The following is a 57671-nucleotide window of genomic DNA, read 5'->3' on the forward strand; positions in this document are numbered from 1 at the left end:
TCAAGATTTTATTACTACTATTTTACAACAAAAAAACTGTAGGCAAGCTCGTTTTTTTCGAGTTTGTCTACAGTCTGGAAGAGCCATTTTGGCTCTTCTTTTTTGAGATTGATTTTGGCTAAGGTGAAAAAAATTTGAGGGCAGATTTTACAAATATATGAACAAATCTCTAGAAAATCAATACTCCATATTATCTCCAATAAAAATGCATACAATCTGCAAATTTTCCCATTACATTAAACATAAGAGCATTAGATTTTTGGAGGTGGAAAAATGAAGAAAATCTTTATATTTATTTTTGCATTAGCATTTATCTTTTCATTTGATGTAAGGGTATTTGCAGATACGGGGCATTCTCATACTCCCAATTTAAAACAAGCAAAAGAGAATCTGAAAAAGGATACATCCGGTGGTGATGATACCACTATGAATCATGACAGTGGAACCGACATGGAAGGAATGGACCATGATAGTGGAACCGACATGGAAGGAATGAACCACAACAGTGGACCGGACATGGAAGGAAACAGTGGGGCAGCTCATGATCATCATGGAACAGTGGTTGAATCACCACCAAACTATAAAGTGCTAGGCACCTATGGGGCAGTAAACCTATCATTTGTCCTAATAGGTGTCTGGAATAAATGGTTTAGACGGATGGGAGATGTAAACAATGGCAATGCCTGAGAAAAACTTACCAGAAAAGGAACCTTTTGATCTTCTATCCATTTTAGTTGTGAAAAAGTTTGTTAAAAGCAAATGGTATCCAGGAATCTTTCAATGGATTGTTATTTTCGTATTTTCCATTATAGTTTATGAATTAGTAATGGGTACCGTAGATCCAAGTAAAAACTTTGGTACTACGATGACTTGGGTGTTATGGTGGCCGATTATTCCAGTCCTATTTTTACTAACAGGCCGCTTCTGGTGTGCCATTTGTCCGTTCGGTAAATTAAGTGATATTGTTCGTAAATTTGTTGGCAGCAAGCGACCAATGCCTAAGTTTTTAAGAAAATATGGAATTTGGTTGATAGATTTATTCTTTATTGCCATAACTTATAGTGACCATGTTTGGGGAATTGTAGAGTCGCCAAGAGGTTCAGGTTACCTATTGCTTTTACTCGTAACCATGGTTGTAGCCACTTCTGTTTTTTATGAAAGAAGAACCTTTTGTAAAACACTCTGTTTCCTTGGTGGTCTTGCTGGAAACTATTCACGCTCTGGTGCATTAAAAGTTCAAGCAACACCTGATATTTGTAAAACCTGTAAAGTCCAATCTTGCTACAAAGGAACCGAGGGTGTTGAAGGATGCCCAATGTTCCAATTTCCTAGAACAATGGAGTCTGGTGCAGAATGTAATATTTGCGGAAACTGTGTAAAAAACTGTCCAAACAATTCAGTTAAAATTACAACAAGAATTCCTACAAAAGAATTGTGGGGATTAAACAATCCAAAGCTTGAGCATGCCTCTTTAGCTGCTGTTATTATGGGTATCGTGTTCGTACAAAATATAACCATGCTTGAACCATGGCAAAATATTCTGAATGCAATTGGTTCTGTGACTGGTACAGAAAACTATGTTGTTAACTTTACGATTGCCTTTATCATTGCCATGGCATTACCAATTCTTTTATTGTTAGGAACTGCAAAACTAGCATCATTACTTGGAATGGAAGGTTCAATTAAAAAGAACTTTACCCGTTTTGGCTATGCGATTATTCCTTTAGATCTTGCTGGGCACCTGGCTCATAACCTATTCCACATCTTCACAGAAGGAAAGGCAGTATGGTTTAATTCGATTAGATTATTTGGAGTAGATTCAAATCCAGAAAGCTTAAGTCTCGCTTCAACTCCAACCGTACAAATGATTCAGTATATAGTGATTTTAATCGGGCTGGTAGGTACTTGCTATGTGGTGTACAGAATGGGTAGAGGCAAAATGACATCTTTAATAGCAATGCTGCCATATTACGTACTTATGACGATACTAGCAATCACTAATATTTATTTATTCTCCTTACCTATGATGCATAGGGTTTAATGTAGGATTTAATAATGTCGTATTTATTATTATTAATTTAAGAAGGGAAAGGGATTAACTAAAACCTGTTCAGAGGTTTTGGTTAATCCCTTCCTTTTCCTATTATGATTATTATTTGCAAACCAACTTTCTAATGATAATTATTAATAAAAAATTCCTCAATTACTGAGAAAGTTCAACAATTAGTCACAAGTTGGTCTGATAAAGATATTGTTATTAACCCTATTTATCATTATCATAGTATCGACAGTAAAAACTATTTTTCATGATATTAATGATAAGGGTGTGAGGGTTTGCAAACAAAACAGATGGTCAGTACATTACTAGGAATCCTTGCCCTGTTTCTATTTTTATTTCCGTCTATTTCTTCGGCGCACGCCTACATAAAGAAATCAACACCATTGGAAAATGAAAAAGTAGAAAAAGCTCCAGCAGAAGTAACAATAAAATTTGATGAATCAATCCAACCTGCATTTAACTCCATTAAGGTATTTGATTCGAAAGGTAATCGAGTCGATAAAAACAATGGGCAAATCGATCCGAAACAACCGTCTATCTTAAAAAGCGGATTAAAGAAGGGCCTTCCCAATGGATCCTATCGAATTAAATGGAAGGTGGTTTCAAGTGATGGCCATCCTGTCGAAGGAGTCATTCCATTTCAGATTGGTGATGAAGGTCAAACATCAGCTGCTTCCAATAAGGAAACAAAGGGGTATATTCCCAAAGCTGATCTAATCGTCATTCGTTGGCTTCAATATATTAGCAATGCCTGCTATGTTGGGCTAATCTTTTTTTATATGATGGTCATGCCCAAGAAGTTAAGGGAGATAGAATCAGTTGACAAGAAGTTCCGGAGACTAATTAATGCGAGTCTAACATTCCTATTCTTTAGCATCCTATTAAGTTTGCCACTACAGGCAACGATTGAATCTGGTTTTCCATGGAGTGAAGTGTTCAGCTTTACATTAATTGGAAGTATCCTAACGAACACGAATTATGGTCATTCATGGCTTCTGCAAATCGCCCTTCTCATTACTCTTGTTCTCCTTACCTCGTTCATCAGGATGGCCGAGAGTACGAAACGCATCCTTTTGTGGGCTTGTTTTATACTAGGAAGTGCCTTGCTATGGACAAAGTCTTTGACAAGTCATGCCGCTTCCCAATCAAATAAAATATTACCGCTTGCAATGGATTTCTTTCATTTATTTGGGGCATCGATTTGGATTGGAAGTTTAATTGGTTTTGTCGGCTTCTTTTCATTACGGAAAAATACGGATTTAAAACAGGATTATCTTAGAATGATAAAAAACTTCTCCAAATGGGGATTAATTATTGTTCTTCTCTTAACCTTTACAGGAATATATAGCAGCCTATTATATATTCCTAACCTTTCTGCTCTGATTCAAACAAACTATGGACAGGTATTAATAGGTAAAGTAAGTTTATTTATACTGATGGTATTGCTTGCTGCTGTGAATCTTTTTAAAGGAAGAAAGGGATCCACTAAGAGACTTGGGGCATCATTAAAGGGGGAACTTTTAATAGGACTAATGATCCTTATTCTTTCAGTAGTCTTAACCAATTTACCAACAGCCATTCAGTCGCCGGGGCCATACAAGGAAACCAATATAGTGAATCAAGGCAAGCAAATTACACTGAAAGCAACCCCGAATATTATTGGAACGAATTTATTTGAAGTTACATTAAAAGACAAAGCAGGTCAGCCTATTAAAGATATTGAACAATTACACTTAACGTTTACAATGCTTGAAATGGATATGGGTAAAGAAACAGTTAACTTAGCAAATACGGCTGAAGGAAAGTATGAAGTGAGAGGTTTACATTTTAGCATGGCTGGTAAGTGGAACGTACATGTACACGTTCTAACAAAGTCATTAGAAAGTATCGATACAGATTTCCATGTTTTAGTGGGAAGTCAATAAAAACATCTAAGGAGAGTTACAATGAAAAAGATGATTGGTAGAATTTCAAAAATATTTATTCCGGCAATAATCAGCTTATTTTTCTTCTCAAGTATGGCAAGTGCTCATGTAACAGTAATGCCAAAAACATCATCAACAGGGGCATGGGAAACTTATACCTTAAAGGTGCCAGTTGAAAAAGATGTAGCTACTACGAAAGTAACGGTCAAAGCACCAGCAGGTGTAGAAATTATGTCATATCAACCCGTTCCAGGCTGGACCTATTCATCTGAAAAGGATGCTAGTGGAAAAGTAAAAACATTTACCTTTGAGGCAACCGGGGAAGGGATTTTAAGTGGTCAATTCCAACAATTTGTCTTTGTAGCGAAAAACCCTGAAAAGACAACCAAAGCTGCTTGGGATGCTTTTCAATATTACAAGGATGGCAGTATAGTCGAATGGACAGGAGAAGAAGGGTCTGACTCACCACATTCGATTACAGATATTGTAACAGCTTCTACCACCGATCAACATAGCGGTCAAACAACAGAACATAGTGATAAGACACCGACAAAAGATAACGAAAAAACGAAAACAGAAGTGAATGAAAAGAAAACAGAAACATCCACATCTTTATCACTAATTTTATCTGGATTAGCAGCATTGCTTTCCTTTGCTGCACTGATTATCGCAATCCGAAAAAAATAACCTTAAAAAATAGAAGATGCCGTGGGCATCTTCTATTTTTTAAGGTTTTCTAAATAAAGCAATTGGCCATCATATAAAAAATGGTGGCCTCATGATCTTAGTTAAAAAACAATACCTTGTGGTTGGCTTTTTTTCTTTTTGATCGCTTCTACTAATGTCTTAAATAGCTTTAGAGAATGATGGAAAATTGGACTTTGAATAAATGTATAAAGGAAAGTAGCAATAAACACAGGCCCACCTAACAATAGACCAATCAATAGGACAATGCTTTCTACGATAATGCGAGCCTGACTAACTGATAACTTAGTTTTATCGGAGATGGATAACATAAAGCCATCGCGAGGACCCGCACCGATTCCTGCTGCAACGTACATCCCGCCGCCGACCCCTGTAATTATGATTCCACAGAGAAGAATGAGATAATCAACCCAAGTACCTGTTGCTTTTGGGAGAATATCTAACCAGAGGAAAAAGTCCATGATAGGTCCAATACATAAGGCATTAAGTATAGTACCTATGCTAATATAACTCCTTGCTACAAAAAAAGAAATGATTATCAGGATCAGCCCGCATATGACTCCCCAGGTTCCAATGGTGAAACCAAAATGTTCAAATAGCGCAACATTCAGTACCTCCCAAGGATGTAGGCCCACATATTTTACCTTAACGGCAATTGCATTTCCTAAGCCAAAAAAGGTTAGTCCCGCAAAAAATAATAAATATTGAACCAGCTTCATTTTTCAGTTACCTCCACATAAAGCCTTTTTCCTGAATATTAAAACCTATCTTAAGATTCTAAATTATGTTTTGATAATAATCAATGATTATATTGAAATATAGAATTGAATTCGTTAGACTGATATAATTTAAATATGTTTGAATTATTGAAATTTTATTTAGGATAGAGGGATATCTATGAATCTCGTTGCTTCTGAAAAAGTGAAAAAAATGTCGGCTAGTATTTTTCAAGAGGTAGCTAATCGAAAGCTTAAAGCGATTAAAGCAGGTATGGATGTTATTGATTTAAGTGTAGGAAGTCCAGATTTTCCTCCGCCGCAATTTGTTGTGGATACATTGATTGATTTTGCCTGTGATTCAAGCAAATATGGCTATACCCTATCAGGGATACCTGCATTTAATCACGCGGTAAGTTATTTTTATAAGCAAAGATATGCGGTTGACGTCAACCCAGAATCTGAAGTATTGCAGCTGATGGGGTCTCAGGATGGTCTTGCTCATTTGGCTACGGCTATCATTAATCCTGGTGATTATGTATTGGTACCGGATCCCGGGTATCCTATCTATGAGGCAAGTGTAAATATTGCAGGCGGGGTTATCTATCCAATGCCGTTATTAGCTGAAAACAGATTCCTGCCAATGCTTGAGGAAATTCCGTTAGATGTGTTAGATAAAACGAAAATGATGATAATCAGTTATCCTGGTAACCCTGTAACTGCTTTAGCGGATCAGTCATTTTTTGAAAAGGTAGTTTCCTTTGCTAAGCATCACAATATTTTGGTTGTTCATGATTTTGCGTACTCTGAGTTGATCTTCGATGGGAATCCACAACTTAGTTTCATGTCGGTTCCAGGGGCAAAGGAGATTGGTATTGAATTTAATTCCCTTTCGAAAACCTTTAATATGGCAGGATGCCGTATCGGCTATGTCGTTGGCAATGAGCAAGCCATTGAGATCTTGGCTTCATTTAAATCTCACATAGATTATGGAGTCTTTTATCCTATCCAAAAAGCAGCCGTAAGGGCGTTAACTTCAGATTTCGCTTTTCTTAAAACACAGGTGAATGAATATGAACTTCGCCGCGATGTGTTGATTTCTGGGCTTGAAAAAAGCGGTTGGCACGTGGCTAAGTCTCCTGCAACCATGTTTGTGTGGGCAAGAATCCCTGCAGGCTGGAAATCCCGAGAGTTTGCCTTTGAATTGATTGATCAAGCCGGAGTGGCTGTCATTCCTGGTGATGCGTTTGGAAACCTGGGCGAGGGCTATGTTCGGATTGCCATGGTACAACCACCAGAACGACTATCCCAGGCAGCTGAACGAATTCATGAATTCCTAATGGAATATTCAAGAAATAAGTAAAAAGTAACATCATCTGTGATGAGGATATTTTTGGAAAACTGTTTCACGCCTCTTCTATAAACATAAATTTCTTCATATATTTTGTAAAAGACCTTCTGCCAAATGAGGGTCTTTTATTTTGATAATGAAAGAGGGATAAAATGCTAAGCGATTTACAACATTTAGAGTTAGATATCCCGATTGAAGTGATTTGGGACTTTATTCGAGACGAAAACAATTGGGCACCGCTTGTACCTGGCTATATTCAACATGAAAAGAGAAATGAACGTCAAATCAGTTGGGAATTTAAGAGTGATCTCGGCGTTATGAAAAAAAAGGTTAGTTTATTAATAGATATTAAAGAGTGGAACGAACCATCCAGAGTATCTTTTGAATTAAAACGTTCAAATGAAAAACATTTAGGCGAAGGTTATTTTGAAGCAAAAGCCTTAAATAAAAATAAAACTCGTGTAACGGGCTTTTTAGAAATCAATGCATCAGGGCCGATGGGATCATTAGCTAATTCCCTTTTTAAAAAAGCACTCCAAAAATCGGATGATGAGGTAGCCTCAGTCATTTCTACAAAGTTAGAAGAATTTCATCGCAGGTAAAAAATTAAGATAAACTTAAGCAACCCATGATAAAGTTAGTCCAAATTCCACTATCCCCCAAGATAGAGGACAGGAGGATTAACAATGAAACCATTAAAATCAAACAAAGCCCTAAATGTAATCCTAGTTTTTTCACTGGCATGGTTGGGAACTGGATCACCCATAACATCTGCCTATGCTGAAACTAACACGACAACAGTTCAAGAAAACCAACTAGCGAGCACTCTTTCAAAATTAGAAATTGAAGGAATGGAGCTCGATCAGAAATTCAATGCAGATTTATTTGAATATACTGCCACAGTTGGGAACGAGGTTGAAAATATAAAGCTATTAGTAGATAGCTCTAATACAGATTCATCGATTACAATCAACGATCAGGTGATTATCCATGGGTCAATAGGAACCTACACCCTTCAAACAGGTGAAAATAAGTTTATTATTTTTGTAAATAATGGCAATGGTTCATCCAATACCTATACCCTGACGGTAACAAGAGAGAAAAATGCGAATACTTTCTTGCAAAGTATTGAACTATCAAAAGGTGAGTTATCACCCAAATTTTCTTCAGATGTTAATGACTATAAGGTCAATGTTCCAAATGAAGTTCCTGCCATTACATTTAAACCGACAGCTATAGAAGCAACTTCAACAATAAGGGTGAATTCTACTGTAGCAGGGAAAGATGGAGTGGATGTTTCGCTTCCCGTTGGTCAGTCAGATATTATAATCACGGTAACTGCTGAAAATGGCACGATGAAAATTTATACCATCCACGTTACAAGAGAGAAAGATGTTGATGATAAAGTTGTAGAAGAGACACCAGCTGAAGTTAAAACACCTGCAAAAAATTTAAACAATAATCTAGGTTCTATACAGCCCAATACAAAAACAAATAATCGGACTAATGCTTCACTGCCAACATCTCAACAGCAAAGTTCCTTAAATACCGAAAAAGTAAGTAAAGCATTACTATCGTCACTGTCAGTATCTGAAGGAACATTTGATAGCGCGTTTACAAGTAATGAGTTTACGTACCATGTGACGGTTTCAAGTGATATGGACGAAATAACACTAGAGCCGATTGCAAAATATAGCAGTTCTGAAATATTAATTGAAGGAGAAACGAGCAAAACAATAAAACTGGAAAGTGACAAGAAAACAATTATTTCTGTGGTCGTTACGTATGATGATGATGATCGAAAGACATATGTACTTGTGTTTGATAAAGAATCTTAAAAAAATTACTTATTAGAAAATCCTAAAAAACCTGCACAGTGCAGGTTTTTTTCGTATAATTAAAAATTTATTAAAAAAAAAGAAAACTTATTTTTAACATGTCCTTTAAAATTGTGGTATATTAATAAATAAAAAATTTAGCGAATTTTGAGATTAAAGGAAGGTGGCAGTATGACAACAGAAGTAAAATTAAATGACAGCAGTCTTCCGTTGCGTCGTGATGTGAAATTACTGGGGAAAATGTTAGGAGATATTCTGATAAATCACAGTGGTTCTGCATTATTTGATAAAGTGGAAAAAATACGTTTAATGTGTAAAACATTAAGGGAACATTTTGATCAATCAATTTATGATGCCTTAAAAGAAGAAATTTCTAGTTTAGATGCACCGATGAGGAAACAAGTTATTCGAGCATTCTCAATGTATTTTCATTTAATTAATGCAGCGGAACAGAACCATCGTATGCGTAGAAGAAGACAGTACCAACTTCAAGAAGAAAGGGTTGTCCAACCCGCTTCTATTGAAAGTGCTGTTCTTTTGCTTAAAGAGAATAATATAGAAGAAGATGTCATTCAAGATACCTTAAATACCCTATCTCTTGAGCTTGTAATTACAGCTCATCCAACAGAGGCAACGAAACGCTCCATACTGGAGATTCAGCAGCGAATTGCTGAAATTCTTAAAAAACTCGATCACCCGTTATTAACAAGAAGAGAAAGAAAAAAGCTGGAAGAAAGTTTGTTTAACGAAGTTTCAATACTTTGGCAAACGGATGAATTACGACAGAATAAGCCGACTGTTTTAGATGAAGTTCGAAATGGTTTGTATTATTTTGATCAAACTCTTTTCGAAGTTCTGCCTGAAATTCATCAAGAAGTGGCGGAATGTTTAGAGAAGAACTTCACTAATACACAATGGAAAGTTCCTAATTTCTTGCGTTTTGGTTCATGGATCGGTGGTGACCGGGATGGAAATCCAAACGTTACACATGATGTCACTTGGGAGACATTGAAAAAACAAAGAAGACTCGTCTTAAAAAAATATAAAAATGCCTTAGTCGAATTAATGAAACGATACAGTCATTCCACTTCAAGGGTGGAGGTAAGTGATGAGCTTCTTACATTAATTGAGCAAGAGGATATTTATTTAACGGATGACAAAAAATGGCCAAATAAAGGTGAGGCATACCGCCGTGCATTTGCAATTATTATTGAACGTGTAAAACAAGTAGGAAAAACGGACTTAGGCTATAAATCTTCCGAAGAATTATTAGAAGACTTGTATGTGATTAAAAGGAGTTTGAAAAAGCATCATCCAGCAGCACATGAATCAAAAATTATTCAAAAGCTGATCCGACAAGTCCAATTATTTGGGTTTCATTTAGCTACACTCGATATTCGAAATCATAGCGGCGAACATGAAGCAGCCATGACAGAAATATTGCGCAAAGTCAGTATCACCGAGAATTATGCGGAACTTTCTGAAGAAGAAAAACTAAACATATTGCAAAATATCTTATTGGATCCTCGTCCATTGTTATTACTAAATGAAGACTACTCTGTGGAAACACAGGAAATGATTAAAGTGTTCCAAACAATTAAGAAGGCACACGAAGAATTCGGAAAGCGAGCTATTTCCGTTTATCTTGTGAGCATGACGAAATCACCGAGTGATTTGCTTGAGGTCCTTGTACTTGCAAAAGAGGCTGGGATTTATCGACTTCACGCAGATGGCACATTAGAAAGTCATTTACATGTGGCACCATTATTGGAAACAATCGACGATTTAACAGCTGGACCAAAAATAATGGAAACCCTTTTCGAGATGCCTGTCTATCGTAATCATTTGCAAATATTGGGGGACCAGCAGGAAATTATGCTTGGGTACTCGGACGGAAGCAAAGATGGTGGTACGTTGACAGCTAACTGGAAACTATATAAGGCTCAAATTGAGATTCATGAAATGGCGAAAAGATATCAAATCGGACTTAAGTTCTTCCATGGCCGTGGTGGTTCATTAGGCCGTGGCGGCGGTCCATTAAATAAAAGTATCCTGTCTCAGCCGGCTGAAACAATTGGGGATGGAGTCAAAATAACCGAGCAAGGTGAGGTATTATCTTCAAGATATTTGCTTGAGGATATTGCCTACCGCAGTTTAGAACAAGCTACCTCCACGTTACTTTTAGCAGTTACACATATTTCTAAAGAAGCAGAGCAAGGTCAGAAACGTGATCCAATCTGGGTTGAGACGATTGAAGAAATCTCAAGCTTAGCTTTAACAAAATATCAATCATTGGTGTTTGGTGATTCAGATTTCCTTACCTATTTCACTGAAGCGACACCACTAAGAGAGCTAGGGGATTTAAACATTGGCTCCAGACCAATGAGCAGAAAAAATCAAGGACGATTTGAAGATTTACGGGCCATTCCTTGGGTATTCGCTTGGACGCAAAGCCGCCAACTGCTTCCTGCATGGTATGCAGCCGGAACTGGTTTAGCAGGATTTGCAGCAAAGGGAGAACAAAATTTGCATATTCTTCAGAATATGTATGAAAAATGGCCGTTTTTCCGATCAACGATTGATAATTTACAAATGGCATTAATGAAAGCAGACATTACGACGGCCAGAGAATATTTATCACTTGTTGAAGACCAAAATATGGCTGAACGGATCTTTACTAATATTCTTGAAGAATATGAAAGAACAAAAGAAATTCTTCTCCAAATTACAGGTGATAAGGAATTGCTTGATCATACACCAAATATTAAAGAATCGGTATTTAGAAGGAATCCATATGTCGATCCGTTAAACTTTTTACAAGTGGAGTTAATAAAAGAACTGCGAAGTCAGGGTGGCTCCAACGAAGACCTATTAATTGAAGTTTTGCTAACCATCAGTGGAATATCTGCTGGACTACGGAATACTGGTTGATTTATAAAGTAAGCCATAAATTCTTTTTAAAAAAGAATTTATGGCTTTTTTTAATGTAATGGATGATTTATGAACATTTTATGAATTTCTTTAAAATGAATGGTTGTTCATTCATTTTTGCGCAAAATTCGACATATTTCGATTTGTTCATCGTGCTATATTTTATCCAGAAGAGAAAAGGATTGAAAAAAGGTATGATCTCGGAGGGATATTATATGGCAGTTGAAGAAAAGGTTGTACATGAAAAACATCTAATCACTTCAATGATTGATACATTAGCAAATAATGCAGAGAAAGCACTTAGTGAATTTCGTACATACAACCAAGAGATGGTTGATGAAATCGTCAAACAAATGGCTCTTACTGCTCTTCAAAATCATAAGAATCTTGCAAAATTGGCTGTAAATGAAACAAGAAGAGGAGTTTATGAAGATAAGGTATTCAAAAATATGTTTGCCACTGAGTTCATTTATAACAATATTAGAGATATGAAAACTGTTGGTGTAATCAACGAAAACGAAAATGAAGGAATGGTAGAGTTCGCCGAGCCAGTAGGTGTGATTGCTGCCGTTATTCCAATAACAAATCCAACATCGACTGTAATTTTTAAATCATTGATTTCGCTTAAAACAAGGAACCCAATTATTTTTGCATTCCCACAGTTTGGCCAAAAATGTTGTAAGGAGACTGCGATTTTACTGAAGGAAGCAGCCATTAGGGCAGGTGCACCAGAGAATTGCATTCAGTGGATTGAAGTTCCTTCACATGAAGCGTTTCAGGCCTTAATGAAGCATCCGAAGGTTTCTCTCATTCTAGCAACGGGTGGACCAAATTTGGTAAAAGCAGCTTACAGTTCAGGGAAACCGGCACTTGGGGTTGGTGCAGGAAATGTACCCTGTTATATTGAAAAAACAGCAAATATCAAAAGGGCTGTTAACGACATAATCCTATCGAAAACCTTTGATAACGGGATGATCTGCGCTTCTGAACAAGCATTAATTATTGATCAAGAAATTTATGATGAAGTGAAACAGGAACTGATTTCAAATAATTGTTATTACCTTAATGAAGAAGAAAGATTAATGGTAGAGAAGGTTGCCATTTTTGAAAAGACAAATACAATTAATCATTTAATTGTCGGATTACCAGCCACAATGATTGCCAAATTGGCAGGAGTGAATGTTCCTGTAAATACCAAGATTCTCATTGCAGAACTAGATGGCGTAGGGCCAAAATATGCTCTCTCATGTGAAAAACTAAGTCCGATTCTTGCCTGTTACAAGGTTAATAGTTTTGAAGAGGGCATGCAAATTGCGGAAGAAACCTTAGAATATGGTGGTCTTGGCCATTCAGCTGCTATTCATACCGCAGACCAAGGTTTAGTAGATTTGTTTGCACTACGTATGAAGGCAGGGCGAATCATGGTCAATACCCCATCGACGCATGGTGCAATCGGGGATATTTATAATACATCCTTACCGTCATTAACGATTGGATGTGGTACTTATGGAGGGAACGCTGTGTCACAAAATGTAGGAGCACAAAATCTCTTAAATATTAAAAAGGTTGCAAAAAGAAGAACATTTCCCCAGTGGTTTAAAGTACCATCGCAAATTTTCTATGAAAAAAATTCAATCCAAATGCTAGCGTCTATTCCAGGAATCTCAAAGGCATTTATTGTTACAAGCAACAGTGCTGTTAAAAATGGCTATGTTGACAAAGTTGTCTACTATCTAAACAAGAATCAAAGGACAATTCAATTTGAAGCATTCTCCGAAATTGAGCCTGAACCTAGCATTGATACGGTAATAAGTGGTGCAGAGCGGATGAGAAGATTTCAGCCAGATTGTATTATTGCTCTTGGCGGCGGCTCGGTGATGGATGCCGCAAAAGCGATGTGGTTATTTTACGAACATCCAGAAACTGATTTTCATAGCTTAACACAAAAATTCTTTGATCCAAGTAAAAGAGTAGTTAAATTCCCAGCGCTACGTGGAAAAGCAAAATTTGTTGCGATTCCAACAACATCCGGAACGGGTTCAGAGGTCACAGCCTTCTCAGTTATTTCAGATAATAAAACAAATATAAAATATCCACTTGCGGATTTCCAATTGACACCGGATGTAGCCATTATCGATCCACAGTTTGTTATGACAGTTCCGAAGCATGTTACCGCTGACACAGGGATGGATGTGTTGACACACGCGATTGAATCGTATGTTTCCGTATTGGCTAATGACTTTACAGATGGACTTGCATTAAAAGCCATTCAACTTGTATTTAAGTATTTGCCAATAGCTTACCAAGATGGAAGTAATGAACTTGCCCGTGAAAAAATGCATAATGCTTCTACAATAGCAGGGATGGCTTTCGCCAATTCCTTCCTAGGCATAAACCACAGTCTTGCCCATGTTTTAGGGGCTGAATTTAATATTCCACATGGACGCGCCAATGCGATTCTTTTGCCGCATGTAATCCGTTACAATGCAGCCAAACCAAATAAGTTCATGACATACCCTAAATATGAAAGTTTCATAGCCGATGAACGTTATGCGGAAATTGCTAAAATGCTTGGGCTTCCTGCGGGGACGACAGAGGAAGGTATTGAAAGCCTAGTACAAGCAATTATTAAATTAACAAAGGAACTAGAAATCCCGATGAGTATAGAAGCAAGCGGGGTAGGTAAAGAAGTATTTGAAAGCAAAGTAGCAGTTCTCGCAGAACGTGCATTCGACGATCAGGATACGCTTGCAAATCCAAAACAACCATTTATAGAAGAACTTGCAGAAATTTATCGTCAGGCCTTTAGTGGTATTTAAAAAGAAGGCTGTGTTAAAGAATATTGTTGATTTTGGCACTCTGTTGACCTTCGTTCCAGGCACGGCCGCGGAAAGCGAAGTGCCTGGAACGGAAATCAACAGACAAGTTTAACACAGCCAAAAAGGAAGAAAAAAATTCATAAAAGGATGCGAGTAGGATGTCTAAGAAAAGAAAAATTGAAAAAAAGCAAGAACCTATCCTTGAATCCACCAATAAGGACGATGAACAAATTAGAGAAAAAGAGGTGAGCGATGCACAACTATCAAGCCTAGACATTCTCTGGCACAATGCATTTCATGAATTAGACGAATGGGCTAAGCGTTCAGACTTCAGAGACGAGGTATTTTTAAAAGAGGCCATGTTTATTGCTGATAACATCCAAAGGAATCAAGAAAACTTAAAAGAAATGGCAGAGAAATTTAATAAGGAATTTACTGAATGGGAAAGGACCGCAAGAGAAGAATTTTTGATGTCCACCACTAGTCTGCAGCATTTCTTTCCACTTAGGTCATACGAAGAAATCAATGCCCAGATTGATCAACTTCAAAAAAGAAGCATGTCGATTCTAAGTAAACCTTGCCAAGTTATTAGCAAAAATCAAGCAATGGATAAATATCTTGAAACGATAGAGCAGTATGTGGCTCTTAGGAAAAAAGGCAGGAAGCAATATATCAAGGCAGTTAAACAAGTTGGAAACCTAATCTATGAAAATCAAAAAGGTTTTATTGATCTATTTGCACGACAAATTAAACCGTTGATGTTTCCGTTTAATAAATACTTGGAGAAAGAAGAAGAGATAACAAATTCCTAAATAAGGAGACAAAAAGCATATGTCGAAGGATAAAACCTATGATCCATTGCAAGGATTTAGAAGAATAAGTGAAATGTGGGAAAGACAATTGAATGGCATGCTTTACATGCTGACTGACAATAATGAGTTCGTTCGACTTCTTAAGGTTGGGACAGACGGTCATGCAAGATATATGGAGCGGTTAAGAAAGAACCAAGAACTCATGGCGGGTGTAATGAATATTCCAACCAAAAAAGATATTGCAAATGTAGCAAAATTATCTCTTCAAACCGAAGAAAAAATTGATATTTTAGAAGAACAGGTTTGGAATTTACAGGATAGTTTAGAAGCCTTAAATAAGGGAAACGTAGCAATGTTTCAAGAAATGGTGACGATTATAAAACAGATGAAGGATGTATCAGCTTTCATTCAAACAGAGTTTCAAAATTTAAGACAAGAAATCTCTCAATTAACAGATATTAAACAGGAACTTGCAGCCTTGAAAAATCTTGTGCAGCCATTGCAGACAAAAGACAGGGAAAATGAGCTTGTTCTGACTGGTGCTGGCAGTGATGATGGAAGGGGCTGAGAATGATGATTGCTAAAGCACTAGGAAATATTCCATTAGTGGATTTGAAAAAGGAATCTTTAAGATGGGAACAAGTCTATAAAGTCTTAACAGAACCGAAACCGGATATTGTTCCAACAACGAGAGAAATTGTTTGGAAAAAAAATAAATCAACATTATATTATCATCCTGCTAAAGAAAAAAAATATCAAATCCCTGTGTTTTTAGTCTATTCACTTCTAAATAAATCGTATATTTTAGATGTTGGGGAAGGAAGTAGTGTAGTAGGAGGATTAACGGAAAGAGGATATGATGTTTACTTCCTTGATTGGGGTTCCCCTGATTATGAAGATAGTGATATCACTCTTGATAATTATATTCTTGATTATTTGGAAAATGGCGTCAAACGTGCGTTACGACATTCCGGAGCGAAAGAAATATCGATGATTGGCTATTGTTTAGGAGGCACAATTGCCGCTATTTTTACCTCACTAACAAACTTGCCTATTAAGAATTTAGTCCTAGCAACGGTACCAATTGATTTCAGTATAGGAATCGTTCCGGATAAGTGGTTAAAGGGACTTCAAAAAGGGACAATTAATTTTGATCGACTTTCTGAGGTTTATGGTGTTATTCCATCTGAAATAATGTACGGAATGTTTAGAGGACTTTCACCCGTCTACGTTAGTCCATTGGTAAACCTGATTTCCCGTGCACATGATAATGAATATGTTAAAAAGTGGCGGCGGATGGACAAGTGGACAAAAGACTCCGCATCGTTTTCAGGGGCTGCTTTCAAACAGCTATTTAATGATCTCTATAAAGATAACAAACTCCTAAAAGGAGAGCTGACAATTGGCAGCAGGAAAGTAGATTTAAAAAATATCCATTGTTCACTCTTTGTCTTCTCAACATCACGAGATACTTTGATACTAGAGAAACAAAGCCTCCCTGTTATTGACATGGTTTCCAGTGAAGATAAGACATACGAGGTATTTGAAGGTGGACACGTTTCTTTAGCCTTAACCGGAAAGTTTGCCATCTTCGCGGACAAATGGCTTTGCTCACGGTCACAAGAAATTTAGGAATTTCTTTATTAAGTCAAGAATGAAGTAAAAGCGGGAAGGACTCCCCTCCTTCCCGATATTACTAGTTATGAAGCAGCTTTTTGTTGAGCAAGGAATGTCCTTATGAGTTGATTAAACCGGTCTTTTGCCTCCAATTTGGCCAGATGGCCGGTATTTCTCATAATAATAAACTCTGAATTTGGAATCAGCTTGTGCATCCAAGCCTGAATCCAAATAGGCAAGACAGAGTCGTACTGACTTCCAACAATAAGGGTCGGAACAACTACCATTGGTAATAACGATAAATTATTTACCTCAAAACATGCCACTAATGAGTCAATAAATATCTGTGGTTTAGGTTGGAAAAACTTATTAAATTTTTCAACAGTGTCCTTATTCCAGGAATAGAGTGTCATCCGTGCGGCATAATCCGAGTGTTCTTTCATGTATGAAATCTGCTGGAGAAGTTCTTTTCGTGGTTCATATAATACACTTTTAAGTTTCTTAGGAAAATAATGAAATGAACTAATTAACAGGAGAGTGCGGCAGCGTTCAGGTGCCTGCCGGTAAATCTCCTGCGCAACGGCACCACCCATTGACAGACCCAAAATATGAGCACTTTCAATTTTTAATTCATTTAATAAGCCGAGTATATCTAAGGCAAAGTTTTTTATTGATATTCCTTCCGTATTACTGCATTCTCCATGTCCACGTAAATCAGGGATGATCAACTCGTACTGATCAGCCAATTCAAATTGGTCTTCCCACCCTTCTTTTACTTCACCTAAACCATGGATCAAGACCAACGGGTCGCCTGTACCTAAGTGCATATATGGCACTCCCAATTTACTAATTCTTGCTTCTTCCATTTCACACCACCTTTTAATTTTTATTAGTCTTTTGCTAATTAGAGGGAAGTGTAGACACCAATTTTTAACTTTTACTCATAAATATTTGCTGAGTTGACAAAATATTACTCATAGGTGTAAAATACATATAGGGTGAGGTGATAAAGATATGGTGAATCAGGACAATCAAACGATTAATCCATCAAAAAACTTTGTGCTGCCATTTATTTTATTGCTTCTTAGCAGGATGTCACTTCATGGGTATGAACTTAGCCAAAAGCTAGAGGCATTCGGGTTTAAGACGCTTGACCAGGGGAATTTATACAGACTGTTAAGACAACTAGAAAAGGACGAGCTTCTATCTTCAGAATGGGATACAACTGGGAGCGGTCCTGCTAAAAGAAAATATTCAATTACTAAAGCGGGAATTTCATACTTAACGGGTTATGCCAACCAACTAGAATCTTACCAATCGTTATTGGATCAATTTTTCAAAATGTATACCAGTTTCTTTGAGCTCTATATTCCTTCATTCCCAAAGAAGGATCCAATAGAGAAAGTTAATAATAGAAAGAGGAGGCAAGATGATGGCACAGAAGAAAAATGAAACGGCTAAAGAAACAAATGTACCAACAGCAGAAGAATCGGTGACTGTAGGATCATTTGTAAACACGTTTTGGGATCAATTTGAGCTATCAAGTGAACGGGCAGAACAGCTTCGGGAGAATAGAGAGGATGCATACATTAATGCATTAAAAGAGGTCATTAAATTCAATAAGCAATTTAGACAATCGGTTGTGAATTTGTATGACCAGTCGAAAAAAACAAACAAAGAGATGGTTTCTGAACTAATGCATCAATTTTCATTCGGTAAAGAAGAAATCAAAGATGAGAATTTACCAATGAATGAAAGTGAAGAACTTAAGAAACTGGTTTTAGAGGTTTCTGGACAGTTAGAGAACCTTGCATTAACGCCAATTAAATCAGTTTTCCATATTGTTGACCAATTGGAAGATAATTTTGAAAAAAATGCAGAATCGAGCGTAGCTTTTGATCGTGACCGACGCAATGCATGGCAGCAGGTTAGGAAGGAATATATTAAATTAGCAAGAGATACACATTTAAACATTATTGACCGAAGCAAAGGTAGTCTTAAAGAATTTGTAAAGATTCAGTAACTACTAGGTATTAACTTCTAAGGAGAATCAACAGCATTGAGCAATATAAGCATTGATTGCAAGTCATAAGAACCACAATCTCTTTTCTTAAAATTATAGAGATTGTGGCTCTTTTTATTTGTTGAAAGAATCTGAATGTGGAAATATTAGACATTTAGTTGCTTATTACCCAGTAATTACCAATGAAATATAAATGTAATAAAATTATTAATCTTTTGACAAAGATAGTTGATATACTTTTAGTTGGGACAAAATAAGATGATATTGGAAAGTTTATATGAAGAATGACCTACATAATTGGATAGCTTAGATTATTAAATTGGTAATTACATAGGAATTTTGTCGTGTAACCTAGAAATTAAAATATATTAAATCGTCTTAGATGCTTGATGTCTATTTTAAGAAGGCAGGGGAACCAGATTGAAAAAGAAGATAATCGCACTATGTACGACCATTTTTATGGGACTCGGGAGTGTTTTCTCTTGTCCAGCAGTATATGCAAAGGAAAATAAACTTAAAAGTGTACAAGATCAGCGAACAGGTCTTCAAACAGATATTTCAAAAGCAAATATAGAAATTTTTCAAGTCCAAGATGAATTAATTAAACTAGCTGAACAAATTAACAGAGTTGAGCAAGCCATTAAAGATAATAATAAAATGATTGTTCAAACAGAAGAAAAGGTAAAAGCCTCACAGTCCGAAGTACAGGATCTTCAGCAAGAAATAACAACCATTCAAGAGAGAATTAATAAACGCAATCAATTAATAAAAAAACGTGCTTTATCGCTTCAAGAAAGTGGTGGTCAGGTTAGCTATATTCATGTTTTTCTAGGTACTTCAAGCTTTAGTGATTTTGTAGAAAGACTTGGTGCGGTTGCTTCAATGGTAGAAGCAGACCAAGACCTAATTAAACAGTATAAAGAGGATCAGAAGGAAATCCAAACTAAACAATCTTCAGTAGTGAAAAAGTTAAACGAATTGCAAAATATGAAAACAGAACTTTTAGGGATGCATGACCAAATATTAGAACAAAAAGTGCAAAATGATGTATTAAAAGCAGAACTTAAAATGAGGGAGCAAGAAAAGCTTTCTGAGAAAGCTGATTTACAACAGAAAGATGGTACACTGGCAATAAAAGAAGCGCTATTATTAAACGAAGCCCATAATTCTAAGGATACAGATAAAAATAATGAAACCGTTAATGTGAATGTTCCTTTGCCTACAACCACCAATGAAGCGATTAATGTGGTCATTCATGCTGGAGAAAAATATATTGGAAACTCTGTTTATGTATTTGGCGGGGGGAGAAACTCTTATGATGTTGCCCATGGTAGATTTGATTGTTCCGGCTTTGTTGCGTGGGCCTTTAGACAGGCAGCAATTAAAGTGGGCGCTCATACAGATATCCTAAAAAATACTGGCACCAGAGTTACCCTAAGTGAGGCGCGTCCTGGAGATCTAGTATTCTTTGACACTTATAAAATTGATGGGCATGTAGGGATTTACCTTGGCGGAGGAAAATTTATTGGTTCTCAAAGTTCAACTGGAATAGCAGTTGCAGATTTAACACAAGGATTTTACAAAAAGAAGTTTAATGGGCGAGTTATGAGAATCATCAATGACTAACAATAAAAAGAAGCGATGCTTCAATGCATCGCTTCTTTTTATTGCTGCTGGCTCCTTAGTAAATACTTTAAATTTGTTTTGATTTGGATAAGTTCATCCTCACTTCTTGGCTCCAATTCAACTTCGCCGCCCTCGTTAAACCTTAACTGGAATTGAGGAAGGTTGGAATTATTAGCTGTTACACGGTGTGCTAATAATTTAATCTTTTTAAAACCTATATTACCAGAATCTGGTAAGTAGTGCTCGCCAAATTCAGTATTTGTAACATGAAGGGTTAAATTGTTGAAAATGACCGTTTCTTTAGGATTCAAATCGAATGTAACAATCCCCTTAGGAGATTGAACTAATTTTTTTATACGTAAACCCTTTGCTGAAAGATTTTCAAATTTCAATTCAAGCATAGGCCGAGCTTTCTGTACCGCTGTATCTTCAGTTATAATGACAGGGTCTTCTAAGGTCCCCTCTAATTGAACAGCTTCAATAATGAATCCAATAATTATGGAATTGCTAGCAAAACTATCCTTAGTGGGTATAAACAAACCACCCAAAATAAGAACCAAAATGATTAAAAACTTATAAATATTATTTCTATCCAAAGCGATCACCATTTCTGCGAATGCTATTAATATTTCTAAAACAAGCTTGCCCGTTTGTTTAACAAGCCTTTATAAAAGGTGCAGCCTTAAACTACTATTCTGATAATATATCTTTACCTGATGCAACTTCCTTCTCTGCGAAAGTATCGTTTTTTGACTCTTGCTCTGCCGGTTTTGATGCAATCTCAGGCTTCCAAGCAATCAGCATTGAGCCGCCAATGATGCCGAGAATAGTACCAATGAGGAATCCGCCTAGTGCACCCATTATTGAAAGAACTGAAGCAAAAATAGCCAAAACACCAAGAAGGGTAGAAAGCCTTGGCATAATATACGACAAGACACCCATTAACAACGTCAGCCCGCCTAAGAAGAAGCCTACAAATAGGATACTTCCTGGGGCAGCTGCCACTTCATACAGTTTTGCCGGTACCCATAAAATGATCAGTCCAGAAAGGATACACAAGGTCGCCCCCCAAAAAGGGCGCCTTGCTCTCCAATTCTTAAACCGCTCACGTTTTGAATAAGTAGAGTTCATAATTATCATCCTTACTCAATATTCTGTGGTGGTTAAATTAGTTTAGCTTTTCGAAGTAAACCTTCATTCCAGGTAAACTTACAGTCTTTTGGAAAAGATATAATGTTTGTAAATTTCCATTTTCAATTGTGATGGTATTGGCCTTTTGAGTAAATTCCTTAGCCAGTGCTTCTGCTCTTTGTGCTGGGTCAGTGAGGTCATAATTTCCAATGTAGTTTTCGGACATTGTAAGTTCTTCAAATTTGGCATCCCCATTTACCATTGTTGCTTTTTGAAGAAGTCCATTAATCTCAACTGGTTTGTCAGAGGTAATAACCACCCGAATCCCAAGAGCAGGGATCGCTTTAGAAATTTCTAAACCATTAATCGTAGCTTTGTCAATCGCATTGACGGCAACTGGATTATTTTTAGTGGTTGCCCCGTCTGCAACGCCGCCATATAATTGGAAACCTTCGCCCACCAGTTTGTCGAATTTGACAGTAAATTCACCAAAACCACTTAATGGAGCTGCAACGGCTACACCTGTAATTCCAAAAATACTAAGCAGCATCCCTAAGAATAAAAAACCACCTAATAAAGCATAGACCAACTTCTTTTTAACTGTTTGCCCGCCAACAATTACTGATTCTGCTGTTAAATTCATTCCCTTTCCTCCTTTTGTAATATAAACCGTGCAAGCATTACGGGTTTTTGTAAGTGCTTACACCATTCGTCACAATTTTATGATAAATTAGCAGTTTCCGAAATCCCTACATTTGTAGGAAGATTATTAATAGCTAGGTTATGTTAAGGCTTATTGTTGATTTTGGCACCCTGTTGATTGGAATGGAAATCAACAGGCAAGTTTAACAGAGGCAATCACTGAGAACAAAGTTCTACAAAGATACAAAAAAATCCAAAATCAGCAGGAATTTTGGCGGGTTTAGAGGAAATATGTATAGAAGATAAACTGTGTTTCATTCAGAATTAATAACAACTTAGATTTTCAGGGAAGGGAGTGCGGGTGAATTGTCGAAGTCATTAAACCACCATTTAGACAATCTTTTAATAGATGCTGTTAAAATGTTAGCAATTTATCAGGATGATTTATTAACAGAATGGGGATTAATGCTCCAGTCTCTAAAGAATACAAATAAAAAATCGGTTGCAGTTTTTGAATTTATTAGTGATTTCTTAGTAAGTTTTTTACGGTCCGTAAATGATCAACCATCTGATATATATAGGATGTTGGATGAGATACAAGATCAGTGGTTTGCACAATTCCAACGTCGTCCAGAGCCAGAGGCCCTCATCTTTCATCTGAATTTGTTGGAAAATGCAGCACACAAGGTCTTAAAATCAAGGATTACGTACTCATCAAAATTACATCCGTCGGTCCATTATTTATTTTCAAAAATGAGTGAAGTTATGTTGTTTCATTCTGAAAAAGATAATTATAGTATTTGGAAGGATGCTGTAATCTTATTTAATGAATGGATTATCCGTTCACAAAATTTCCGTGAATCGATTGAAAATATTTGCTTTGGATTTGGCTATTTTCTTCCTTTTAAGCGCTGTGCACTATTTAAGTTTACCAATCAAGAAAGTATCGGAATTGGTTTAATTGGACATCATTTCAACAATGATGAAGTGCAGGCGATAGCTGAAAAAATTACGAACATTCCAGTCCTTAGTGAAAGCCTGGTCAAATTAAAATCACAAGTGCACGAAATGAAGAATTTTCAGCCAATATATATTTCTAGTGCAGAAAATGACCTCCCCGAGAGATATGTGAAAAAATTTGACCTTGGATCCTTAATCATTGTTCCTATTTATGTTCCAGAAGAAGGGAAAATAATCGGTGGAGTGATTTTAGATCAAGGTCAGGGCATCCATTTTACAGTTGACACTAGCTTGTTTCCAGCACTAATGAAATTTGGCCAAAGTTCAGGTGAATTACTAACAAAGTTTATTAAGGCTGATATTAAGAAGCAGGATCTATTAATTGATGATTCGATTACCCTTTCACCAAGGGAAATTGAAATTATCAAACTTTTAGCTGATGGTGCATCCACTGCTGAGGCAGCTTTAAAGCTATATTTAAGTGAATTTACGGTAAGAGATTATATATCAAATATCATGAAAAGATTAAATGCGCAAAATAGAACAGAAGTTGCTGTAAAAGCAATTCGATTGGGAATTATTGATTAAGAATAACAATATAAAGAAAAAACACCGAATGTGGCAAAACTTTAACGCCGCATTTTTTCTTTGGAAAAAATACATGAAACCTTTTTTTGAAAGCCTGCGTTATTAATAGTAGAGTGTAAACTGGAATTTAATAAATATTGCTTTGTTATTGTTTAATGAGTAAAATGGATGAGTTATACCATATAATCACTTACAATACTTTTGCAACTAGGTTAGGAGATAAACAGAAATGGATCTACTTATGATTATTAAAGCTATTATTCTAGGGCTAGTAGAAGGATTAACAGAATTTGCACCAGTATCATCTACTGGGCACATGATTATCGTGGATGATATGTGGCTTCAATCCGAAAAGTTTTTGACACAGCATGGAGCAAACACATTTAAAGTCGTTATCCAACTTGGTTCCATATTGGCGGTTGTTGTCACCTTTAAAGATCGCTTTATTGATTTATTAGGGTTAGGTCGCTTCAAAAAACAAGCAGCTTCGGAACAAGGCCGTTTAAAACTTTCTCAAGTAATTGTAGGATTAATTCCTGCTGGTGTTCTAGGCGTTCTTTTTAACGACTATATTGATGAACACTTATTTTCAACTGCAACTGTTTTAATTGGCTTAGTTATTGGGGCCGTCCTAATGATTCTTGCCGACGTTATCGGTCCAAAGCGTCCGAAAGTACAAACAGTTGACCAAATTACCTATAAGCAAGCATTGACTGTCGGTTTGTTTCAATGCTTTTCACTTTGGCCAGGATTCTCTCGTTCAGGGTCAACGATCTCTGGAGGAGTTCTGATGGGGATGAGTCACCGTGCTGCCGCTGATTTTACCTTTATCATGGCAGTGCCAATCATGGCAGGTGCTAGTTTTCTCTCTTTATTAAAGAATTGGGAATATATGACGGCGGATGCCCTTCCCATCTTTATCGCAGGATTTATTAGTGCCTTTATTTTTGCTCTTTTGTCTATTCGCTTTTTCCTAAAGCTTATTAACAAAATAAGATTATTACCATTTGCCATTTATCGTATTGTGCTGGCAATCATGCTTTATTTGATATTCTTCTAAAATTGGCCTATAGAATGAAAAAACTGGCAGTGGGAAACGTAACGTTTCTTCACTGCCAGTTTTTTGTATATACTCAATTAGATTAAGATAAATCTGGAAAATCACTGATGATTCCTTCTACATTGAATTTTTTTAGCGTTTTTATGTCATTCTTTTTATTAACTGTCCAAATAATTGTTTTAAACCCATGGTGATGAATTCTTTTGATCACCCGCTTATTCACCATGGTTATTTTTGGATTTACATATGACACATAGCTAGAAAAAGACTTTAAATTCTTATTCGAAATCATCTTTACACCGGTGCTTTTAACCAAAATCCCAATTGGAATGGCAGGCAGAAGTTCATGAAAACGTTTAAGTGCACCACGGTCAAAGGATTGTACTATAATTTGCTTGTCAACGGTTATTAATTCTCTTTTCTTTAGTTCATCCGCAAGTTTCTCCTCCATTAGGGGATAAAGTGAGGGTTTTTTTAGTTCAATTAAAAAGCCGATTTTTCCAGCAAACTCCTCAAATACCTCAGTGAGAGATGGGATCTTCTCACCTGCAAAATCACAATGAAACCAACTTCCTGCATCAAGACTTTGAATTTCTTGTAAAGTAAAATCCTTTACTTTCCCTTTCCCATTCGTTGTTCTGTTAACGGTTGGATCATGTATCACAACTAATTCACAGTCTTTTGTCATCTGAATGTCAAGCTCGAGGTAGTCTACACCTAATTCTACGGCTTTCCTAAAAGATGAAATTGTATTCTCTGGACAGTAGCCTGCCGCACCTCTATGACCAATTTTTAAAGGAAAGTCTTCTTTCTTTTTCTCATAAAACCGTGTTATTGCTCGTACTATTACCATGATAAGTATTAAAAAAAGCGTAGCAGCATTCCTCAAGTTGGGGCCCCAATCTAAATTTATTTGTGAACATGGTATGAAAAATAGAAAGCAATGTCAATTGGAAAAGGATAAAATTGTAAAAAATTTTTTTTGAGGGCTGAAATCCTTTATTGTACTTGATTTTTCACCTAATTATGGGCTTCTTCTTTTTTTCTTAAACTGGGTAATATGGATATGTGTCTATCGCACATTTTTATCCAAGTGAATAGGATATATGGAATTAAGAAAAGGAGGTAATGTAAATGTCAGGTGTAGCTGGTGGATACGGCGGCGGATTTGCCCTACTAGTCGTTTTATTTATTTTGTTAATTATAATTGGGGCTTCATGGTGCTACTAAGAAATCGATAAGATAAAAAGGAGGTCTTGATATATGTTTGGATATGGATTTGGCGGATGCGGTTACGGTTACGGCGGCGGATGCGGCTACGGCGGGGGATTTGCTTTAATCGTAGTATTATTTATCCTCTTGATTATTGTCGGTGCAGCTTGCTTTAGATAAAAACATAATAAAAAAGGAGGCCCGCTTGCTTAATCAAGCGGGTTTTCATCTGAAAAAGCACGTTTCCATTTACTAAAAGCATCTAATTCAGTGGAGATTTTCTTTACAGTAAAGCCAATCAGGGCAGCATCATCAAGTATGCCAAGGCCAATAATGAAATCTGGTACTAAGTCAAGTGGTGAAACAAAGTAAAGCAGGGTACCAATAACAGTAAGAATTGTGCTTGGCGAGACATTTTTATATTCACCTTTTGAATAGGCTTTAACTAATTCAAAAAATAATTGCAATTTTTCCCAGACTTCTCCTAAACTTCCTTTTTTCTCATTTGCCATCTTTATTGCTTTGTTTAGCAATCCTTCTGTCTTTTGAGGATTGCCAAGGTATTCGTTTGCTTCATTAGTATATTTATGCTGCTCTTTTTCAAAAATCTTAGTTTTACCGAACAATTCATTCACTTCCTTTTTGTGAAGTTCATGCTTAGTTTACCACCAAATAAAAAAAACATTAGATATTTCATCATAAATGAAAACCAGGTGCTCTCTATGCAGCACCTGGTTTTCGTAGGTAATATTTATACTAATACCATATTATCACTTATGGTTGCCGGTGTTCCCCAAACTATTTCTTCAATTTCTGAGCCTTCAAGTGTTTCTTTCTTTAATAATGCATCTACTAATTGTTGATACTGATATTGATGATTATTAATAAGACTTTCTGCTTTTTGTAAAGCTTTTTCAAATAGCTCTTGCATCTTTTCTTCTTTATCTTGTTTATTGAAGGTCAATGTAAATCCTTCTTGAAGCATTCCGGTATCTACCATTTGTTCGATAATTTGTTTTGCCTGCTGAACGTCGCCACTAACGCCGATGCTGTGTTCTCCTAAATGCATTCTCTCAGCAACCCCGCCAGCTAATATCATTGCGACGCGCTCTAACAAGTCAGTGGTTGTAGACAAATGCAATTCCTTTGGAATTGGTGCAACATATCCTAGCGCCTCACCACGAGGGATAATGGTTGCTTTTCTAACAGAACCCGGCTTCGTTAATGAAGCTACAATGGCATGACCGGCTTCATGAATAGCGACCCTACGTTTTGTATCATAATCTTGTAAAGACCGGGAAGTGTTCCCTAAAATCGTTCGATCAAGGGCATAGTCGATGTCTTGTTTTTGGATTGTTTCTTGGCCGTTCCGAACAGCTCTTCTGCTAGCCGTTTCGAAAAGAGAATGGAGCTCCGCACCTGAAAAGCCTGAGGTACTTTCTGCTAATTCATCTAGTTGTGCAAGAGCATCCTTATCAAATGATTTATCTTTTGCATGAATAGCAATAATCTCTCTTCTTCCTTTTGTATCTGGAAGTGGTACATTGAAGGAGAAGTCAATTCTTCCTGGACGAAGGAAGGCTTCATCTAACATGTCTTTTCTATTTGTGGCAGCAATAAAAAGAATTCCATCATTTGAATGGCCGCCATCAAGTTGCACAAGTAATTCTGTTAATGTTTTTTCAGCTTCCTCGCCGCCATGTGCCTTTCTTTTTGCTGCTAAAGCGTCGACCTCATCAATGAATACAACGGCAGGACCTTGCTTTCTTGCTGCTTTGAACAATGAACGGACCCGGCTAGCCCCAACTCCAATAAACATTTCATTAAATGACGAGCCGCTTGCCGAAAAGAAAGCAGCGTTTAATTCACGGGCGATTGCTTGAGCGAGTAAAGTTTTACCAGTACCTGGCGGGCCGTACAAAAGAATACCTTTGGGTGGTGTAATCCCTAATTTTGAAGCTCGTTCCGGTTCTTTTAGGGTCGAGAGTGTTTGTAAGATTTCTTCCTTCATTTCGTCCCCAAGTCCACCCACATCTTTCAAACTAATGGAGGGAAGGCTTCGAGACTTTGCAACACTATTCTTCATTGAATTATTTATTCCCAATCCACCTTTTGTTTTTTGAAGCGTGAATGCTGCCCCAGCCAACAGAAGGATAACTCCGCCTAATATCCATTTTCCATATTTACTGCTCTTTGAATAGGAGTATTCAATATTATATTTAACAACCAACTTATCTACCATTTGGCTGTTTGGTGGGACATGGGAAAGATAAACCGTTTCACCTGCATGAATATAAAGGCTTCCATCGGGTTTTTCAATTATGTTAACCGTTTTTCCTTGTTGGGCCTGAATGGTTTTCTCAACAGAAGAGAATGGTATAGCTACTTCATTATTGGTAGTTTGTATAATCCAGACGATTCCTGCAATAACTAATATTAACGCTGCAATGAGCGGAATAAACTTAGAAACTTTTTTTATACTTGGCTTCAATTTTCTTCATCTCCTTCAACAGAGTTCTACTCTATTATAAATGGTTTTCCAGAAAAATGGATGTGGGAATCGTTGGGAAACTAGAAATGCATGCATAAAAAATAACCAGCACAATTTTTAATAATGTGCTGGTGTGGTTGATAAAAGCTATGATAATAAGCGAAGATGTGGAATGATTGGCAGTAATACACTTTGAGCAATTGCCCCAATACTGGCACCGATACAAGATGCTTTATTCCATTTAAAAACATGAACTTTTTCATCTTTTCCTTCAAACAAGAATAATAATTGGGCATCTTCTTCAGCAATTCCAATTTTTTCATAAGAAATCTTGTTCTCATTGAGGATAATTTCAAAGGCTTTATGCAATAAATTCAGGGTCTGCTGATCGATTTTAGTAATATTCAAATCATGTACCTCCGATGTGTTATGTACTCACGGTACTTATTTTTCATCCTTACCGCTTTCTTTCATTATATTCTTTATGCTCTCAGGTTTAAAGAAATATTGCAAAGTTTCCGTTTGAGAGATAAGATTGAAGTTATGGACAAAAATTTTTATTGTCAAAAGAGAGGAAAACGAAATGGGTAACAATTTTAAAGAAGATGTATTGTCACGCCGGACATTTGCGATTATTTCCCACCCAGATGCCGGAAAAACTACGCTAACCGAAAAATTATTATTATTCGGAGGCGCTATTCGAGACGCGGGAACTGTAAAAGCGAAAAAAACAGGAAAGTTTGCAACGAGTGACTGGATGGAGATTGAAAAGCAACGGGGAATTTCCGTTACCTCCAGTGTCATGCAATTTGACTATGAAGGATTCCGAGTTAACATTTTGGATACTCCTGGACACCAAGATTTCAGTGAAGATACGTATCGAACTTTGATGGCTGTAGATAGTGCTGTAATGATCGTTGATGCTGCCAAGGGGATAGAGGCACAAACACTCAAACTATTTAAAGTATGCCGGATGCGCGGGATTCCTATTTTCACATTTATGAATAAACTCGATCGTCAGGGCAAGCCGCCGCTTGAACTGTTAGCTGAATTAGAAGAGGTTCTAGGCATAGAATCATATCCAATGAACTGGCCCATTGGGATGGGGAAAGAATTCCTTGGTATTTATGACCGATATAACAATCGAGTGGAACAGTTCCGAGTAGATGATGAAGACCGTTTTATACCGTTAAATGATGACGGTGAAATTGCCGGTGACCATCCGCTAAAAAATTCCGGACTTTATGATCAAACACTAGATGAAATTATGCTCCTCAATGAAGCAGGGAATGAGTTTTCAGCTGAGAGAATTGCAGCAGGAAACTTGACACCAGTATTTTTTGGAAGTGCGTTAACTGCCTTTGGTGTTCAAACATTTTTAGAGTCATACTTAAAGTTTGCTCCGCCGCCAATGGCGCGCAATTCATCCATTGGAGAAATTGATCCGTTAGGGGAACAATTTTCAGGTTTTGTGTTTAAGATTCAAGCAAATATGAATCCTGCACACCGAGATAGGATTGCCTTTGTACGTGTATGTTCTGGGAAATTTGAGCGGGGAATGACCGTAAATATTCCGCGTTTGAATAAACAAATCAAGCTCTCTCAATCGACATCATTTATGGCTGAAGAACGGAATACTGTCGATGAAGCAGTTAGTGGAGATATTATCGGGTTATATGACACGGGCACTTATCAAATTGGAGATACTTTGACTACCGGGAAGAATGATTTTCAATATGAAAGACTTCCGCAATTTACACCAGAATTGTATGTCAGGGTTTCAGCTAAAAACGTCATGAAGCAGAAGTCCTTTTATAAAGGAATTCAGCAACTGGTTCAAGAAGGAGCCATTCAGCTATATAAAACCGTTAAAACGGACGATTATTTATTAGGTGCCGTCGGTCAATTACAATTTGAAGTTTTTGAGCATCGGATGAGAAATGAATATAATGCCGAGGTACTAATGGAAAGAATGGGTTCAAAAATTGCCCGGTGGGTAGATAGTGAAACGGTTGATGAAAATTTATCGAGTTCTCGTTCAATGTTAGTGAAAGACAGATATGAACATTATGTATTTTTGTTTGAAAATGATTTTGCTCTCAGATGGTTTCAAGAGAAAAATCCATCGGTTAAACTCTATAATCCAATGGACCAACATGATTAAGAAAAGTGGCGGAATAGAATCCGCCATTTTTTTTTAATCGTTTATTAAACTGAAAATTCAGACTAATTACCCATGGACGAATCTTTTCTTAGGACTTTACAATGATTACAATCGTCTTGATAAAGACTAAGGAGGAGATAAGTTGGAAAAAGGTTTCTTTTTTACTGGGTTTCCTGGGTTCATTTGTAATCAATTGATTCGCGAAGTAATAAAAAACAATCAATTGAATGGATCTGTTTTTGTCCTTGTCCTGCCTAATATGGTTGAAAGAGCAAAAAAAGAATCGGCGGCTATTATAACGGAATATGGGTTAGATGAGTCCACCTTCCACATTATTGTTGGAGATATAACTAAACCGTTTCTGGCTATTACAGAAGAAGAACAGGAAGTTTTACTACACAGGGTTACCCATGTTTTTCATCTAGCAGCCATTTATGATTTAGCGGTTCCAAGAGAAATTGCACAAAAAGTGAATGTAAATGGAACGGAAAACGTAAATGAATGGGTGCGAAGATTACCAAACCTAGATAGATATACTTATTTTAGTACTGCCTATGTGGTCGGAAATAGAGAAGGTACTCTGTATGAAACGGAACTTATTGCACCACTCGGTTTTAAAAATCATTATGAACAAACAAAATATGAAGCAGAAGTTTTAGTGGAAACTTTAAAAAAAGAAATACCTGTTACTATCATTCGGCCGGGGATTGTCAAAGGCCATTCCAATACGGGAGAAACCATTAAATTTGATGGCCCTTATTTTATTATGAACTTTTTAGATCGGTTAAAATTTCTTCCTCTCATACCCCGATTAGGGAAAGGTGAAGCCTATGTGAACCTTGTTCCAATAGATTATATTATTCAAGCAACTACGTATCTTAGCCAATTAAACAAAGCTGCTGGAAAAACGTATCATCTAACAGATCCTCATCCCTATCGTGCTTCAGAAATATATGAAATCATGATGCAAGAAATGCTAAACAAACAACCAAAAGGAATGATACCATTAACTGTGGGGAAATGGTTCCTTTCTATTAAACCGTTGCGCAAATTTCTGGGAGTAGAGAAAGAAGCATTGGATTACTTTACTTGGAAAGGACAATTCGACTGCAGGCAAGCTGTCACAGATCTTAGAGAATCAGGGATCGCCTGTCCTGACTTTAAAGATGGGATTAAACCAATGACAGCATTTTATTTACAAGAAAAAAATAATCCAACCTTTCAAATTATTATTTTATAACAGGGGTGATAACTGATGGATGCCACTCAAGAAAAGCTTAAAATAATTGCCCCGGCAACAGGAGAGCAGATTGGAGAAATTCCTGAAACGCCAATAAGTGAGGTCGACAGCTTTTATCAAAAGGGTAAAACTGCATTTAAGCAATGGAGTAATCTGACAATATCTGAGAGGGCAAAATATCTATTAAAGCTCAAAGATATTATTGTAGAGCAGATGGAGGATATAGCAAAAACAATCGCTGCGGATACTGGAAAAGTGGTTACGGAGGCTTTGGTAGCTGATATCATGCCAACACTCGACAGTATTGATCACATAATAAAGCATGGGGAGAAAATTCTTCAGCGCCGAAAAGTAAAAACGCCTCTTTTATTGATAGGAAAGAAATCATTTATTGAATACATGCCGAGGGGAGTGGTTTTAGTAATTTCGCCATGGAATTATCCATTTCAATTGGCAATGGTCCCGATGTTAAGTGCTTTGGCCTCGGGGAACACAGTGATTTTAAAACCATCAGAAGTAACTCCACTAGTAGGTAAATGTATGGAGGGGCTTTTTGCTAAAGCGGGCTTCCCTTTGGGAGTTGTTCAAGTTGCACATGGTGGAAAAGAGGTAGGGGCAGCCTTTACAATTGGGAATCCAGATTATATCTTTTTTACAGGGTCTGTCCGGACTGGGAAAATCATTCAACAAGTTGCTTCAAAGAATCTTATTCCAACAACGCTAGAACTTGGTGGTAAGGATCCAATGATTGTATTTGCAGACGCTCATTTGGAACGTGCGGCAAAAGGGGCAGTGTGGGCGGCATTTACTAACAGTGGTCAAGTATGTATGAGTGCAGAAAGGCTGTATGTTGAAAAATCAATCTATCCTAAGTTTCTTTCCTTACTAAAAAAAGAAATTTTAAACTTAAAACAGGGGATCGATGAAGATGACGATGTCGGCTCGATGACCTTCCCGGCTCAAATAGAAATCGTAAGAGACCAGTTAGAGGATGCATTAAAGAAGGGCGCCAGTATAGAGACCGGTCTAATTCCTGAGAAATGGGATAGTAGTATGTTTTTACCGTTAATGGTAGTTACAAATGTGAATCATGATATGAAAATAATTCAGGAAGAATCCTTTGGACCTATTCTTCCAGTCATTCCATTTGAGAGTGAAGATGAAGTAATTAGTCTTGCAAATGATACGGTTTATGGATTAAATGCAAGCGTTTGGTCAAATGATATTGTAAAAGCACGAAGAGTTTCCTCTAACCTTGTATCAGGGGCAGTGGTGATAAATGACGCAATTATTAGTATTGCCAATCATGGCCTTCCCTTTGGAGGGGCAAAACAAAGTGGAATCGGCAGGTACCATGGGGATGCCGGGTTAATAATTTTTTGCCATGAAAAAGCAATTGTCGAGGATACCGGACGGAAAAAAAGTGAAATTCATTGGTATCCATATCAAGGGAAATTCCCATTATTTCTTCGGCTCTTTAAAAGTTATTTCCAAACTAATCGAAACTGGATTAAATTTTCACAAACCTACTTACGCATCCTCAAAAAGAATTAGGTTGGGAAAAATAATTGAATTTCCGCTATTTTTTGGAAAAGATGGGATAAACTAAGTTTAGGTTTTTCACCTTAAAAAATATGCCATGAAAAGCGGGACTGTACGATGAAAAAGATGAACAAACTTGAAGCTGTTTTTTGGAATATTGCTTTTCCTGGTTTTAGTCAGTTGTTAATGGGTCAATATATCAAAGGAATATTGTTTGTCACCTTAGAAGTAATGATAAATGCCAATAGTCATTTTAATTCGGCAATCATGTACAGCTTTTTAGGTGAAATTGACAATGCAGAGGCGGTTCTTAACTATCAATGGCTAATGTTTTACCCCTGTGTCTATTTATTTTCCTTGTGGGATGGTTATCGTTCTGCTATGCCTGCAAATGAAAAATACTCTTTTTTTCCATTTGTCTTTGGTGCCTATTTTGTTACTGTAGGATTAATGGTATCGCCTAAGGTTACAATTTTTCAAATCCATCCTGGTCCAGTCTTTTTACCGATGCTGTTTTTAATTCCTGGGTTGCTTATTGGTTTTTTAATTAAATTTTTATTGTCTTTAAAGCTAAAAAATTAAAATTATTTAATAAAAAGCTTCAAATCAGGATATTCTGGTTTGAAGCTTTTTATTGGGAAAATTTTTTTAAAAATGAACCCCCACAAATTGCCTGAGATGCAACGTAACTATGTAGTGAAAATTAGGTTTTATACAGAAGGAACAAGATAAAAGGATGTGGTAAGGGAAATAAAAAAACTGAAACAAAGAAATGAAAAAAATAAGCTCTTTTAATAAACAGGAAAAGATAGCCAATCTTGGTGCTTTTTTTTTCTAAATGCTTACCCTCAAAAAGTCCAAGTTAACACCCATATGTTATAATTGGTCGAATAGAGGTGAGCATATGCTAGGTTTATTGTTTATGGCCAAAAAGAAAAAGAAGAACACCTTGGAAGAAATGGTTCTTCTGATTCAACAAGGCGACCGGTACTTACTTGACGAAATTATTAATTCCTACAAACCATTTATAGCTAAAACAGTATCTTCTGTATGCAAACGATATATCTATGAAACCGATGATGAATTTAGTATTGGTCTCATCGCATTCAATGAAGCGATAGAGAAATATTCAAAAGAGCGTGGAAACTCCTTATTGAGTTTTTCCGAAGTCATTATCAAGAGAAGAGTAATTGACTATATTCGTAAGCAATCCAAAAATCAACATTTAAGTTTTGACTTAACCAATGATACTAACGAAGAAGAAACAGCTGGAACAATTATTGTTAATGAACTCTCATTAGATGATTATCAAAAAAAGAATGATGAACAATTAAGAAAGGATGAGATTGTTCACTTTCAGAAATTATTAACTACTTTTGATTTAAGTTTTTCTGACTTAGTTGAGAATTCACCAAAGCATGTCGATGCGCGCAAAAACGCAATTATGGCTGCAAAATTGTTAGTAGAAAACGAAGAATTAAAAGAAATGTTATTTACTAATAAACGTCTTCCCATTAAACAATTAGAGAAAATGGTAGATGTCAGCAGAAAGACGATTGAACGAAATAGGAAATATATTATTGCCATTGCACTTATTTTATCTAGTGATTATGTTTATATGAAAGATTATATAAAGGGGGTGCTAGACACATGAAAAAGGGAATTATAATGGAAATAGAAGAAGAATTCCTAACGCTAATGACCCCCGAAGGTGAGTTTTTGCATACCAGGAGGCAAAATCAGCCATATGCAATTGGGGAAGAAATTCAATTTTTTCCAATAGAACGTGTTAAAAGTTCAAATCCTTTTAGTTCGATTAATCGCATTTTTAAATTTAAACCCGTTTGGGCACTAGTGGCTGTGTTCGTTATTATGCTAGGCTCATTTTTCCCTATGTATCAAAGTAATAAAGCATATGCCTATATGTCCATTGATGTTAATCCAAGTATCGAACTCGGTGTTAATAAGAAGATGCAGGTTATTGAGATCACAGGATTTAACAAAGACGGTAAGAAGATTGTCTCGCATCTGACTAGCTGGAAAAAGAAAAATGTTTCAGATTTAGTACAAACGATCTTAACTGAAATGAAAAAAGAAGGTTATTTGAGTACAAATGATCGCGTTATCATATCCACTGCTCGAACCAAAAGTCCGGAAGAAAATGTGGAAAAGGAACTTAAAGCGAACATTGAGGAGATTAAAGTATCGGTTGAAAAGCAAAAGGCTGAGCCAACAATTGTTATCGCCACAGAAACGGAATTAAAAAAGGCACATAAACGAGGTATTACTGCTGGTAAATTATACGATAATAATACCCAATTTTCCATTAATAAAACAAATGAAGTGAAAACAAAAGATAAAAAGAAAACTTCAGATAGTAAAGCTATACAAACGAAACCGCCTGTTAAATCTACGCCTTCAGGACCACTTAAAAAACGAACAGAAACTAAGGCCCTTCAAAATAAGGTATTTGCAGAAAATAAAAGGCAACCAGAAAAGAAATGGATAAATGGAAAATTTACTCCACCCGGACAAGTGAAAAAGATAAATCAAAATCAAATAAAGCAAAATCAAGTGCGCTCTAAAAAACAAAATAATAATCAAAAAGAAAATAAGGCAGATAACAAAAAATCCCAGAACCAAGAAAAGTCTAAAGGGAAAGACAGTCATAAAGATCACGGCAAAGAAAAAAAGGCCGAGGATAAAAAATCAAAGAACCAAGAAAAGTTTAAAGGGAAAGACAGTCATAGAAATCCCGGCAATAATAAAAATGAAAACCAGTGGAAAAATAAAGAAAAAGAAATAGCTAAACATGATGACAAAAATAGTAAAAAATCTTATGGAAACCATAGGAGTAATCAAAAGGATAAATAAAGTCCGGGAGTAATCCCGGACCTTTTCCATATTTATGAAGTTATTGTTTTTGTCCAGATAATTGTGCTTGTGCTTGTTGGACAAGGCGTTTTGTAATTTCCCCGCCTACAGATCCATTTGCTCTTGAAACTGTATCTGATCCTAAATTTACTCCAAATTCTTGGGCAATTTCGTATTTAACTTGATCTAAATATTGTTCAATCCCAGGTACTAACAACTTGTTACTGCTATTAGCCATTTAAATCAGCTCCTTATTTTCAGTACAGAGATAATTTTACCTCTGTATAGGTATTATTAATTTATTTTGTTGTTTTATTAGTGGAAATGTTTTTCGTTATTGGATATAATTTTTGTAAAAAATGGCTGTGTTAAACTTGTCTGTTGATTTCCGTTCCAGGCACTTCGCTTTCCGCAGGCGTGCCGGGGAGCCTCCTCGGCGCTTTTAGCGCCTGCGGAGTCTCCCCTGCCCCGTACTCCCGCAGGAGTCTTCGTGCCTTCCACTCCAATCAACAGAGTGTCAAAATTAACATTAATCTTTAACACAGCCCAAAAAAATAAAAAGGAGCCAAACGGCTCCTTCTTCCTATTCCTTCACTGCCTCTAATAATAGGTCAACGATGTGAACTCCTCGCATTTTCTCAGCGAGTCCTTCCTTTTCAATCCCAACCTTTACTTGTAATAAGCAGCCTGGATTAGCAGTTACAATTGTGGTAGCATGGGTATTTTTGGCTTGGACCATTTTGTAATCAAGCATTTTCATCGACATTTCTGATTCGATAATATTGTAAATGCCGGCAGAACCGCAGCAACGGTCCGCATCTTTCATTTCAACATACTCTGCTCCTTTAATAGACTGCAGAAGGAGCCTAGGTGCAGATGCAGTTTTCATTACATTCCTTAAATGACAAGAATCTTGATAAGTAATTATTTGAGATGGAAGCTCTAATTTCACTCTTTCATGGAAGTTAACTGAAACTAAAATTTCGGACACATCTTGAATTTTTTCTGTAAATTTCTTTGCTCGTTCGCCCCACTCCGGATCTTCTTTTAGTAAGTGATCATAACCAAGTAAGAATGCGCCACAACCCCCGGCATTCGTAATGATAAAATCAACATTTAAATCTTCAAAGGCTTTGATATTTCTCTTGGCAAGATATTTTGAACCACCCTTTTCACCATAATGACCGTGCAGGGCACCACAACATGTTTGCTCCTCAGGAATAACAATTTCACAGCCAGCCAGTTGGAGTAATTTGATGGTAGCATCATTTGTTTTCATAAACATGGTGTCCATCAAACAGCCACTAAAGAAGGCGACTCGGTGTGTTTGTTTTCCAATTGGTTCTGCATGAACCGGTCTATTTTTCAGTTCTTTCAGCGTTGATACTGGAGGTAGTACTTTCTCCATTAAGGTTAGATGCTCTGGCAAAATACCTAAAAATCCAATTTTTCTCGCCATAGTTTGTAAACCAGACCGTTGGTAAAACCCAATCAACCCTGTCATATTTTTCATTCGCTTTGGATGTGGGAACAATCCTTCGAAAACAGTTTTTCGGACGATACTAGTCGATAATGAGTACTTCTTATTCTGACTGACAATATCACGTGCTTCTTCGAGTAAATGGCCATACTTTACTCCAGATGGGCAAACAGTTTCACATGCCACGCAGCCAAGACATAGGTTAAGCGAACGCTCAAAATCTTCATCCGGTTCAATTAAACCATCGGTAACAGCCTTCATTAAGGCGATTCTGCCTCGCGGGGAATGTGATTCTTTATAGCCTGATTCAATATATGTGGGACACGCAGGTAAACAAAAGCCGCAGCGCATACAATTTAATAATTCATCTTCATTCATTCTCACTTTAAACTGTTCTTGGATGATTTCTTTTTCTTTCACAGTTGTCATTTTGAAACCACCATGTGTTTTTTGTCGTCTGCTGCTAATATTGTTCCTTGGCCAGAAACTACCACGCGCTTTCTATAACTTTTTGCAAAAACCTTACCTGGATTCATGATATTATTTGGATCCAAAGCAAGCTTAATGGCTCTCATCACGGCAATTCCTTCTTTACCCAGTTTCCATTCAAGATAAGGTGCTTTCATCACTCCAACACCATGTTCACCTGTAATGGTTCCGCCAAGTTCCACTGCTTTTTCAAAGATTTCAGCAAAAGCCATCTCGACACGTTCCATTTCTTCGTGATTTCTTGCATCTGTTGGGCATGTTGGATGGAGATTTCCATCACCTGCATGGCCAAAAGTACATATTTGCAGATTGTATTTATCAGCAATGTTATTGATTGCATTTACCATTTTCGCTAGTTTTGACCTTGGGACAGTAGCATCTTCAAGTACAGTAGTTGGCTTGAGTCGTGCAAGTGCAGAAAGTGCTGTGCGCCTTGCAGCTGCTAAGGCTAACGCTTCTTCCTCTGACGATGCTACTTGAACGGAGACGGCACCTTCCTGCTCACAAACCTTGATGATTTTTTCAATATCACGTTCGACGACTTCAGGTGAGCCATCTTGTTCAATTAATAGAACTGCTTGAACGTCTGTAGGTAATCCAATTTGAGAATAGTCTTCGACTACTCTAATCGTAGGTTGATCTAGGAACTCAAGTGTAATCGGTATAATTTTATTGGCGATAATTTTGGAAACAGATTTTGCTGCAGCTTCTAGATCCTGATACAAGGCTAGCATCGTTTTCTTGGTTTCAGGCATGGGGATAAGCTTTAAAATTGCTTCAGTGATGATCCCAAGAGTTCCTTCTGAACCCACCATTAACCGGGTTAGGTCATAACCTGCGACATCTTTTGCCAGTTTTCCACCTGTTCTTACGACATCCCCGTTAGGCATGACAACCTCAAGACCAATCACATAATCCCGGGTGACTCCATATTTAAGTCCACGTAATCCACCAGAGTTTTCGTTAATAGCTCCACCAATGGTAGCAATTTTCATTGAACCTGGATCTGGTGGATAAAAAAGTCCTTTTGCTGAAGCGGCGTTAGCTACATCGAGGCAAATGACGCCTGGTTGGACAGTAATCGTTAAATTTTCTTCATCTAGATCAACAATTTTGTTCATATGCTTGAAAAGAATAACTACGCCACCCTCAGTTGGGCAGGTACCTCCACAAAGATTTGTCCCAGAACCTCGCGGTACAATAGGGACTTTATTTTCATTACATACCTTGACAACTTCTGAGACTTCCTTTGTATTCCTTGGGCTGACAACCGCATCTGGCATTGCCTGCAAGTTTGGGGTTGAATCATAGGAATAAACAAGTCTTTCGGTTTTAGCATCATCAAAATTTTCCTTTGAAACAATGCTGATTAATTTGTCTTTTACAGCTTTGGAAAGCATTCTGTTTCCTCCATTCACTGAATACGCTTACAGGTTAAATAAATTTATGTTCTAAATTAAGTATAAAAAAAACAGGCGTCTGCCTGCTATGGATAAACATCTAAAAAAACTCAATAATACTTTTGAATTTTTGTTTGTTCATCCAAAAAGAGAATTCCAAGATACAATGTAACTAAATCATGGATATTATTAGGGTTTAATTGTGTTAATTCCTCAACTTTTTTTAAACGGTAGTGGAGGGTATTAATATGTATATGTAATGTATTGGATGTGTTTTTCAGCGAATGATTTTGTTTAAATAATTCTTTAATGGTTTCTAATAGTTCTGTTTCCTTCAAAAGGGTTCCAATGGTTCTTGTAATAAAATCAGCTTTGGTTTTGGGATTTATTTCTTCAGAAATCATTTCAAGTGTCAAATCTTCATCGAAGATAATTGAGGAATTTAACTTAGCTATTTTCAGGGACCTCTCGGCTTGTCGATAAGAATTACTGATTTCCTGGGAATCCGCTGCCTGACCAACACCAGCAATCGCTTGAATCCCGAAATTGCTTGTCAAGAATTGAAAAAATTGCTTTAAACGTCTTTCAATACTCTCCCGTGTAGGCCGATTAGTACAATTTATGAGTAATACCATCCTTTCATTGCCTGACCGGGCGACAACCTCTTTTGTATTTTGCTGAAACCTATTAAAAATCATTGTCCAACTATCTCTGGATAATGGTGCGTTTAACCCGATAAACTCAATAATTACAACCATTCTTTTGACTGCTATGTCTATTGATAGAAGTTTAGCTCTGTCTAAGAAGGAGGAATTCCACTCTTTGGCTTGGACCCAATCCATTATGAATGATTCTACTGCCCGGGTATGCCATTCAAACTGTTCAGCATAATAATTTTCACTAATAAGTAGTTCAGTCATTTTTCGGATTACTTCACCAAAGGGGGTAACTTTATTTGGTTCGCCTGTAATTCCAATTACTCCAATCACATCATGTTGAAAAAAGATCGGTAAATTAATACCAGCTTTTACACCAGATAACTTTAATTGGTCTTCATCTGTAATAATCATCTTTCGTTTTTGTTGTAATGCGATCAATGCTCCTTCATGGAAAGAACCTACTCTACCGAGGTCTGTACTTGCAATGATATAGCCCTCCGTGTTTACAACTATAATATCTTCACCAATTAACTTCTGAACTTCTTTGACAATTTTTTCTGCTAATTCAGGTAATATCAAAGGTGACACCTCCAAAAACAACTGTTTATATTATAGCAGTGTTTGTCTGCAAGTTGTTTTAGTAAAAAAAATACTCTGGATGTTTCACCCAGAGTTTGGTAGAAATTATATCTTTTAATCACTTCCTTGACTTACATCTTTTGAAGGATGCATAAAAGGATATGCTTGCGGTTTCTTTTTACTTTCCAATAACTCACGGTTTTCACTTGTATTCCAGCCAATATCATTAGTCGGATGAACCCATTCATCTCCCGCCATAATCGAAGGGTCAGTATCCTCTGTCCAGTTTTCTAAAGGAGAATTAGATGAGGCATAGATACTATCACCGATTGTAACACCATGTTTATTAACAAAGGGAGGCTCCATTTTTATTCCAGTACCTTCAAAGCTAGGGGCACTGATTTGATGGGGCATCGTTTCATTCAAGCTTACTTGTTTGGCGGATTGTGTATTTTTCGCTTTTTTCATTTTCAAATCACTCCTGTTTTTTCTTTATTTTCTTCGAGTAGGACAAATTTATTTATGAAAAATAAGGAAAGGAATGATTACCTTAAGTTTGTTCAAAACTATGGAAGCAAGATTACACTAATTTCAGGGAGGATTATTTGATGGCAAAGCGTAAAGCAGAATTTGATGCAGTGGAAAAATATACAAAAACACCTCATAAAAATGTTCAGGAAAGTGAATTTTCAGCGGAATTTACTGATAATAACAATGCGATTAGATTTCAAAATCGAAATTCAAAATTAGGGAAAAAGGGAAGAAGTTAATGAAAAGCCGCCGTAAAACCCCACCACGTATTCCTACTGAAGAATTCAGCATCGAATTTGGCGATGTTAACGGCACAAAATTATATGATATTATGCAGGTAACTCAAAAAGAGAAGAAAAGCAATAAAAAGAAATAAGCCGGCAACGCCGGCTTGTTACTTTTCAGAATATGAAAAGATTAGTGTACGATTGTTCATTGGGTCAAAATAAGCTAATAGACAGGAGGCTTGTTTAGAAATTTTCCCAGTTGTTTGGAACTCTAATAAATCAAAAGAGAGTTCTTCAAGCATCGTATGTTTATATAACTCTTTTTCATCGAGACCAAGTTCTACAAACGAATGTCCTAGAATAGCTGGTTGTTCGGAAATTTGTTTGTAAATTTTTGTTCTTTTTTCCTTATTAAAGCTTGCTTCCCACCAAGGTTTCCTCGGTTTGAATTTGTGCTTCAAGAGGTAATCATATTTCATTAGCCCAACAATAACATCAAGGTCGGCAATACCCTGGTGTTCCAAAAAGGCAAACAGTCTTCGGAATAGATCTTCTAGTTGATGACCAATTCTGGACCAGCCTTGGCTTTCCCAGAAGGAACCAAATTCTTGAAAGAAGTCAAACGGTGAAGGAAACACATTGGTTATTAAATATTCCACAGTAGCATCCATCCGATGATCATTCCAATACTTTTCCAACACATCCTCAACCTGCTTAATTCTAACGATATCATCGAAAGAAAGGACATTGTTGCTTAAAATTTCATAGGGAGAATGATCCATATATATATATTTGTGGTCATCCGCACGAAGCCGGACTCCTGTTCCTCTGAGCATTTTTAGAAAACCTAATTGCAGCTCTTCAGGACGGAGTTCAAATACATCATTGAAAGTTTTTCGAAAAGAAGCGTAATCTTCTTCAGGTAAACCGGCTATTAAATCAAGATGCTGGTCGATTTTTCTACCTGCTTTCACCATTGAGACTGTTCTGGTCAGTTTTGAAAAATTTTGTTTTCGCATCACTAGTTCATTGGTAGAGTCATTGGTGGATTGAACACCGATTTCAAAGCGAAAAAGACCTTTTGGTGCTTCTTGATTTAGAAATTCAATCACTTCAGGACGCATGATATCTGCTGTGATTTCAAATTGAAAGACGGTTCCCGGGAGATGTTCGTCAATTAAGAAACGAAACATTTCCATTGCATAGCTCCTGCTAATATTGAAGGTACGATCGACAAACTTAATTGTTTTTGCCCCATTTGCCATTAAATAGCGTATATCTTCTTTAATTTTTTCACGGTCAAAGTACCGAACACCCACCTCAATCGATGACAAGCAAAATTGGCAGCTGAATGGGCAACCACGGCTAGTCTCAATATAGGTGACCCGTTTGCCTAAATTGGCAATATCTTCAGGGAAACGATAGGGTGAAGGTAATTCCTTAAGGTCCAACTTATTCATTTGGGGAGTAATAACAATTTGCTGATTCTCACGTAAGGCAATTCCAGGCACTTTTTTAAAGTTATGATTATTTTGGATCTCAGTTAGCAACTGTTTAAAGGTTTGTTCTCCTTCACCCATAACAATAAAGTCCACCTCAGGTACTTTTTCCATCCATTCACGCGTGTCATAAGTAACCTCAGGTCCGCCTAGAACAATAATTAGCGACGGGTCCACTTTTTTTAACAGGTTCACCACTTTTATGGTTTCTTCGATGTTCCAGATATAGCAGCTAAATCCAATCACTTTCGGTTTCTGTTGATAAAGATCTGTAACTATATTTAATATAGGGTCCTTTATGGTATATTCTTTTATTTGTATATTAAAATCTGGTTCTGCATAAGCCTTTAAATAGCGAATCGCTAGGTTGGTATGAATAAACTTAGCATTCAAGGTTGAACAAATAACATTCATATAAAAACTCCTTTGCATAAATGAAAACAATATTTTATTATAGCTTAGTTTAGACAAAAAATGAAGCAAACGATACAAAAGACCCATGCCGGTTTGGCATGGGTCTTAACAAATCATTATTAAGGAATCATAAAACTGAGGAAATGACTCTGAACAAAGGTCATAATTCCAATAATTATCACTAGGAAGAAGCTGTGTTTGATTGTAAAGCGGAACAGTTCGGATTCCTTACCTGCAAGTCCAACGGCAGCACAGGCAACGGCTATTGATTGTGGTGAAATCATTTTTCCGGTTACTCCACCTGAAGAGTTAGCTGCCAGAGCTAACACCGGATCCATACCAATAGAAGTAGCTGTGATTTTTTGGAGGTTACCGAATAATAAGTTTGCAGAAGTATCAGACCCAGTAATGAACACACCAAGCCAGCCAAGGAAAGGTGAGAAAAACGGAAATAGTAATGAACCTGTTTTGGCAAGTGACATTCCAAGGGTTGTACTCATTCCAGATGCATTTGTAACATAGGCAAAACCAACAACAGCAGCAATTGTAATGACAGGATATTTCAATTCATTAATCGTTTCGCCAAAGGTAATAGCCCAATTTTTCCAGGAGATACCGACTATAAATTTTGTTAAGATCGCTGCGATTAGAATCGCTGTACCGGCTGCTCCCAAAAGTTCCAATTTATAAATCGCTGGAATAGGGGCCCCAGCGGTGTTGATAATTTTATTATTTATTAATGGCACATTTGGAATAAATGTAAGTGCATGCCCAATCGAATTAACTGCTTTTAAGATGGCGTTTCCACCCTCGTAATGACCAGTTAATGCGAGCTTAACGGTAGGCATACCCCATAATGTAATAATTGCTGTTAACAATAGGAAAGGTGACCATGCCTTGAAAATTTGTCCACCCGTATGCTTTACTTCTTGTGTCTTAAGTTTCCTTGCTGAAGTAGCAGCAAGTTCTTGCTCAGAAGTAAATCGGAAGATTGTTTTTGGCTTCCAGAATTTTAAGAAGATGGCAAGTGCGAATAAGGAAACTAAGGCTGATAAGATATCGGGAAGTTCTGGTCCCATAAAGTTAGAGGTAAAGAACTGAGTACCAGCAAATGCTACACCTGAAACAAGAATCGCTGGCATGACTTCTTTTGTTTTTTTCCATCCAGCCATGATAAATACTAGATAGAATGGGATAAAGACTGATAGAAATGGCAACTGACGGCCAACCATTTTTGAGATCTCCGTTGCTGCAATACCAGTTGGTCCTTCCATGGCAATGATGGGTGCACCAATAGCTCCGAACGCAACTGGTGCAGTATTAGCAATCAGACAAAGCCCTGCTGCATATAAAGGATTAAATCCTAAACCTACTAAAAGAGCAGCTGAAATTGCTACTGGTGCACCGAAACCCGCTGCACCTTCAAGGAATGCACCAAAGGAAAACGCTACCAAAAGCGCTTGTAAACGACGGTCTTCGGTAATTGAAACGACGGAAGTTCGGATAATATCAAATTGTCCAGTCTTTACAGTAAGCTTGTACAAAAATACGGAAGTAATGATAATCCATCCGATGGGAATGATCCCATATACCGCACCTTGTGATGCTGACATAAATGCCATACCTGCGGGCATTTTATAGGCAAAAATTGCAATCGCTAAGGCTATAGCAAGTGTAGATAACCCAGCAAGATAGCCCTTCATCCGTTTAATTGCTAAAGCCCAGAAAAAGTAAAGAATCGGAATTAGTGCAACAACAGCAGATAATGCGAGATTATCTCCCACCGCAGTAAAATTTTGAGTAAATGTCATAATAGCTTAATCCCCCCGAATTAGCTTTTTTTTATTGATTTTTTCTCCAAGTAATAATGTCTACCCTCCCTTACATCAGTAACCGCTTACAAATGGTGATTAGGTCATCAGATGACTGGATGTTTCGTATATCTAAAATGAATTATATGGACGAATTGGTAGAATTTCAATCTTTTTTTAAAAAATTTGTATTATTAAATATTTTCACGTAACAAATAGTAGAATATTGTTTGTAGTGATGAAGTAGATTGCATATGCAGTTTTTTGAGAAAACTGTATAATAAATATATATCTGAAAACGAATGCTTGTTAGGGGCTGAACAGGTGAAATATAAAAAAATTAAACCAAAAAAGATATATGAAGAAGTGGCAGAAGCCATATATGAAATGATTCGAACTGGTCAGGTAAAACCTGGGGAAAAACTTGATTCGGTACAACAGTTGGCTGAAAATTTCCAAGTGGGGCGGTCAGCCATTCGTGAAGCATTAACCTCGTTAAGAGCGATGGGTCTCGTTGATATGAAGCAAGGGGAAGGTACATATGTTAATGAATTTGATATAGACCAAATTACTTTTCCATTATCAACAGCTATTTTAATGAATAAAGAAGATATCGCTCAACTATTAGAGGTTCGTAAAATAATTGAAATTGGTACCGCGGCGGCGGCCGCTAAAAAAAGAACGAGTGAACATCTTTCTATGATGGAGAAGGCTCTTGCAGAAATGAAAAGCGCCAATGGGGATGAGGTACTCGGAGAGAAAGCAGATTTCCAATTCCATTTTGCGCTTGCAGATGCAGCTCAAAACCCTCTGTTGGTTAGCTTAATGAATCATGTTTCAGAATTAATGGGAGAAACAATGAAAGAGACACGACGAGTTTGGCTATTTTCTAAACATACTACGGTTAAACGACTTTATGATGAGCACAAGGATATTTATGAGGCCATCAAGGAACAGGATGAAGAAAAGGCAAGGAAGTTTATGCTGATCCACCTGGAAAATGTAGAGGCCATCCTGCAAAAGTATTTTCAATCAGCGAAATTACCAAGATAAATATTCTTATATTAGAAAACCACCCAAAAACATGCGATTCCAATTTGTTTGGATTCGTATGTTTATTATTCTATAGAAATTTTTTTGTGGAAGCACTTTCAATTAGAACCACTTTTAATGTAGTATGAAAGATATAAAAGATCTTTCTTTTTTCGCTAAGTCATCTGATGACCTGTTCATCGGTAATCAAAAAAAAGATATAGGAGAGGAAGACAATTATGAAGGTTTCACTTTTTGCAACTTGTATTGTAGATATGTTCAAAAGTAATGTAGGAAAGGCAACCGTCGAATTACTTGAGAGGCTCGGTTGTGAAATTGATTTTCCTGAATCGCAAGTTTGTTGCGGGCAGCCATCATATAATAGTGGTTATGTTAAAGAAACAAAAGAAGCTATGAAACGGATGATCGACACATTTAACGATGCTGAATACATAGTCTCTCCATCAGGGTCCTGCATAACGATGTTCCATGAGTATCAGCATATTTTTAAGGGAGACCCCGTTTGGGAACCAAAGGCAAAAAAACTTGCTGAAAAGTCATTTGAACTTACGCAATTTATTGTTGATGTATTGAAAATTGAAGATGTCGGTGCCCGTTTTGAAGGAAATGTAACCTATCATACCTCCTGTCACATGACAAGATTGTTGGGTGTAAAGAAAGCTCCTATGATTCTATTAAGTAATGTAAAAGGTCTAAAGTTTACTGAATTGCCTGGGAAGGAACAATGCTGTGGTTTTGGGGGTACTTTTTCAGTAAAAATGGCTCAAATTTCAGAACAAATGGTGGATGAAAAAGTCCGACACGTTGAAGAAACTGGTGCTGAGTATCTAATCGGTGCGGATGCAGCCTGCTTGATGAATATCGGCGGAAGAATTGATAGAGTTGGCAAGCCGATCAAGGTAATGCATATTGCCGAGGTATTAAATAGCCGTTGATTTTGGAACTCTGTTGATTGAAGTGCCTGGAACGGAAATCAACAGACAAGTTTTATTAACTTAGAAGGATGGAGGAATAAATGATGGCAATGAAGATTAGCACGGATCAATTTAAAGAACGTGTTGATAAAGGAATTCATGATGACTTCATGCGCGGTGCCGTTGCTGGAGCCCAGGACGGTATGGGTGTAAAAAGAAGAGTCGCTGCTGAGGAACTAGGAAACTGGGAAGAATGGCGCTCGCATGGGGAAGAAATTCGTCAACATGTACTGGAAAATTTGGATTATTATTTAGAACAACTAAGTGAGAATGTTGCCAAGCGTGGCGGACATGTATTTTTTGCACAAACTAAGGAAGAAGCAAATGAGTATATCCAAGGGATTGTAAAAAAGAAGGAAGCCAAGAAAATTGTTAAATCGAAATCAATGGTAACTGAAGAAATTAGTTTAAATGCGATGTTGGAAAAAGAGGGCTGTGAGGTTATAGAAACAGACCTTGGCGAATACATTCTTCAAATTGATGATCATGATCCGCCATCTCATATTGTTGTACCTGCGCTCCATAAAAATAAAGAGCAAATTCGTGATGTTTTTACGGAGAGGTTAGGTTACACAAAAACATCAAAACCAGAAGAATTAGCTTGGCATGCTCGTGAGATGCTTCGTAACGAATACCTATCAGCCGATATCGGAATTACTGGCTGTAATTTTGCTGTAGCCGAAACAGGTTCTTTTAGTCTAGTAACAAACGAAGGAAATGCTGATTTAGTAACAGCATTACCTAAAACACAAATTACAGTTATGGGAATGGAAAGACTGGTTCCAACCTTTGAAGAGATGGAAGTTTTAGTTAGCTTACTAACGAGAAGTGCGGTAGGTCAGAAATTAACTAGCTATATTACTGTGTTAACAGGACCGAAAGAAGCATTAGATGTCGATGGTCCGGAGGAATTTCACCTTGTCATTGTTGATAACGGAAGATCCAAGATACTTGGGGGAGAGTTCCAATCTGTTTTACAGTGTATCCGCTGTGCTGCCTGTATTAACGTATGTCCAGTTTATCGGCATGTGGGCGGACACTCATACGGCTCTATTTATTCCGGCCCTATCGGTGCAGTCCTATCTCCTTTATTAGGCGGATACGACGAATTTAAAGAGCTCCCTTACGCTTCAACCCTATGTGGCGCTTGTACAGAAGTATGTCCAGTAAAAATACCGTTACATAACCTTCTTCATAAACACCGAGAAGTCATTGTCGAAAGAGAGGGAAAAGCACCAATATCCGAAAAACTATTAATGAAGGCTTTTGGTTTAGGGGCAGCCTCTCCAATCATGTATAAGCTAGGATCTAAGATGGCACCTGCTGCAATGAACCCTTTTACTGTGGGTGAGAAGATTTCTAAAGGACCAGGTCCATTAAAGGCTTGGACAGATATTCGTGATTTTCCGGCACCAAATAAAGAGCGATTCAGAGATTGGTTTAAAAACCGTGAAAAAGGAGGCAAATAATCATGGTTGGGACGATTCACAATCGAGATAAATTTCTAAACCAAATCGCGGACCGTCTTGGGCGGCCACGCATTTCCTCTCCAGTTGAAAGGCCTACCTGGAAATTCCAGCCCCAATATGAGGTATTGAAGGATGCTACACAAGATGAATTGTTAGAGGTACTTAAAGAGCAATGTAAAAAAATTCATACAAGCCTATATATAACTGATAGAAATGATTTATCTTCAGTCCTAAATGAAGTAGTTTCTGGCTTTGGCGGCGGTCCGATTGTCACTTGGAAAGATGAACGCTTTTCCAAGTGGGGACTAGATCCACTTCTAAAGAAGGAATGGCCAGCACAGAATATAGAGGTTTACGAATGGAATCATAGCAAGGGGCAACAAAACATTGCAAAAGCAGAGAAGGCCAATGTGGGGATTACCATTAGTGAAATCACTCTTGCTGAATCTGGAACGGTCGTATTGTTTAGTGATGAGAATAAGGGAAGAACTGTCAGTTTTCTACCTGCAACCTATATCGCACTTATACCGAAAAGTACACTAGTACCGCGGATTACGCAAGCATCTCAAAAGATGCGGGAGATTCATAAGAAAACAGGTCATGTTGCTTCATGCATCAATTTTATTACTGGACCTAGTAACTCTGCCGATATTGAGTTGAATCTTGTCGTTGGAGTGCATGGACCAGTAAAGGCATCGTATATTGTCATCAATGATTTATAAATATTTTTAAAAGTCTGTACCATAATCGGGTGCAGACTTTTTTTATGTGTATTTCTGTTATACAACAAATTCAAACCTGTTATATAATTAAATGCTATCTTAAAAATCATATATACTAGCATTTATTCAATAATAAATATTTGTGTTATAAAATTTTTTTCTATGTGTTTGACTTTTATCACAGATTAATAAAAATATTCGTTTTACAATAGTTGTGGGGAAGTAAAATTTTATTTTACGAGATGTCTAGCTACAGCGCCTAGGGGCTCGGGGTCATAAGCCGATCCGTTGAGAAGGTCAAAGTACAACCTTCCCGCCGGCTCGTCTTATGCATGTCGCCCCTGGTCGAGGCGCTTCCGCTTTTCAAATCAGGGAGGGGCATTATGTCTATTTTACCGAAAAAAAATGAATTGGGATTTTTTGAAATCCGTCTTGAATCAATTGGGGGGTTAGGTGCTAACCTTGCTGGAAAAATGTTGGCGGAGGCAGGCGTTTTAAGTCTTGGCTTGAAAGGTTCCAATTTTTCATCCTACGGATCCGAAAAAAAGGGGTCTCCTGTAAAGAGCTTTATCCGCTTCTGTGATCCAGATGTGGAAATTAGAGACCATAGTCCAATTGAACAACCACATATTGTTGGGGTTTTCCATGAAGCCTTATATAGAACTGTTAATGTTGTCAGCGGATTAAATGCTGATGGTATCGTACTCGTTAATACAGCGAGGGAATTTGATGAAGTAAAAAAGGATTTACAATTGCAATACGGAACACTTGCCATTGTAGATGCCCTTTCAATTGCCGTTGAAGAAAAAACGAAAGTAAATACAGCCATGCTGGGTGCACTCTATCGCATTTGTGACTTTTTAGATCCAGAATCAATGAGAGATGTAATAAGGAAAACGTTCACAAAAAAATACCCGCATCTAGTTGAGCCGAATATCCGTACTTTTGACCGCGGATATAATGAGGTTCAGTTTAAAACCTACGAAGTACCAGCCGGGGCGGAAGGAAAAGCCTTTACCCGTCCATTGCCAATGCTTGGATACATGACTCAGGAAATCGGTGGAGTCATGGTTTCACAAGCTAATAGTATTTATAAAGATTTAAGCGGTTCACGCCAAGGATTCCTTCCAGAATTCCAACAAGAGAAATGTATTCACTGTGCAGCTTGTGACAATGTTTGCCCGGACTTTTGTTTCGTTTGGGAAGAAGGCGAGGATAAGCGGGGCAGAAAACAAATGTTCCTTAAAGGTATTGATTATCAATACTGTAAAGGCTGCCTAAAATGCGTGGAAGCCTGTCCAACGGATGCGCTTGGTGATCTTCGCGAATTACTTGGGTATGCAGATGACCACCGCGTTAAGCAAAACTTTCCGTATATTGCAGGAGGGGTCCAATAATGTCTATTTTAGAAGATAAATTAATAGCAAAAAACATTGCAGAACAAATTTCTACTTTTGAATCAGGGAATGAAATGGCTGCAATGGCCGCAGCACAAATCAATTATCATATTATGGGATACTTCCCAATTACGCCTTCCACTGAGGTTGCTCAATTTTTAGATCAAATGAAAACACGTGGTGAACATGATATTAAACTGATTCCTGCAGATGGTGAGCACGGTTCCGCCGGGATTTGCTATGGGGCAGCAGCAACAGGTGCACGGGTAATCAATGCAACAAGTGCAAATGGATTCTTGTATATGCTTGAGCAAATGCCTGTACAATCAGGTACTCGTTTTCCTATGGTAATGAATCTTGTTACGCGTGCTGTCAGTGGTCCATTAGATATTCGCGGAGATCATTCTGACTTATATTATGCTTTAAATACTGGCTGGGTTATATTAACAGCAAAAACACCGCAAGCTGTTTATGATATGAATATTATGGCATTAAAAATTGCGGAACATTCTAAAGTCCGTTTACCTGTTATTGTTGCTTATGATGGATTCTTTACTTCCCATCAAAAGCGCCGGGTTGAATTCTTTAAGGATCGCAGTGTTGTGCAGCAATTTGTGGGTGAATGCCCAACAGATTACAACTTTATTAGGGATTTAAGTAAACCAGTAACGATTGGTGCCCATATGAGCGGGGATGATTTCCTCAACAATCACTTCCAACAGTCTGAAGCAATGTACAATGCTGGTGAGGTATTTAAAGAGGTAGCTGAAGAATACGGTAAATTATCGGGAAGAGAATATCCTGTACTAGATCTATATAAAATGGAAGATGCAGAAGTAGCTTTATTTCTATTAAACTCTGCTGCAGAATCTGCTAAAGATGTTGTGGATCAACTTCGTGAAAAAGGAATAAAGGCTGGTGTAATCAGCCCGAATATTATACGCCCATTCCCTGCAAAAGAAATTCGCGAAGCTCTCAAGAATGTAAAATCATTATTAATTGGGGAACGCGCAGATTCCTATGGAGCAAATGGTCCTAACCTAACACATGAAGTGAAATCTGCACTTCAAGATGATAAAGACAATAGGACGATTGTGTTAAGTCGCGTATTTGGACTTGGCGGTAAGGATTTTTATGCAAGTGATGCAGAGGCATTCTTTGATATGGCATTGGATACATTGGAAAAAGGCTATGCTGAAAAGCCATTTGATTACTATGGACATATCCCTGGCAATCCTGAGAAAATTCTTAAGCCAGTCATTTTACCACAACATGGGGATGTCTTTAAAACTGGACTAATCGATGTGAAGATGGATGAAGAAACAAATAAATTAAAAGTAAAAATTCCACCACTTCGGGCCTTAACTGGTAAACCAAAGCGAATTGCATCAGGTCACGGAGCATGTCCGGGCTGCGGAATTTTTGCTGGTCTTGAGTTGTTCTTTAAAGGAATTGAGGGAGACATCGTTACTCTATTCCAAACAGGCTGTGCCTATGTAACTACTACATCCTATCCAAGCACATCCCATAAGCAAACAATGATGCACAATTTATTCCAAAACGGTGCTGCAACATTATCAGGTATTGTTGAAGCATTCATGGAATTAAAACGCCGCGGTGAAATTCAGGTATCTGATGATGCTACATTCGTAATGATTACTGGTGATGGCGGAATGGATATCGGGATGGGATCAGCTATCGGTACAGCGCTTCGTGGTCATAAGCTAATTATGCTCGAATATGATAATGAAGGCTACATGAATACCGGCTCACAGATGTCTTATTCCACGCCAATCGGTCATATGACAAGTACTTCAGGTGTAGGAAAAACACAACGTGGTAAGGCTTTCCATCATAAAGATACAGCACAAATTATGGCAGCAACGAATATTCCATATGTATTTACTGGTTCCGAAGCATTCCCTCAGGACTTAGTGAAAAAGGGTGCAAAAGCACAATGGTATGCACAAAATGTAGGGACAGTTTATGGAAAAATACTCATCACATGTCCACTTAACTGGAAATCCGATGATCGTTTTGGCACAACCATTGTGGAGGCTGCAGTAAACTCATGTTTCTTCCCTCTTTATGAAGTGGAGCAGGGTGTTACAACGATTACTTACAATCCAGAAGAGAAGAATAAACGAATTCCACTTTCGGATTGGTTAAAGTATATGGGAAAAACAAAACACCTTCTAAAAGAAGAGAACAAGACAATGTTAGAAGAGTTTGAAGCTGAAGTTGAGAAAAGATGGCAGCGTCTAAAAGCAAAAGATGAAAATCCAATGTTGTAAATAGAAAAGTCTATAAAAAACACTTCCTTTGGGGAGTGTTTTTTATAATTATTGACAAGGTGAAACTAGTTTGATATATATCTAATTAGGTGGTTATCGAATATCAAGGAAAGCGAGGTAGGACAATGATCCAGTTAGATAAAATCGTATCTTTTTATAAAACAATGGGAGACCCAACAAGAATTCGGATTGTGGCCATACTGGCGAAAGGTCCACTCCATGGTCAGGCGATTGCTGGAAAGCTTGGCTTGTCTGCTCCAACGATTACACATCATTTAAAGAAATTACGGGAAATTCATGTGGTTTATGAAAGAAGAGTCAAGAATACTATCTACTTTTACCTTAATGAATCGCTGATAAATCAGCAGGCAAAGGTGTTAACAGAACTGTTAGAAAAAAAGGGAGAGGAGCTGGATGAAATGGTCGAGTCCAGTCTCGAGAGGCAAAAAATCATTGAAATTTTTTTTTCGAAAACTGGGAAACTAAAAAATATTCCAGCACAACGAAAAAAGAAATTAATCGTATTTGAACACATGATACGCGGGTTAAAAATGGGTGAAAAGTACGAAGAAAAACAATTAAATGAGTTTATAAAAAAATTCCATGACGACTATGCAACCATTCGCAGGGAATTTATCATTAATCACTATATGTTTCGTGAGAATGGTATTTATGAACTAAATCCAGAAGAAATGTGGGCAAAAATTGACTAGAAAAGCAATCCAAAGTGGATTGCTTTTCTTATCTATATACGTTCTTTTATAGTTGCGATAAATGACTTTAGGTCCTTAATGTCATTTCGTTGTTTAATTAGGATTTTTCCGAACTCTATCGTTTTTTGTTTAGCAGTGATTCTGGTTTGCTCGTCCTCAATCCCATCTAAATCTGCAACATGTGCAAGTCCAATGGTTCTTCTGATTAATTCACAGCCTGCAAAGCCGAGGGCATCCCCAAAAAACTTGGATAACTGATAGTTTAAGAATGTAGAAGTTTTTGCAGCAATCTCTTTATTTTCTGTATTCCATAGGAATGAATATTGCTCCTCAAATACATTCCATACGGTTTCAATGTGGTTGATGAAAAGATCACTTTTTTCTTCATTCACAATAACCTGGAAAAGTAGGTTCGCAAATACTTGACCTATATCAAAGCCTGCAGGTCCGTAGAAAGCAAATTCAGGGTCAATTACTTTTGTTTCAGAATTACTAGCAAACACACTTCCAGTATGTAAATCTCCATGCAGGAGGGATTCAGCCTCTGTTAAAAAGCTTTTTTTCAAGACATTTACATGAAACTTTAGTTCCTCATCATGTGAAAGAGCTACGACCGCGGGACGCAGACTATCCTCAAATTCGTTTGTATCTGCATCAATAAATGGATCGGTAAAGATCAAATCCTCAGTGATTTTACATAATTCTGGATTGATAAATTGGTGGACACGTTCTTTTTTTACTCCAGGGCCTAATCCGTAATCCGAAGTGTAAAATAATGTCTTTGCAAGATATTCACCCAAATGTTTAGCAATTAATGGATAGGTTTCACCTTTAATAAAGCCAGTTCTTGCAATCAAAAGATGGGAAAGATCCTCCATAATAGTTACAGCAAGGACATCATCTGTGAATAATACTTCTGGAACATAATCAGGAGCAATTTGCCCGAAAATTTTTAAGGCATCTGCTTCAATCTTTGCTCTTTTCAGTGTTAATGGCCAGCTTTCACCAACTACTTTTGCATATGGGAGAGCTTGTTTGATAATAATACTTTTTCCTTTTAATTCTTCGACAATATGAAAAACAAGATTGAGATTTCCGTCGCCAATCTCCTTGCAGGAGAGCTTAGCATGCCTTGGAAAAATATTTAATTCCAGTGCAAGTTCAACAGCACTCTCGTTTGTTAATGGTTGGTATGTTTTTTGTTTTAGTAGACTCATAATGGCTCCTCCTTGTTTTTGGGAGGCTTAATCGTGCACTTAAGCACGAAAAAGCCTCTTTCTCATTTGAAAGAGGCTCGGGAAGACAAATTGTCTATCGCACCTCTCATCTCTCAGAAAGATAATCCTTCTGTTGGAATTAGCACCGTGCCTTATTTGGACTATAAGCGCATGAAGCGCCCTATTATCCAATAGGTTTAAGGTCGGTTGCTGGGCTTCAAAGGGCCAAATCCCTCAGCCAGCTCGTGATAAGAGAATATTTATTTAACTGGTAAAAATCATATCAGCAAAAAAATAATGTTGTCAATATTTTTTGAAAATTAATTATAGTATTCTGGTTTTCTATCTGTGAAAATAGGGATCTGTCTGCGGATCTCTTTGACTAAATCCATCTCAATATCTGCTGATAAAATTTCTTCGCTTTCTCCAGCTTCCGCGATCACCTCTCCCCACGGGTCGATAATTAAGGAATGCCCAGCGAACTGGTTATTAGGATCATGACCGGAACGGTTACAAGCGATGACGTAACATTGATTTTCAATGGCTCTGGCAATTAAAAGGGCTCTCCAATGAGACAATCGCTGCGCTGGCCATTCGGCAACTACAAACAGTGCCTCAGCACCTTCTGATGTATGTGAACGAATCCACTCAGGAAAGCGAATGTCATAACAAATGGTCCCGGCAAATTTATTATTTTCTATTTCAAAAAGTCCTTTTTGAGATCCTGATTCTAAATAAACATGCTCATCCATTAGCTTAAACAGGTGAAGTTTACTATACCGGTGAACGAGTTTACCCTCCTTATTGACGATGAGCAAAGTATTTTTTATACCGTTATCTTCGCGGTTAGCTACAGATCCGCCAACAAAATTCACTTGGTATCTTTTTGCGGCCTTTTGAAGGAAATCTATTGTCTTACTAGCATGAATATCAGAAATTTCATTAAGACGAGTTAAGTCATACCCTGTAGTCCATAGTTCTGGTAGAACAATGATATCGGGCTGCCCAGCAACAGCCTTTTCAATGAGTCTTTCAGCAGATTGATAGTTTTTATTGGGATCACCAAAGGCGATATCCATTTGTAAACATGAAATTTTTAATTTCACGAATCTTCACCTCGTTTGAACTTTCGGAATTTTTTCTTTACAAGCTGTTATAAAAGTTATATCATTTGTGACTAGAATTTAACAATAGAATAACTTTTATAAATTATTAAAGCAGGTGAGAACCATGAAGCAATTTCCAACATCAGAACTTTTAAACAGTCTTCCTAAGCAGTTTTTTGCTTCACTCGTTAAAAAAGTCGGGGAATATATTTCACAGGGGTATGATGTGATTAATTTGGGGCAAGGAAACCCAGATCAGCCAACACCGGCACATATCGTAGCTAAACTTCAGGAAGCCGCGGTGAATCCATTAAATCACAAATATTCCCCCTTTCAAGGGCACCAGTATTTAAAACAAGCAGCAGCAGATTTTTATTTTAGAGAATATGGAGTACCCATTGATCCAGATAAAGAGGTGGCTATTCTGTTTGGCGGTAAAGCGGGACTTGTGGAAATCCCCCAGTGTTTGTTGAATCCTGGCGATACCATCCTCGTACCCGATCCCGGCTATCCGGATTATTTGTCAGGTGTTGCACTTGCAAAGGCCGAAATGGTTACAATGCCGCTAAGGGAGGAAAATAATTTTCTACCGGATTATAGTGAGTTGAATGGGGATATTTTAGATAGAGCAAAATTAATGTTCCTCAATTATCCTAATAATCCCACTGGTGCGGTAGCGACTCATGAATTTTTTGAAGAAACAATCAAACTGGCGAGTGAACATGATATTTGTATAGTCCATGATTTTGCCTATGGTGCCATTGGATTTGATGGTAAGAAACCGGTGAGTTTTTTACAGGCTCAAGGTGCAAAGGAAGTTGGAATTGAAATTTATACATTATCAAAAACCTATAATATGGCAGGCTGGCGTGTTGGTTTTGCGATTGGGAATGCGAGCGTCGTTTCTGCTATTGAACTTTTACAGGACCATTTGTATGTCAGTTTATTTGGAGCCGTTCAAGAGGCTGCTGCAGAGGCATTAACGGGACCTCAAGATTGTGTAGAGGAATTAAACGAGTTGTATGAGCGAAGAAGGAATGTATTGATTAATGGGCTTCGTTCATTGGGTTGGAATGTCAGCGCACCAAGGGGATCCTTCTTTGCCTGGCTTAAGGTTCCTGAAGGATTTTCCTCTACGGAATTTGCTAATATTCTCCTTGAACAGGCACATATTATGGTTGCACCTGGAATTGGATTTGGTGAATTCGGAGAGGGGTATGTCCGGGTGGGACTACTTTCAACAGAAGAACGATTAGCAGAAGCCGTCGAAAGAATTAGTCGTTTAGAAATATTCAGTTTAATTGATTGACA

At 37.3% G+C, this 57671-nt stretch carries 55 protein-coding genes and 1 riboswitch; of the genes, 36 read left to right on the forward strand and 19 right to left on the reverse strand.

What is annotated here, in order from left to right; all coding sequences use genetic code 11:
• The first annotated feature begins 273 nt into the window (after positions 1-273).
• The 4 genes from FS608_RS07490 to FS608_RS07505 all read left to right on the forward strand — a co-directional run bounded on the left by FS608_RS07490 (position 274) and on the right by FS608_RS07505 (position 4671).
• Positions 274-687, forward strand: a complete 414-nt coding sequence (locus FS608_RS07490; RefSeq protein WP_144548653.1) for a hypothetical protein — start codon at positions 274-276, stop codon at positions 685-687.
• Positions 674-2041 (forward strand): 4Fe-4S binding protein, encoded by a 1368-nt coding sequence (locus FS608_RS07495; RefSeq protein WP_144548654.1) that lies wholly within the window; start codon positions 674-676, stop codon positions 2039-2041. Before FS608_RS07490 ends, FS608_RS07495 begins: the two co-directional genes overlap by 14 nt.
• 293 nt (positions 2042-2334) lie before the next feature.
• On the forward strand, positions 2335-3984 hold the full coding sequence (locus FS608_RS07500) for a copper resistance CopC/CopD family protein (protein WP_144548655.1): 1650 nt from the start codon (positions 2335-2337) through the stop codon (positions 3982-3984).
• Between the two features lie 30 nt (positions 3985-4014).
• Positions 4015-4671, forward strand: coding sequence for a YcnI family copper-binding membrane protein (locus FS608_RS07505; RefSeq protein WP_144549379.1), 657 nt, complete (start codon positions 4015-4017; stop codon positions 4669-4671).
• 101 nt (positions 4672-4772) lie between these two features.
• On the opposite strand, the gene FS608_RS07510 is transcribed toward FS608_RS07505, so the two are convergent.
• Entirely contained in the window at positions 4773-5408 is a 636-nt protein-coding gene (locus FS608_RS07510) for a YczE/YyaS/YitT family protein (RefSeq protein WP_144548656.1), read from the reverse strand.
• A 178-nt stretch (positions 5409-5586) separates the two neighbouring features.
• On the opposite strand from FS608_RS07510, the gene FS608_RS07515 reads away from it, so the two are divergent.
• The 9 genes from FS608_RS07515 to FS608_RS07550 all read left to right on the forward strand — a co-directional run bounded on the left by FS608_RS07515 (position 5587) and on the right by FS608_RS07550 (position 16788).
• Positions 5587-6768 carry an LL-diaminopimelate aminotransferase gene (locus FS608_RS07515; RefSeq protein ID WP_144548657.1) on the forward strand — a complete coding sequence of 394 codons (1182 nt, stop codon included), beginning with the start codon at positions 5587-5589 and terminating at the stop codon, positions 6766-6768.
• A gap of 140 nt (positions 6769-6908) precedes the next feature.
• Positions 6909-7358, forward strand: a complete 450-nt coding sequence (locus FS608_RS07520) for an SRPBCC family protein (protein ID WP_144548658.1) — start codon at positions 6909-6911, stop codon at positions 7356-7358.
• A gap of 84 nt (positions 7359-7442) precedes the next feature.
• Entirely contained in the window at positions 7443-8594 is a 1152-nt protein-coding gene (locus FS608_RS07525; RefSeq protein ID WP_144548659.1) for a cadherin-like beta sandwich domain-containing protein, read from the forward strand.
• Between the two features lie 171 nt (positions 8595-8765).
• A complete protein-coding gene (ppc, locus tag FS608_RS07530; protein WP_144548660.1) occupies positions 8766-11525 on the forward strand; it encodes a phosphoenolpyruvate carboxylase in 2760 nt (919 codons plus the stop codon).
• A 215-nt stretch (positions 11526-11740) separates the two neighbouring features.
• Positions 11741-14344: a bifunctional acetaldehyde-CoA/alcohol dehydrogenase gene (gene adhE, locus FS608_RS07535; RefSeq protein ID WP_144548661.1), complete on the forward strand. Its 2604-nt coding sequence runs from the start codon at positions 11741-11743 to the stop codon at positions 14342-14344.
• Positions 14334-14456, forward strand: a complete 123-nt coding sequence (locus FS608_RS31195; RefSeq protein ID WP_260871621.1) for a hypothetical protein — start codon at positions 14334-14336, stop codon at positions 14454-14456. Before adhE ends, FS608_RS31195 begins: the two co-directional genes overlap by 11 nt.
• A gap of 46 nt (positions 14457-14502) precedes the next feature.
• Positions 14503-15156 carry a hypothetical protein gene (locus FS608_RS07540; protein ID WP_144548662.1) on the forward strand — a complete coding sequence of 218 codons (654 nt, stop codon included), beginning with the start codon at positions 14503-14505 and terminating at the stop codon, positions 15154-15156.
• Between the two features lie 19 nt (positions 15157-15175).
• Complete coding sequence (locus FS608_RS07545; RefSeq protein ID WP_144548663.1) at positions 15176-15724, forward strand: hypothetical protein; 549 nt, start codon at positions 15176-15178, stop codon at positions 15722-15724.
• Positions 15725-15729: 5 nt separating this feature from the next.
• Positions 15730-16788: an alpha/beta fold hydrolase gene (locus tag FS608_RS07550; protein ID WP_260871622.1), complete on the forward strand. Its 1059-nt coding sequence runs from the start codon at positions 15730-15732 to the stop codon at positions 16786-16788.
• A 68-nt stretch (positions 16789-16856) separates the two neighbouring features.
• Here the strand turns inward: FS608_RS07550 and FS608_RS07555 are convergent, their stop codons facing one another.
• Complete coding sequence (locus FS608_RS07555) at positions 16857-17639, reverse strand: alpha/beta fold hydrolase (RefSeq protein ID WP_144548665.1); 783 nt, start codon at positions 17637-17639, stop codon at positions 16857-16859.
• A gap of 148 nt (positions 17640-17787) precedes the next feature.
• On the opposite strand from FS608_RS07555, the gene phaQ reads away from it, so the two are divergent.
• The 3 genes from phaQ to FS608_RS07570 all read left to right on the forward strand — a co-directional run bounded on the left by phaQ (position 17788) and on the right by FS608_RS07570 (position 20422).
• On the forward strand, positions 17788-18225 hold the full coding sequence (phaQ, locus tag FS608_RS07560; RefSeq protein ID WP_144548666.1) for a poly-beta-hydroxybutyrate-responsive repressor: 438 nt from the start codon (positions 17788-17790) through the stop codon (positions 18223-18225).
• Positions 18206-18796 carry a hypothetical protein gene (locus FS608_RS07565; RefSeq protein WP_186328649.1) on the forward strand — a complete coding sequence of 197 codons (591 nt, stop codon included), beginning with the start codon at positions 18206-18208 and terminating at the stop codon, positions 18794-18796. The genes phaQ and FS608_RS07565 overlap by 20 nt, the downstream gene beginning before the upstream one ends.
• Before the next feature lie 420 nt (positions 18797-19216).
• On the forward strand, positions 19217-20422 hold the full coding sequence (locus tag FS608_RS07570) for a coiled-coil domain-containing protein (RefSeq protein WP_144548668.1): 1206 nt from the start codon (positions 19217-19219) through the stop codon (positions 20420-20422).
• A gap of 38 nt (positions 20423-20460) precedes the next feature.
• On the opposite strand, the gene FS608_RS07575 is transcribed toward FS608_RS07570, so the two are convergent.
• The 3 genes from FS608_RS07575 to FS608_RS07585 form a co-directional block, all read right to left on the reverse strand.
• Positions 20461-21018 carry a hypothetical protein gene (locus FS608_RS07575; protein ID WP_144548669.1) on the reverse strand — a complete coding sequence of 186 codons (558 nt, stop codon included), beginning with the start codon at positions 21016-21018 and terminating at the stop codon, positions 20461-20463.
• Positions 21019-21112: 94 nt separating this feature from the next.
• The gene (locus FS608_RS07580; RefSeq protein WP_144548670.1) at positions 21113-21553 is read right to left on the reverse strand and encodes a DUF6114 domain-containing protein; all 441 of its coding nucleotides are present in this window, start codon (positions 21551-21553) and stop codon (positions 21113-21115) included.
• 37 nt (positions 21554-21590) lie between these two features.
• Complete coding sequence (locus tag FS608_RS07585) at positions 21591-22196, reverse strand: DUF6230 family protein (protein ID WP_144548671.1); 606 nt, start codon at positions 22194-22196, stop codon at positions 21591-21593.
• A gap of 365 nt (positions 22197-22561) precedes the next feature.
• Here FS608_RS07585 and FS608_RS07590 point away from each other — a divergent pair, with 365 nt between their 5' ends.
• Entirely contained in the window at positions 22562-23743 is a 1182-nt protein-coding gene (locus FS608_RS07590; RefSeq protein WP_144548672.1) for a response regulator transcription factor, read from the forward strand.
• Between the two features lie 229 nt (positions 23744-23972).
• On the forward strand, positions 23973-24803 hold the full coding sequence (locus tag FS608_RS07595; RefSeq protein ID WP_144548673.1) for an undecaprenyl-diphosphate phosphatase: 831 nt from the start codon (positions 23973-23975) through the stop codon (positions 24801-24803).
• Between the two features lie 82 nt (positions 24804-24885).
• Here FS608_RS07595 and FS608_RS07600 read toward each other — a convergent pair whose 3' ends face one another.
• Positions 24886-25656: a glycerophosphodiester phosphodiesterase gene (locus tag FS608_RS07600; protein WP_144548674.1), complete on the reverse strand. Its 771-nt coding sequence runs from the start codon at positions 25654-25656 to the stop codon at positions 24886-24888.
• Positions 25657-25937: 281 nt separating this feature from the next.
• Between FS608_RS07600 and FS608_RS07605 the strand changes: the two genes are divergently transcribed.
• Both FS608_RS07605 and FS608_RS07610 read left to right on the forward strand, forming a co-directional pair.
• Positions 25938-26033, forward strand: coding sequence for a YjcZ family sporulation protein (locus FS608_RS07605; protein ID WP_098572537.1), 96 nt, complete (start codon positions 25938-25940; stop codon positions 26031-26033).
• 33 nt (positions 26034-26066) lie between these two features.
• Positions 26067-26195 (forward strand): YjcZ family sporulation protein, encoded by a 129-nt coding sequence (locus FS608_RS07610; RefSeq protein ID WP_144548675.1) that lies wholly within the window; start codon positions 26067-26069, stop codon positions 26193-26195.
• Between the two features lie 29 nt (positions 26196-26224).
• On the opposite strand, the gene FS608_RS07615 is transcribed toward FS608_RS07610, so the two are convergent.
• The 3 genes from FS608_RS07615 to FS608_RS07625 form a co-directional block, all read right to left on the reverse strand.
• Positions 26225-26641: a YkvA family protein gene (locus tag FS608_RS07615; RefSeq protein ID WP_144548676.1), complete on the reverse strand. Its 417-nt coding sequence runs from the start codon at positions 26639-26641 to the stop codon at positions 26225-26227.
• Between the two features lie 125 nt (positions 26642-26766).
• Positions 26767-28506 (reverse strand): AAA family ATPase, encoded by a 1740-nt coding sequence (locus FS608_RS07620; RefSeq protein WP_144548677.1) that lies wholly within the window; start codon positions 28504-28506, stop codon positions 26767-26769.
• 147 nt (positions 28507-28653) lie between these two features.
• Complete coding sequence (locus FS608_RS07625; RefSeq protein WP_144548678.1) at positions 28654-28914, reverse strand: hypothetical protein; 261 nt, start codon at positions 28912-28914, stop codon at positions 28654-28656.
• A 175-nt stretch (positions 28915-29089) separates the two neighbouring features.
• On the opposite strand from FS608_RS07625, the gene FS608_RS07630 reads away from it, so the two are divergent.
• From FS608_RS07630 to FS608_RS07655, 6 genes are all read left to right on the forward strand, one after another.
• Positions 29090-30670 carry a peptide chain release factor 3 gene (locus FS608_RS07630; RefSeq protein WP_144548679.1) on the forward strand — a complete coding sequence of 527 codons (1581 nt, stop codon included), beginning with the start codon at positions 29090-29092 and terminating at the stop codon, positions 30668-30670.
• A gap of 142 nt (positions 30671-30812) precedes the next feature.
• Positions 30813-31910: an SDR family oxidoreductase gene (locus FS608_RS07635; RefSeq protein WP_144548680.1), complete on the forward strand. Its 1098-nt coding sequence runs from the start codon at positions 30813-30815 to the stop codon at positions 31908-31910.
• Between the two features lie 15 nt (positions 31911-31925).
• On the forward strand, positions 31926-33464 hold the full coding sequence (locus FS608_RS07640) for an aldehyde dehydrogenase family protein (RefSeq protein WP_144548681.1): 1539 nt from the start codon (positions 31926-31928) through the stop codon (positions 33462-33464).
• Between the two features lie 105 nt (positions 33465-33569).
• Positions 33570-34034, forward strand: a complete 465-nt coding sequence (locus tag FS608_RS07645; protein ID WP_144548682.1) for a hypothetical protein — start codon at positions 33570-33572, stop codon at positions 34032-34034.
• Positions 34035-34356: 322 nt separating this feature from the next.
• Positions 34357-35106 (forward strand): RNA polymerase sigma factor SigI, encoded by a 750-nt coding sequence (gene sigI, locus FS608_RS07650; RefSeq protein WP_144548683.1) that lies wholly within the window; start codon positions 34357-34359, stop codon positions 35104-35106.
• Entirely contained in the window at positions 35103-36326 is a 1224-nt protein-coding gene (locus FS608_RS07655) for an anti-sigma factor domain-containing protein (RefSeq protein ID WP_144548684.1), read from the forward strand. The genes sigI and FS608_RS07655 overlap by 4 nt, the downstream gene beginning before the upstream one ends.
• Before the next feature lie 40 nt (positions 36327-36366).
• Here the strand turns inward: FS608_RS07655 and FS608_RS07660 are convergent, their stop codons facing one another.
• The 6 genes from FS608_RS07660 to FS608_RS07685 all read right to left on the reverse strand — a co-directional run bounded on the left by FS608_RS07660 (position 36367) and on the right by FS608_RS07685 (position 41401).
• Positions 36367-36564: an alpha/beta-type small acid-soluble spore protein gene (locus tag FS608_RS07660; protein WP_144548685.1), complete on the reverse strand. Its 198-nt coding sequence runs from the start codon at positions 36562-36564 to the stop codon at positions 36367-36369.
• A 77-nt stretch (positions 36565-36641) separates the two neighbouring features.
• On the reverse strand, positions 36642-36869 hold the full coding sequence (locus FS608_RS30725; RefSeq protein WP_260871623.1) for a hypothetical protein: 228 nt from the start codon (positions 36867-36869) through the stop codon (positions 36642-36644).
• A 40-nt stretch (positions 36870-36909) separates the two neighbouring features.
• Complete coding sequence (locus FS608_RS07670; protein ID WP_144548686.1) at positions 36910-38235, reverse strand: (Fe-S)-binding protein; 1326 nt, start codon at positions 38233-38235, stop codon at positions 36910-36912.
• Positions 38232-39695 (reverse strand): glycolate oxidase subunit GlcD, encoded by a 1464-nt coding sequence (glcD, locus tag FS608_RS07675; protein ID WP_144548687.1) that lies wholly within the window; start codon positions 39693-39695, stop codon positions 38232-38234. The genes FS608_RS07670 and glcD overlap by 4 nt, the downstream gene beginning before the upstream one ends.
• 110 nt (positions 39696-39805) lie before the next feature.
• Positions 39806-40933 carry a CdaR family transcriptional regulator gene (locus tag FS608_RS07680; protein WP_144548688.1) on the reverse strand — a complete coding sequence of 376 codons (1128 nt, stop codon included), beginning with the start codon at positions 40931-40933 and terminating at the stop codon, positions 39806-39808.
• 114 nt (positions 40934-41047) lie between these two features.
• Entirely contained in the window at positions 41048-41401 is a 354-nt protein-coding gene (locus tag FS608_RS07685) for a DUF3905 domain-containing protein (RefSeq protein WP_144548689.1), read from the reverse strand.
• 140 nt (positions 41402-41541) lie between these two features.
• Between FS608_RS07685 and FS608_RS30125 the strand changes: the two genes are divergently transcribed.
• Together FS608_RS30125 and FS608_RS30130 are read left to right on the forward strand one after the other, a co-directional pair.
• On the forward strand, positions 41542-41703 hold the full coding sequence (locus FS608_RS30125) for a hypothetical protein (RefSeq protein ID WP_166257651.1): 162 nt from the start codon (positions 41542-41544) through the stop codon (positions 41701-41703).
• Positions 41703-41840 carry a hypothetical protein gene (locus FS608_RS30130; RefSeq protein ID WP_186328650.1) on the forward strand — a complete coding sequence of 46 codons (138 nt, stop codon included), beginning with the start codon at positions 41703-41705 and terminating at the stop codon, positions 41838-41840. The genes FS608_RS30125 and FS608_RS30130 overlap by 1 nt, the downstream gene beginning before the upstream one ends.
• A gap of 18 nt (positions 41841-41858) precedes the next feature.
• On the opposite strand, the gene FS608_RS07690 is transcribed toward FS608_RS30130, so the two are convergent.
• Positions 41859-43604 carry a B12-binding domain-containing radical SAM protein gene (locus tag FS608_RS07690; RefSeq protein ID WP_144548690.1) on the reverse strand — a complete coding sequence of 582 codons (1746 nt, stop codon included), beginning with the start codon at positions 43602-43604 and terminating at the stop codon, positions 41859-41861.
• A 119-nt stretch (positions 43605-43723) separates the two neighbouring features.
• Positions 43724-45415 carry an L-lactate permease gene (locus tag FS608_RS07695; RefSeq protein WP_144548691.1) on the reverse strand — a complete coding sequence of 564 codons (1692 nt, stop codon included), beginning with the start codon at positions 45413-45415 and terminating at the stop codon, positions 43724-43726.
• 324 nt (positions 45416-45739) lie between these two features.
• Between FS608_RS07695 and FS608_RS07700 the strand changes: the two genes are divergently transcribed.
• The 7 genes from FS608_RS07700 to FS608_RS07730 all read left to right on the forward strand — a co-directional run bounded on the left by FS608_RS07700 (position 45740) and on the right by FS608_RS07730 (position 54037).
• Entirely contained in the window at positions 45740-46468 is a 729-nt protein-coding gene (locus FS608_RS07700) for a FadR/GntR family transcriptional regulator (protein ID WP_144548692.1), read from the forward strand.
• A gap of 218 nt (positions 46469-46686) precedes the next feature.
• The gene (locus FS608_RS07705) at positions 46687-47403 is read left to right on the forward strand and encodes a (Fe-S)-binding protein (protein WP_144548693.1); all 717 of its coding nucleotides are present in this window, start codon (positions 46687-46689) and stop codon (positions 47401-47403) included.
• 83 nt (positions 47404-47486) lie between these two features.
• Positions 47487-48911, forward strand: a complete 1425-nt coding sequence (locus FS608_RS07710) for a LutB/LldF family L-lactate oxidation iron-sulfur protein (protein WP_144548694.1) — start codon at positions 47487-47489, stop codon at positions 48909-48911.
• 2 nt (positions 48912-48913) lie between these two features.
• Positions 48914-49633 carry a LutC/YkgG family protein gene (locus tag FS608_RS07715; protein ID WP_144548695.1) on the forward strand — a complete coding sequence of 240 codons (720 nt, stop codon included), beginning with the start codon at positions 48914-48916 and terminating at the stop codon, positions 49631-49633.
• Between the two features lie 383 nt (positions 49634-50016).
• Positions 50017-51030, forward strand: a complete 1014-nt coding sequence (locus FS608_RS07720) for a 2-oxoacid:acceptor oxidoreductase family protein (protein ID WP_144548696.1) — start codon at positions 50017-50019, stop codon at positions 51028-51030.
• Entirely contained in the window at positions 51030-53324 is a 2295-nt protein-coding gene (locus FS608_RS07725; protein WP_144548697.1) for a thiamine pyrophosphate-dependent enzyme, read from the forward strand. The genes FS608_RS07720 and FS608_RS07725 overlap by 1 nt, the downstream gene beginning before the upstream one ends.
• A gap of 128 nt (positions 53325-53452) precedes the next feature.
• Positions 53453-54037, forward strand: coding sequence for a DUF2087 domain-containing protein (locus FS608_RS07730; RefSeq protein WP_144549381.1), 585 nt, complete (start codon positions 53453-53455; stop codon positions 54035-54037).
• Positions 54038-54069: 32 nt separating this feature from the next.
• Here FS608_RS07730 and mtnK read toward each other — a convergent pair whose 3' ends face one another.
• Positions 54070-55254 (reverse strand): S-methyl-5-thioribose kinase, encoded by a 1185-nt coding sequence (mtnK, locus tag FS608_RS07735; RefSeq protein ID WP_144548698.1) that lies wholly within the window; start codon positions 55252-55254, stop codon positions 54070-54072.
• Positions 55255-55357: 103 nt separating this feature from the next.
• Positions 55358-55509: riboswitch (SAM riboswitch) on the reverse strand.
• A 65-nt stretch (positions 55510-55574) separates the two neighbouring features.
• Complete coding sequence (locus FS608_RS07740) at positions 55575-56360, reverse strand: carbon-nitrogen family hydrolase (RefSeq protein ID WP_144548699.1); 786 nt, start codon at positions 56358-56360, stop codon at positions 55575-55577.
• A 124-nt stretch (positions 56361-56484) separates the two neighbouring features.
• Here FS608_RS07740 and FS608_RS07745 point away from each other — a divergent pair, with 124 nt between their 5' ends.
• Positions 56485-57669, forward strand: a complete 1185-nt coding sequence (locus FS608_RS07745; RefSeq protein WP_144548700.1) for a pyridoxal phosphate-dependent aminotransferase — start codon at positions 56485-56487, stop codon at positions 57667-57669.
• The last annotated feature ends 2 nt before the right edge of the window (positions 57670-57671 follow it).

Source organism: Bacillus sp. X1(2014), from assembly GCF_007678255.1.

Bases quoted from the DNA above. Each gene is read 5' to 3' on its own strand.
- adhE (WP_144548661.1), top strand. From the start codon at position 11,741: ATGGCAGTTGAAGAAAAGGTTGTACATGAAAAACATCTAATCACTTCA.
- FS608_RS07745 (WP_144548700.1), top strand. From the start codon at position 56,485: ATGAAGCAATTTCCAACATCAGAACTTTTAAACAGTCTTCCTAAGCAG.
- FS608_RS07505 (WP_144549379.1), top strand. From the start codon at position 4,015: ATGATTGGTAGAATTTCAAAAATATTTATTCCGGCAATAATCAGCTTA.
- FS608_RS07710 (WP_144548694.1), top strand. From the start codon at position 47,487: ATGGCAATGAAGATTAGCACGGATCAATTTAAAGAACGTGTTGATAAA.
- FS608_RS07580 (WP_144548670.1), bottom strand. From the start codon at position 21,553: ATGAACTCTACTTATTCAAAACGTGAGCGGTTTAAGAATTGGAGAGCA.
- FS608_RS07660 (WP_144548685.1), bottom strand. From the start codon at position 36,564: ATGGCTAATAGCAGTAACAAGTTGTTAGTACCTGGGATTGAACAATAT.
- FS608_RS07685 (WP_144548689.1), bottom strand. From the start codon at position 41,401: ATGAAAAAAGCGAAAAATACACAATCCGCCAAACAAGTAAGCTTGAAT.
- FS608_RS07595 (WP_144548673.1), top strand. From the start codon at position 23,973: ATGGATCTACTTATGATTATTAAAGCTATTATTCTAGGGCTAGTAGAA.
- sigI (WP_144548683.1), top strand. From the start codon at position 34,357: ATGCTAGGTTTATTGTTTATGGCCAAAAAGAAAAAGAAGAACACCTTG.
- FS608_RS07725 (WP_144548697.1), top strand. From the start codon at position 51,030: ATGTCTATTTTAGAAGATAAATTAATAGCAAAAAACATTGCAGAACAA.
- ppc (WP_144548660.1), top strand. From the start codon at position 8,766: ATGACAACAGAAGTAAAATTAAATGACAGCAGTCTTCCGTTGCGTCGT.
- FS608_RS07630 (WP_144548679.1), top strand. From the start codon at position 29,090: ATGGGTAACAATTTTAAAGAAGATGTATTGTCACGCCGGACATTTGCG.
- FS608_RS07645 (WP_144548682.1), top strand. From the start codon at position 33,570: ATGAAAAAGATGAACAAACTTGAAGCTGTTTTTTGGAATATTGCTTTT.
- FS608_RS07695 (WP_144548691.1), bottom strand. From the start codon at position 45,415: ATGACATTTACTCAAAATTTTACTGCGGTGGGAGATAATCTCGCATTA.
- FS608_RS07690 (WP_144548690.1), bottom strand. From the start codon at position 43,604: ATGAATGTTATTTGTTCAACCTTGAATGCTAAGTTTATTCATACCAAC.
- FS608_RS07565 (WP_186328649.1), top strand. From the start codon at position 18,206: ATGGCACAGAAGAAAAATGAAACGGCTAAAGAAACAAATGTACCAACA.
- FS608_RS30130 (WP_186328650.1), top strand. From the start codon at position 41,703: ATGAAAAGCCGCCGTAAAACCCCACCACGTATTCCTACTGAAGAATTC.
- FS608_RS07640 (WP_144548681.1), top strand. From the start codon at position 31,926: ATGGATGCCACTCAAGAAAAGCTTAAAATAATTGCCCCGGCAACAGGA.
- FS608_RS07490 (WP_144548653.1), top strand. From the start codon at position 274: ATGAAGAAAATCTTTATATTTATTTTTGCATTAGCATTTATCTTTTCA.
- FS608_RS07670 (WP_144548686.1), bottom strand. From the start codon at position 38,235: ATGACAACTGTGAAAGAAAAAGAAATCATCCAAGAACAGTTTAAAGTG.
- FS608_RS07610 (WP_144548675.1), top strand. From the start codon at position 26,067: ATGTTTGGATATGGATTTGGCGGATGCGGTTACGGTTACGGCGGCGGA.
- FS608_RS07540 (WP_144548662.1), top strand. From the start codon at position 14,503: ATGTCTAAGAAAAGAAAAATTGAAAAAAAGCAAGAACCTATCCTTGAA.
- FS608_RS07525 (WP_144548659.1), top strand. From the start codon at position 7,443: ATGAAACCATTAAAATCAAACAAAGCCCTAAATGTAATCCTAGTTTTT.
- FS608_RS07545 (WP_144548663.1), top strand. From the start codon at position 15,176: ATGTCGAAGGATAAAACCTATGATCCATTGCAAGGATTTAGAAGAATA.
- FS608_RS07715 (WP_144548695.1), top strand. From the start codon at position 48,914: ATGGTTGGGACGATTCACAATCGAGATAAATTTCTAAACCAAATCGCG.
- phaQ (WP_144548666.1), top strand. From the start codon at position 17,788: ATGGTGAATCAGGACAATCAAACGATTAATCCATCAAAAAACTTTGTG.
- FS608_RS07600 (WP_144548674.1), bottom strand. From the start codon at position 25,656: ATGGTAATAGTACGAGCAATAACACGGTTTTATGAGAAAAAGAAAGAA.
- glcD (WP_144548687.1), bottom strand. From the start codon at position 39,695: ATGCTTTCCAAAGCTGTAAAAGACAAATTAATCAGCATTGTTTCAAAG.
- FS608_RS07550 (WP_260871622.1), top strand. From the start codon at position 15,730: ATGATTGCTAAAGCACTAGGAAATATTCCATTAGTGGATTTGAAAAAG.
- FS608_RS07655 (WP_144548684.1), top strand. From the start codon at position 35,103: ATGAAAAAGGGAATTATAATGGAAATAGAAGAAGAATTCCTAACGCTA.
- FS608_RS07515 (WP_144548657.1), top strand. From the start codon at position 5,587: ATGAATCTCGTTGCTTCTGAAAAAGTGAAAAAAATGTCGGCTAGTATT.
- FS608_RS07510 (WP_144548656.1), bottom strand. From the start codon at position 5,408: ATGAAGCTGGTTCAATATTTATTATTTTTTGCGGGACTAACCTTTTTT.
- FS608_RS07585 (WP_144548671.1), bottom strand. From the start codon at position 22,196: ATGAATTTAACAGCAGAATCAGTAATTGTTGGCGGGCAAACAGTTAAA.
- FS608_RS07520 (WP_144548658.1), top strand. From the start codon at position 6,909: ATGCTAAGCGATTTACAACATTTAGAGTTAGATATCCCGATTGAAGTG.
- mtnK (WP_144548698.1), bottom strand. From the start codon at position 55,254: ATGAGTCTACTAAAACAAAAAACATACCAACCATTAACAAACGAGAGT.
- FS608_RS07705 (WP_144548693.1), top strand. From the start codon at position 46,687: ATGAAGGTTTCACTTTTTGCAACTTGTATTGTAGATATGTTCAAAAGT.
- FS608_RS07495 (WP_144548654.1), top strand. From the start codon at position 674: ATGGCAATGCCTGAGAAAAACTTACCAGAAAAGGAACCTTTTGATCTT.
- FS608_RS30125 (WP_166257651.1), top strand. From the start codon at position 41,542: ATGGCAAAGCGTAAAGCAGAATTTGATGCAGTGGAAAAATATACAAAA.
- FS608_RS07555 (WP_144548665.1), bottom strand. From the start codon at position 17,639: ATGGAAGAAGCAAGAATTAGTAAATTGGGAGTGCCATATATGCACTTA.
- FS608_RS07605 (WP_098572537.1), top strand. From the start codon at position 25,938: ATGTCAGGTGTAGCTGGTGGATACGGCGGCGGATTTGCCCTACTAGTC.
- FS608_RS07720 (WP_144548696.1), top strand. From the start codon at position 50,017: ATGTCTATTTTACCGAAAAAAAATGAATTGGGATTTTTTGAAATCCGT.